Source organism: Paraburkholderia sp. A1RI_3L (assembly GCF_048957895.1).
GTDB lineage: Bacteria > Pseudomonadota > Gammaproteobacteria > Burkholderiales > Burkholderiaceae > Paraburkholderia > Paraburkholderia kururiensis.
On record NZ_JARCHA010000001.1, the window covers coordinates 169,620 to 225,404 of the forward strand.

The window sequence follows — 55,785 nt, forward strand, 5'->3', positions numbered from 1 at the left end:
TGCGAGCCTCCCTGCCTCGCGCGCCGTAGACGTCATCCTCGAAGCTGGCAGGTAGCGGTGGGACGTCGTCGTACGTTGCGACGGGCCCGTCGCTTCGCGCCCATTGCGGTAGAGGTGGCAGCGCGGCGTGTGCAGCGCCGGCTGCAAGCCACGCACAGCAGACGCCAACGGTAATGCGGTCGCGTAGCCTCATCGCGCCACCTCCTGCAATAAGAGTTCGCGCGTACCGCTGTCGCTCGCAAGCGTGAGGCCGGTGTCGCCCACGCCGACCACCTGCTCGCCGAGAAGACTTTCGCCCGCAGTCACGTCCAATGCGCCATTCGACGTTTCCACGAGTGCCAGTGCGCGCCTGCGATCACGCAGCAGCCCGGTGAGACGCACCGCGTCGTCGGCAGCATCGGAACGATCCACGGCGAACGGGTCGGCGAGATAGCGCTGGAACGTTTCGTCGGGGTCGAGCGAAAGCAGGTCGGCGGCTCGGTCGCGAGTTGCCTCGCGCATCGCCTCCGGCGCACGCAAGCCATCGTAGACACGCAGTTGTGCCTCGATATGCAGTGAGTCGGCATTGCGCTTCACCGTCAATTCGATGGGCACGACGAGGGTTGGCAAGGTCTGGAGTGCTTGCAGGAAATCCATCAGCTGCGAAAAATCCGCCTGCGCGGAGAGCTTGATGGAACGCATTGCATCCGTCGCCGATCCGCTCTCCGCCCCCGGTTCGAGACCGAAGAGCACCATGCCCGCTGCCGCCGCGAGCGCCGAGACCGTGCGCGCGTCCGCCGAAAACGACCCACGCTTGCCCCCTTCATTCAGGTCGGGCAGGCCGCGCGCGAGGCTCCGCAGTTCGGTCAGATGCGCGACACCGTCGCGGGCGTCGTCAAAGCGCGATTGCGCGTCGGCAAGCGCAGCGCGCGCCGCGTCGATGCCGGTCATGTCTTCGCTCGTCCACGCTCTCGCGCCGGCTACGAACGTCAATGCGGCAACCAGCACGGCCACGCCGAAGCGCTGCCATGCGCTCCAGGTCTCCGGCCGGGCCCACGCTCCCGTCCATGACGCATGGCCTGCGCGTGCTTCACCCAGACCGTACGGAAACTGCGTGCCGACGCCGCTCATGTCCGCCCCCGCAATGCGTTCTCGTGGGTAGCGCCTGGTCGCTGCGAACGTTGTGCCTCGCCCGGCGTGCCGGGCGCATCGTCCCATCGCACCGTGGCGGTGAACTGCACGGTCTCGCGCGGTTGCGTGCCGGCACGAGGCGTCGGCCCAGGCTCCGCGCGCTTCAACTCGCTCACCGATACCGAGCGCACGCCTTCCAGATCGCGTAGCCGCTCCAGCCATTCGGCTGATGCAGCGTGATCGCGCGCCTCACCGGTCACCACGATTTCGCCGTCGTGCTGCACGAGCCGCTGCACCGCGACTTCCGCTGAAGCTTCGCGACTCAATGCGGCAAGAAAGTCGAACAGATGCGCGAGCGATGCGCCCATTGCGACTGCGCGTTCGTCGCGTTCGCGCTGCCCGGCAATACGCCGCGCCAGACGATCGTGCTCGGCAAGCGGTCCCACCATCGCCGCAAGCGAGCGTTCTGTTTCGGCCCGTTGCGCGTCCACACGCATCCGCTCGAAGACCTGCCAGCCGCCTAGCGCGATTACCCCTGCGCCGCCCAATGCCGCCGCGCATGCCCAGCCGAGCAGACAACGCCGGCGCGCACGACGCATCTGAGCTCGCCGCCAAGGCAGCAAATTGAAGCCGCCCATCCATGCGGTCCCGCGCTCGGCGCGCAGTTGGGCGCGCGTGATTGCATTCACGTTCATGGCGTCACTCCATGACGCCGCGCAACGCGAGGCCGACTGCCACCGCGCATGCCGGCTCGTGCAGCAGTTCGGGAACGAGCGGCCGCGTGCCATCGGCCAAGGCCGAGCACTCGAACGGCAATACCGGGCAGCCCAGCACGTCGCCCACGTCGGCGAGTGAAAATCCCGCGCTCACAAGCAGGTGCAGATCGCCGGACAGCAGCGCGCATCGCACCGCCGCGCCCTTTGAAAGCTCGCGCAGAGCATCGACGAAGTCCGGGTATTCGAGCGCGGGATAGCGGATTTCGCAGGCCACGAGACCATCGACCACACGCCATCCATAGACGCCGTCGCCGCCCACCCAGAGGGCCGCGTAGGGTTCATACGGCTGCAACTCGACTTTCGCGGCGTGCCGCATGGCGCGCAATGCCGCGTGCGGTTCGCCGTCCAGCGCGTGAAGCGTGAAACCCGCCGCTGCGGCACATTCCAGGCGCGCCTCGAGATGGTGGCGCGATGCCGCGGCAAGGGTCACGTAATGCCCGCCCGGCCCGCCGTCTGCAACGTGATGCAGCGACTCGTCGACGAACCAGTCCACCGCCAGTGCGTCGCGCTCGAGGCCGGCCACGCGCTCGGCCTCGGCCAGCACGGCGGGCTCGAACGCCGTCCACGCCGGCCCCATGGGAAGAAGGCCCGCCTCCTGCTCGCCGTTTGCCGCGAGTTGCCCCATCGGCATGGACGCCGAGAACGTAGCCGAGGCCGGTATGGCCATCGCGCATCGCATGGCCTGGGCGGCGCACCAGGCCGGCATCTGGGCAAACGCCGCGCGCAACACGGTGCTCACCGCGGTGCGGTCAAGAATCTCGGCGCCCGCCACCGCGCCGGAGACCAACGGCCACGCGGCCAGCCATTCGATCCGCACCGGACCCGTGCTGCGCAGACGCCGGCTCAACACGGCGCACCTTACGCCCTGGGCATTGAGATCGATACCGGCGCCGAACCGGCGAACCGACAGTTGCCACGCATTCCTCAGCGACATTGCGCCTCCTCCTCGCCTGCACGTCGCCGCGAACCATTCGCGTGCGATCGTTGGAGGAGATTGTGCGAATCGCGAGCATGGCCCGACATTCGGCCAGATGGCCAACGCGGCGTGCAACGCCTATCCGGGCACGCACAGGGACGCTACAGTGGTGCCGTTGTCCCGCGAAGAGCCGAACGGACGTAAGCGAGCCGAAAGGCGCCCTACCCCGGCGGCTATAATCGCGGGACTGTTTTTCTGGTGTCCCCATGCAATCCCCATCCCCTACGCCCGACAACGCCGCCCCACCGCCCACACCGAAAGCCCCTAAGCGCCCTCTTTGGGCGAGGTTGCTGCTCGGCTTCGTAGGGCTCGTCGCGGCCGGCATTGTGGGCGTGGCGCTCGTGATCGGCTACGGGCTCGTCGTGGCGGCACCCAATCTGCCCTCGCTCGAAGCGCTCACAGACTACCGGCCGAAGGTGCCGCTACGCATCTACACCGCAGATCACGTGCTGATCGGCGAATTTGGTGAAGAACGGCGCGACATCGTGCGGATCCAGGACGTGCCGGACCACCTGAAGAAAGCGATTCTCGCCATCGAAGACGCGCGCTTCTACGAGCACGGCGGCGTGGACCTCACCGGCATTGCGCGGGCCGGCATCGTCGCCCTCACGAACGGTCATGCCACGCAGGGCGCGAGCACCATCACCATGCAGGTGGCGCGCAATTTCTTCCTCTCCAGCGAGAAGACCTACACGCGCAAGATCTACGAGATGATGCTTGCGTACAAGATCGAAACGAAGCTGACCAAGGACCAGATTCTGGAGGTCTACATGAACCAGATCTATCTGGGTCAGCGCGCTTACGGTTTTGCGAGTGCGGCGCACGTCTATTTCGGCAAGGACATGAAGGACCTCACGCTTGCCGAAGCGGCCATGCTGGCGGGCCTGCCGAAAGCGCCGTCCGCCTACAACCCGGTCGTGAATCCCAAGCGGGCGAAGGTGCGCCAGGAATACATCCTGCAGCGCATGCTCGAACTCAACTACATCACGCGGCAGCAGTACGACGACGCCGTGAAGCAACCGCTCGTGGTGAAGGGCGTGGCTCGCGAATTCAGCGTGCATGCCGAGTACGTCGCGGAAATGGTGCGGCAGATGATGTACGCGCAGTACCACGAAGAGGCCTATACGCGCGGCCTGAACGTCGTGACCACGATCGACTCCGCTGCACAGGACGCCGCGTATCGCGCCGTCCGTAAGGGATTGATGGACTACGAACGGCGCCACGGCTATCGCGGCCCCGAGGCGTTCGTCGATCTGCCTCAGGAGGCGAGCGAACGCGAACAGGAAATCGACGACGCGCTGCTCGAACATCCCGACAACGGCGAGATCATTGCCGCGGTGGTCACGTCGGCCAGCCCGAAGCAGGTGCAGGCAACGTTCATCGACGGCAACACGGCCACCATCGAAGGAGACGGCCTGCGCTTCGCGCAGTACGCACTCGGCCCGCGGGCACAACCCAATTCGCGCATCCGGCCGGGCGCCATCATCCGGCTCGTGCGTGACGACGGCGGCAAGTGGTCGATCACGCAGTTGCCGCAAGTGGAAGGCGCGCTCGTTTCCGTTGTGCCGCAGGACGGCGCGATTCGCGCGCTCGTGGGCGGGTTCGACTTCAACAAGAACAAGTTCAACCACGTGACGCAAGCCTGGCGCCAGCCCGGCTCCAGCTTCAAGCCGTTTATCTACTCGGCGTCGCTGGAAAAGGGATTGGGACCGGCCACCATCATCAACGACGCGCCGCTCTTCTTTCCCGCCACCACCCCGGGCGGCGAAGCGTGGGAGCCGAAGAACTACGGCGGCGGCTTCGACGGTCCCATGACGATGCGCACGGCGCTGCAGAAGTCGAAGAACCTCGTGTCCATCCGCATCCTCAACTACATCGGCACGAAGTACGCGCAGCAGTACATCACGCGCTTCGGCTTCGATGCCGAGCGCCACCCGGCGTATCTGCCGATGGCGCTGGGCGCGGGTCTCGTCACGCCGCTCCAGATGGCGAGCGGCATCTCGGTGTTCGCCAACGGCGGCTACCGCATCAATCCGTATCTGATCGCCGAGGTGACAGATCAACGCGGCGTGGTGGTCGCGCACGCACAACCGCTCATCGCCGAACAAAACGCGCCGCGCGCCATCGACGCGCGCAACGCATACGTGATGAACAGCCTCTTGCAGAGCGTGGCGCAGCACGGTACAGGCGCGCGATCGAACGTGTTGGGCCGCACGGACCTCGCCGGCAAGACAGGCACGACGAACGATTCGCGCGACGCCTGGTTCACGGGCTACCAGCACACGCTGGCGGCCGTGGCGTGGATCGGCTACGACAATCCGCGCAGCCTGGGTGACCGCGAAACGGGTGGCGGCCTCGCGCTACCGGTCTGGATCGATTACATGAGCCGCATGCTGAAGGGCGTTCCGCCCTACAAGATGCCGATGCCGGACGGCGTCGTGACGCTCGGCGACGAACTGTATTTCGACGGATTCACGCCGGGACACGGCTTCATTTCCACGGTAGGCGTGAGCCAGGAAGCGCTCGACGCGCAAGCCAGCGCGGCGGCCGGCGCCGAGCCGCAACCCGCGCCCGAACACATCGACGAGAAAGAGAAACAGGACATCATGAACCTGTTCCGGGGGCACTGAACGCACGAGGGCTCGCGCGTTCAGCGTAAAACCGCGACGTAAAACTACGGCGTAAAAGTCACCGGCTCGCCGGCCTGCTGCGTCGCGTACCCGGAGAGTGCGTCGAAAAACTCCGTGTCGTTGCGCGTGTCGCGCCACGCGTCGTCGACGTAGCGGAAATGGAAACCGCCGGCCTTTGCGGCAATCCAGATCTCTTGCATGGGCGGCTGAAGATTGACGATGATCTTCGACCGGTTAGCGAATTCGAGCGTCAAAACATTGCCGCTGCGCTCGAGTTCGATGTCGGCGTCGATGTCGTCGATCGCCCGCTCCACCGCGTCCAGCACGGCTTCGGCACGGGTCAGGTAGTCACTGTCGGTCATGCTAAACTCCGTTGATTAAATTCTCTGGGACAGTCATGCGAGTCGTTTTCAGGATGAGCGCGATTGTAGCGGCTCTGGCCATTCTCGCAGGCGGCGCGCTCGCCGGTTGCGGCCAACGCGGCGCGCTCTATCTGCCCACGGTACCGCCCCTGCCGGCGAAGCCCAACGAACGAACCGAACCGCCTGGCGAAGACGTCAAGCCGGGCGCCGAAACCGCGTCTTCGGGCGCGTCGGGGGTATCGGCAGGCGAAGTGCCGGACACCTCGGGCACCGCACTGACGCTCTCGCCGGACACCCAACTCAACACCGCACCCGCAGCGCCCTCGCGTGCCGCATCGGATGCGGCGCAAACCCAATAAGACTTCACATGGTTCAACCCGCGTTCACACGCGTCGACGGCGTGCTGCATGTCGAAGGCGTTTCCGCCGTTTCGCTGGCCGAGCAGTTCGGCACGCCGCTTTACGTCTACTCGCGCGCCGCGCTTACTGCGGCGTGGCACGCCTACGCGGACGCATGCGCGGGCCGCCGCGCGTCGATCCACTACGCCGTGAAGGCGAACAGCAACCTCGCCGTGCTCAACCTCTTTGCGCGCATGGGCGCGGGGTTCGACATCGTCTCCGGCGGTGAACTCGCGCGCGTGCTCGCTGCGGGCGGCAAGGCGGAAAACAGCGTGTTCTCGGGCGTGGGCAAGAGTGCGGCTGAAATGCGGGAAGCGCTCATGGCCGGCGTGAAATGCTTCAACGTGGAGTCGATACCGGAACTCGACCGGCTCAATGCCGTCGCCGGTGAACTCGGCAAGAAGGCGCCGGTGTCGCTGCGCGTGAATCCGGACGTCGATGCGAAGACGCACCCGTATATCTCCACGGGTCTCAAGTCGAACAAGTTCGGCGTGGCGTTCGACGACGCCCGCGCCACCTATCGCGCGGCGGCGGCGATGCCGAATCTCGTGGTCGTTGGCATCGACTGCCATATCGGGTCGCAGATCACCGAAGTCGAACCGTACCTGGATGCCGTGGACAAGCTGCTGGAACTCGTTGAGCAGATCGAAGCCGACGGCATCGCGATTCGCCACATCGACGTGGGCGGCGGCCTCGGCATCCGCTACGACGACGAAACGCCGCCCGACATCGGCGCGTTCGTGCGCATGGTGCTCGACCGCATCGAAGCGCGTGGCCACGGCCATCGCGAGGTGTACTTCGAGCCGGGCCGCTCGCTCGTGGGCAACGCGGGCGTGCTGCTCACGCGCGTCGAATTCCTGAAGCCGGGCGCCGAAAAGAATTTCGCGATCGTGGACGCAGCGATGAACGATCTGGCCCGCCCGGCGATGTACGAGGCCTTTCACGCGATCGAGCCTGTTGTCGAGCGGCAGGCGCCGACTCAGGTCTACGACGTGGTCGGCCCAGTATGCGAAAGCGGCGACTGGCTCGGCCGCGAGCGGTCGCTTGCGATCGAGCCGGGCGATCTGCTCGCCATCCGCTCGGCCGGCGCCTATGGTTTCGTGATGAGCTCGAACTACAACACGCGTGGCCGCGCCGCCGAAGTCATGGTGGACGGCGAACAAGCTCACGTCGTGCGCGAACGCGAAAGCGTGACGCAGCTGTTCGCGGGTGAAAGCGTCCTGCCGGCGTAACGCGCGGCCTGAAGCGGGCCCAGGATCAGCGCCAAACGTCAGGGCCCGACACTCGGCCCGGCTCGCGGCGGGCCGGGCTAACTCGAAAGCGGCACCCGCCGCCGACACGCCTCTCCGCCTGCTAACTCATCTCGCGCCGCCCGCCGTTCGAAAACGCTCGCGCAGCCACACGGCGAGCCGCCATCCGAGCAGCACGACCACAATCGCGCCGTAGATCTTCGGCAACACCAGGTCGTGCTTGCCCGCCTTCAACCACCAGAAGTGAAGGATGGCGAGCGCGCCGATCGCGTAGATGGCACGATGCAGCGTCTGCCAGTGGCGGCCCAGCCGCCGCACCATCGCGCGTGGCGACGTTGCCGCAAGCGGAATCAGCAGCACGAACGCCGCAAACCCCACCGTGATGAACGGCCGCTTGGCAATGTCCTTGAACATATCGGCGACGTTGAACCATTTGTCGAGCCAGATGTAGGTCGTGAAATGCAGCGTCGCGTAAAAGAACGCAAAGAGACCGAGCATGCGGCGAAAACGCACGAGTGCGTTGAGTCCCGTGAGCCGGCGCAGCGGCGTGACTGCCAGCGTGATGCACAGGAATACAAGCGTCCATAGTCCGGTGGACCACGTGATGAACTCAATCGGGTTTGCGCCCAGGCCCCCCGTGAATCCCAACAGCACGAGGCGCCCCAGCGGGTAAAGCGCCGCGAGGAACGCGGCGACCTTCGCCGGCGCAACCCAGCGCGTGCCGGCAGCAGCACGCGGCCGGGCTCGGGAAACGCTCGCGGACGCAGCAGCCGCTTGCCCCTTCCCAGCCGTGCCCATCGTTTCAGAAACGCGTTGCATTGCTTGCTCCACCGCCCCAGCCGTTCGCGCGGGCGACTCAGAAGTTCTTTTTCAGATCCATGCCCTGATACATCGACGCGACCAGATCGCCGTAGCCGTTGAACATCAGGGTCTTGCGCTTCGGCGTGAAGAAGCCGTCTTCGCCGATGCGCCGCTCCGTTGCCTGGCTCCAGCGCGGATGGTCGACGTTCGGATTCACGTTCGAGTAGAAGCCGTATTCGTTCGCGGCATACGTGTTCCAGCTCGTCTTCGGCTGCTTTTCGACGAAGCGGATCTTCACGAGCGACTTCGCGCTTTTGAACCCGTACTTCCACGGCACGATGATGCGGATCGGCGCGCCGTTCTGGTTCGGCAGCACCTGGCCATACAGCCCGACGGTGACAAGCGTGAGCGGATTCATCGCCTCGTCCATGCGCAGGCCCTCGGAATAGGGCCAGTCCAGAATCGGCTGCGCGAGGCCGGGCATCTGCGACGGGTCGGCGAGCGTAATGAACTGGACGTACTTTGCGTTCCCGGTGGGCTGAGCCCGACGAATCAACTCCGCGAGCGGAAAGCCGATCCACGGCATCACCATCGACCAGCCTTCCACGCAACGGTGCCGGTACACGCGCTCCTCGAGCGGCGCGAGCTTGAGCAACTCGTCGATGTCGTAGACCTTCGCGTTTTTCACCTCGCCCTCGACGCTCACGCGCCACGGACGCGGTCGCAACGTGCCCGCGTTGGCTGCGGGATCGCTCTTGTCGGTGCCGAATTCGTAGAAATTGTTGTACGTGGTGATGTCCTTGAAGGACGTGACCTTATCCAGGGCGACGAATTTAGGGTTCGTTTTCGCCGCCAGTTTCTGCGCTTTCGGGTCCGGCGATGCATATTCGGCCAACGCTGGCGCGCTGAGCCCGAACGGGCCCGCCAACGAGCCGATGGCCGCGGCGCCCGCCGCCTGCAGCACGCGCCGGCGGTTCCGGTACACCGATTCGGGCGTGATCTCGCTTCCCGCAATGTCGTCGCCGTTCAGCAGAATCCTGCTGGCTCGCTTGATCCACATGACTTCACTCCTCGCGGCACAGCGGGTGTATCCCGTGCGAACCGCATCCACGTTCGTCCGACCCGCCCCGCGCAGGCCACACTCTGGCAAACACGCGCCGGGCAAAAAACTTCCACTGGAAACAAAAAACCGCCGGGGAAAACCATCCGGCGGTTGTTTGTCGTTCGAGCGCGGCGGATCTTACAGCTTGCCGTAGCTATGCAGTCCCGACAGGAACATGTTGACGCCCAGGAACGCGAAGGTGGTGACGAGCAGGCCGGTCAGCGCCCACCAGGCCGCCACCGAGCCGCGCAGGCCCTTCATGAGCCGCATGTGGAGCCACGCCGCGTAATTGAGCCAGACGATCAGCGCCCAGGTTTCCTTCGGATCCCAGCTCCAGTAGCCGCCCCACGCCTCGGCGGCCCACAGCGCACCGAGAATCGTGGCGATGGTGAAGAACGCAAAACCCACGGCAATCGACTTGTACATGACGTCGTCGAGCACCTCGAGCTCCGGCAGGCGGTCCGCCAGCACGCCGCGCTCCTTCATCAGGTAGGCCACACCCACCATGGCCGACAGCGCGAAACTGCCGTAGCCGATGAAGTTCGCCGGCACGTGGATCTTCATCCACCAGCTTTGCAGCGCGGGCACGAGCGGCTGGATCTGCTGGGCGTCGCGCGCAATGGAGTACCACATCAGGAAGCCGACCGCCGCGCTGATCACGAGCAGCACGAACGCGCCCAGCGCCCGCGTGTTGTAGTGCTTCTCGTAGAAGAGGTAGAAGAGGGCCGTGATCAGGCTGAACAGCACGAACACTTCGTAGAGGTTCGAGATGGGAATATGGCCCACGTCCGCGCCGATCAGGTACGACTCGTACCAGCGCACCATCAGCCCGACGAAGCCCATCAGCACCGCTGCCCAGGTCAGCTTCGAACCGATCGCACCGCCCACGGGCGAGCGCGAGAGCGTGCCGATCCAGTAGAACAAGGTGGCAAGCACGAACAGCGCGCTCATCCAGAGGATGGCGGACTGGCTGGAGAGGAAGTACTTGAGGAAGAAGGCGGTGTCGGCCCGCGCCAGATCGCCGTGGTAGAACTGGATGCCGGCCAGCGAGAGCACCGCGATGCCCGCCATGAGCAGACGCGCCGGCTTCCATCGCCAGCCCAGCACGACGAGCGCAGGCACGGTGCAGACCAGCACGAGCTTGTCGTAGTAGTTCATGTGCGCGTGGTAACGCGAGAGCGCGAAACCCGCGCCGGCCACGAGCGCAAGCGCAAACAGCCAGTCGAAGGCGCCGAGGCGTCGCAAGAAGGAACGCTCGTCGCCAAGCGCGCTGATCTCCGAAGCGGCGGGTGGCGTGGCGGGCACGCGCGGCGCGCCGGGGCGGGATGAGGAAACCTGAGTCAAATCCATGTTCTTACCGGGTCGAATCTGCAGCGTTCTCTGACGGCACAGCAGGGGCTGTGCCAGGAGCGTCGGGAGTCAGCGGTTTGACGCCCAGCGCCTGGCCGACGGCATCGCGGGTGCGGGCAAACTCTTTTTCGAAATCGAAGGTCCTGCGCGCCGTCGACATGGCCATGACGACGTTCACGCCTGAGCCGCTATCTTTGAGCCAGAACCACAGCCGGCGTTCGCGCACGTAGAACATCGAGAAGATGCCGAGCACGAGAAGGAGGCTGCCAAGATACACGACTTTCTTGCCAGGCGCCCGCGTGAGCTGGAACACCGATGCCTGCACCTGCTTGAACGAATCGAGCTGCAGGTAAACGGGCGCTCCATACAGAAAACTGTCGGACACCGCGTTGATCGAATCTTGCACAAAGCGCGTTGTCTGGGTATCGGGCTTTACATCAGGCTCGCCGGCCTGCTCGCGGGCAAGCTGCCATAAGTCCCACGTCGAGCCTTCCAGCATGCGTAACAGGAGACCTGCGGCCTTTTCCTGCTCGCCCTTCGGCACCGACTTGTCGATGAACGCCGCAATGGCCTGGAAGCCGCCGATGGATTGCCCCGGCACCGGCTTGCCGGAGACGTCGTCGGCGCCAGCAAAGAGGGTCAGGACGCGCACCGCGCTTTCCTCGAGATGCTGCTGCAATTCGCGATTGGCTTCGGGCACGGACCGCATCGCAAACCGGTGCGCCGCCTGGACGCGCAGCGCCGGATCTTCGAAGGCGGCGCGCAGGCGCATCCATTCGTTCACGGTGCCGCCGCTGTCAGCCGGGATGCGCAGGTAGCGGAACGGATCGTCCGGGTTCGTGCGCATGCCGGCGAGGAACATCCGCGCGCCACCCACGTCGACGGGCACCATGTAGTTGTTGTACTCGCGCGCCTGGCCGTCCTTGTCGCGCACCTTGTACTGCACCGAGGGGCCGACGTTGTGCAGATCGAGCGGCTTCGACGTTTTCGCGCCCGAACCGAGCCGCTCGTCGAACACCTCCTTGAGCGAGCGATGCGCCACGCCGCGCACGTCCGTCGAGCCGCTGCCGTTCGAGATGTTCTCGACGTTGATGGCCCGGAAATCCGTGAACTCGACGGTCTGACCGTCGGCACCCGGCGTGGACGCGGGCAGCGGCGCGGAATTGCCGATCGTGCCGCCAAACGGGAAGGTCTTCGTGCCGCCGCCCGTCATTGGCCAGGCGGTCATCTGCATCTGCGAGCCGCCGTCCTGGAAGCTCGATTGATAGATCGACACGCCGTCGTATTCGAACGGCTTGTTCACCTCGACGCGCGCCGGAACGCGTTGGCCGGTTTTGTGATCGATCACGACGATGTCGCTCGCGAAGAGCTTCGGCATGCCGGTCGAGTAGTAATCGACGATGAACTTGTTGAGCTGGATCGAAAACGGCAGGTCCTGGATCAGCGAGCCGTTCGGCTGATTGAGGATCGCCGTGGAAACGAACTGGCCTTCCGGCACCCACGCATAGCCGCGGAACGTCGGATTCGAGACGGAGAGACGGTGCTCGGGTGCGATCTGGCTGATGACGGTATTACTGCGGATCGGCGTCTTGTCGAAGAGCCACATCTGCAGCTTGATGGGCAGGTTGCTGTCGAGCAGCCCGCCGATACAGATCACGACAATGGCCAGATGAGCAAAGATGTAGCCGATGCGCGTGAGCGCGCCGCGCTTGGCCGCGATGAGCGTGGCGCCGTCGCTTTCGCGCGTCACGAACTTGTAGCCGAGCCGGCCGGTAAGATTCGTGAGCACCTGGGCCGTCTGCACACGCGAGCCCTGCACCGCATACTCGCCCTTGTGGTGAAACGCGCGCAGGCTGCCTTCGCGGACTTTGTCCTTCCAGCTCTTCATGTCGGCGATCATCTTCGGCGCGTTGCGGATCACGCACAGCGAAATCGACACGACCAGAAAGCCGAGAATCAGCATGAACCACCACGCGCTGTACACGCTATAGAGGCCCAGCGAGCGAAAGATGTCGGCCCAGAACGGACCGAACTGATTGACGTAATTCGGATAAGGATCGTCCTGTGTCAGGACGGTGCCGATGATGCTCGCGATCGAAAGAACCACAAGCAGCGCGATGGCGAAACGCATCGAGCTGAGCAATTCGATCGCATTGCGCCATGCCCGCTTACGCGTATTCAACTGCAAACCCGACGTGGTGACGCTCATTCAAACTCCAACTCAACAGCAAAAAAGGGTGAAGGGCTGTCGTGCCATGACGACGCCCCCACCCTTTTCTTGTTTTCTTGCCGTCCCTGGCTGGGCCGGCTGGTTCTTACCCGACGCGAATCGCGCGGGCTGTCAATGCAGCCCGGCGATGTAATCGGCGACGGCCTTGATCTCGCTATCGGACAGTCGCTGCGACACCGCATGCATCGGTTCGTTGTTATTGCGCGTGCCCTGCTGGAAAGCGGTGAGCTGCGCAACGATGTACTCGGACCACTGACCCGAGAGCCGCGGGTACTGGGTCGGAATACCCTGCCCCGTCGGCCCGTGACAGGCCGCACACGCCGGCACGCCCCGTTCCGCGTCGCCGCCGCGATAAATCTTCTGGCCTAGCGCGACGGTGCTCGCATTATGCGCGTAGCCGGGCTTTGGCGCTTGCGCTGCGAAGTAGGCCGCCACGTTCTGCATGTCCTGATCGGACAGCGCGCCCGCGAAACCGGCCATGATCGGATTGCTGCGCGCTGCCGGCTTGCCTTCCGCCGGCTTGAAGTCGTGAAGCTGCTTGACGAGATACTCGGGATGCTGGCCGGCGAGCTTTGGATACGCGCCGCCGGCGCTGTTGCCGTCCGCTCCGTGGCAGGTGGCGCAGACCTGTGTCGCGATTGTCTGCCCCCGGTTGAGATCGGGCTTTGTCTGATCCGCTGCCACTGCTTTTTGCACCGCTACTGCCGAAAGACCTGCCGCTACCGCAAATTCAAGCACCATCAAGGACTTGCACAGTCGATTCATTCGCACACCCTGTTTCGTCTTGTGGGATTAGGCTCTGCAAAATACGACGGCGACCGATCTACCGCGAAGGCCCGCACGCTCGTCCCCAAATTGTCTCCGTATCGAGGACTTCAGTAAGGTCTTCAGTAAACCGTCGTATTGTACAATAACGCGCTATACGCAATGGCGCCAGTCGGACCTCTCCCGGTGCCATCTCCGCCGCGTGGCGCCCTCCATCCCGGTGCCCGGCATTCGCCACGGCGTCTCACATTCTGGTTTTCCCCTCATGGCCTTCCTGCTCCATCAAGCCCGCTTCTTTACGACGGTCAATCATCTGCGCGACCTGCCGGCCACGACGCAGCCCGAGATCGCGTTCGCGGGACGCTCGAATGCCGGGAAGTCGACGGCCATCAACGTGCTGTGCAACCAGAAGCGGCTCGCCTTCGCCTCGAAGACGCCAGGGCGCACGCAGCACATCAACTACTTCTCGGTGGGGCCCGCCGCGGAGCCGGTGGCGCACATCGTGGACCTGCCCGGCTATGGGTACGCCGAGGTGCCGGACGCGTCGAAGGCGCACTGGGAGGAACTGCTGTCGCGCTATCTGCAGACTCGCGCCCAGCTACGCGGCCTGATTCTCATGATGGACGCCCGCCGTCCGCTCACCGAACTCGACCGCCGGATGATCGAATGGTTCGAGCCCACCGGGAAGCCGATTCACGCTCTGCTAACGAAGTGCGACAAATTGACACGTCAAGAGAGCATCAATGCACTGCGCATGACGAAGAAGGGTTTCGACGAATACCGGGCGGCCGGCCACGCGGGTGAGCTCAGCGCGCAGCTTTTCTCTTCGCTCAAGCGCACCGGGCTGGACGAAGCGCACGAACTGATCGAAAGCTGGATTGCACCTGCGGAGCACGCCGGCGAGGCTGAGGCGGCGTCAGAATAATCGGCGGGCCAGCGTGGCATGGGAGCGGCGGCGCGTGAAGAAATCGACGCGGCGGCCAGCGTTGCCGCGGTCAATGGCGTGCGAGGCACAGAATTTTGAAGCGGCCTTCACGACCAGCACATGTGAGACATGTCGTCGCGGCGGCTGCGCAGGAAGTGCCTGCTTGTTGTGCAAAGCGAGGGGCGCTTCATCCCGGGCGCCCATAAAAAAACCCGCCGGTTCGCGGCGGGTTAACAGCCTAATCGAAAAACGACAGGCACCCGCTCAGGGAGGAGAAGCGGGGAGTCCGGCGCAGGGCGCCTCGCTCGATCGGTATGATATACCATTGGCCTGAAAAGTTTCTGCCACGCGGGAGCCGCTGCGTCCCGCCCTTCTGTCGTCCTCTCCCACGATATCCGACATGAGCTTCTATCCCCATCTCCGTGCGCGCCGTATGCGACGCGACGACTTTTCGCGCCGCCTCATGCGCGAAACCATTCTCACCACCAACGACCTGATTTACCCCGTCTTCGTCGTAGAAGGCCAAAACGTGCGGCAAGCCGTACCGTCGATGCCGGGCGTCGAACGCGTTTCCGTCGACCTGCTGATGGGCGTGGCCGAGCAATGCGTCGAGCTCGGCGTGCCGGTTATTTCGCTCTTTCCCGCCATCGAGCCGTCCATCAAGACGCCCGACGGCCGCGAAGCCGCCAATGAAGCCGGCCTGATTCCGCGCGCCGTACGCGAACTGAAAAAGCACTTCCCGGAACTGGGCGTGCTGACGGACGTGGCGCTCGATCCGTACACCAGCCACGGGCAGGACGGCGTACTGGACGAAGCCGGGTATGTCATGAACGACGAGACAGTCGAAATCCTCGTTCAGCAGGCGCAGGCGCAGGCCGAAGCGGGCGTCGATATCGTCGCGCCCTCAGACATGATGGACGGGCGCATCGGCGCGATCCGCGAGATGCTCGAGAGCGAAGGCCATATCCACACGCGCATCATGGCGTATTCGGCAAAATACGCGTCGGCGTTCTACGGCCCGTTCCGCGATGCAGTGGGTTCCGCGTCGAACCTGGGCAAGAGCAACAAGATGACCTACCAGATGGACCCGGCGAATAGCGACGAAGCGCTGCGCGAAGTGCGCCTCGACATCGAGGAAGGCGCCGACATGGTGATGGTGAAGCCGGGCATGCCGTATCTGGACATCGTGCGCCGCGTGAAGGATGAGTTCCGCTACCCGACCTACGTGTATCAAGTGAGCGGCGAATACGCGATGCTCAAGGCGGCCGCGCAGAACGGCTGGCTCGATCACGACAAGGTGATGATGGAATCGCTGCTGGCGTTCAAGCGCGCTGGCGCGGACGGCGTGCTCACCTATTTCGCGCTCGACGCGGCGAGGATCCTGCGTACCCAGCGATAACGCAGGCAGCGTAGCGGTGCGGCTGCACTACCTCAGACGCAAACGCAAAAGAGGCACATCGGTTCTTATGCGATGTGCCTCTTTTTTTGTGCTGCCCCGCGCCGGCGTTCCGTCTCGGTAACGAGCGTCGATGCAAGGGCCACGTGCGTTGCTACGACTGCGGTGGCGCCGCGTGATCCAGACTGCGCAGAAAGCGGTCCGCGGATTCGTAGCCGACTACGCGCAGGACCTCTCTGCCAGTCTGGTCGAAGAAAATGATGCCCGGTGGCCCGAACAGGTCGAAGCGCTTGAGCAGAACCTGGTCGTCGGTGTTGTTCGCAGTCACATCGGCGCGCAGGAGGTTGAGCTGTTTGAGGCGGAGCTGCACGCGCGGGTCGCTGAAGGTGAACTTCTCCATCTCCTTACAGCTGACGCACCAGTCCGCATAGAAGTCCAGCATGGCCGGCTTCAGCGCGGTCTTCACCGCATCATCGAGTTGCGTCGACGAGCGCACCGGCGCAAACGCGAGTTGGTTCGGCGACAGGCCATTGCCCGCGCCACCTTCGCTGCCCCTGGCGGCCAAAACAGCGAGCGGGCGAAGTGGGTCTGACGACCCCGCAGCCAGTCCCACAAGCAACGTCGCGCCCCAGATAGCCAGTGCTGCCCCAATACCACGGCCAAGGCGCCGCCACGGCGTCGGACCACCGGAGTTCGGCGTGAAAAGGCCAAGCGCCGCAGCGGCAATCAGCAGCCAGACGGCCGCAAGCAGCATCCTCACCCCGCCACCCAACACTGGCCAGACGATCCACAAGGCGGCTGCGAGCAGGATCACGCCGAAGAATACCTTCACGCCATCCATCCAGGCGCCCGCACGCGGCAAGAGCACGCCAGCGCCCAGACCCAGAATCAGCAACGGCACACCGAGACCCAATCCCATCGCAAACAGCGCCGCGCCGCCGAGCAAGGCGTTGCCGGTATGCGCGATAAACGCCAACACCGCAAAGAGCGGCGCCGTCATGCACGCGCCGACCACGAGCGCCGACAGCGCCCCAAGCGACGCAACGGCCGCGTACTTGCCCGTGGGACGGCCTTGCGTCGCGCGCGACACCCCGTCCTGCCAGCGACGCGGCAAGGCAATATCCATACCGCCGATTAGCGCGAATGCGAACACTGCCAACAGAACCGCGAAGGCACCCAGCACCCAAGGGTTCTGCAACCATCCGCCCAGGCTTTGCCCAACGAAACCGGCCACGATGCCGAGCACTGTATAGACCAGTGCCATGCCCAACACGTACGCAAGCGACAGCGCAAACCCACGCGCCCGCGTCACGCTGGTCCCCTCGCCGATGATGATGGCAGACAGGATGGGGAGCATCGGGTACGAGCAGGGCAGCAGGCTGAGCACGACGCCGGCGACGAAGTACAGCGCGACGATGGCGAGGAAACCGCCCTTCGTCAGCAGCTGCTGTGCATAGTCGGCGCTCGTGATGCGGTCATACCAGGGGCCGCTCGAATCGGTACCCACGGCGGCGGCAACGGCAGTATCGGGTGTGGCGCCTGCGGAGGTCGCGGCCTGCAGCGCGGCGCCGCTCACGTGATACGTCCGAACCATGGGCGGATAACAGATTCCCGCGTCCGCGCAACCCTGTGACGTGACAGCAAGGTCGAATCCCGCGGACGCCTGTTTCACCGGGACGCGGATCGTCAACTCGTTGCGGTACGTCTCCACGTTTTTCTGGAACGTCGTATCAAACTTGACGTGGCCAGGTGGCAACTGCGGATCGCCGAGCGTCGCACTGCCCTTTTGTACCGCGAACGAGAACCGCTCGCGGTACATGTAGTAGCCGTCGGCGATACGGTAGTGAACCTCGACTTCGCCCGGCTGCTCGGTGGCGCTGAAGCGGAACGCGGCATCGGGATCAAGGAAGTCGTCGCCAGCTTGCGCGAGGCCGGCCCCGAGCAGCATCGCGAAGAGACTGCAGAGCAGTAGAACAATTGCGCGCATCATGCGAGCCGCGGGCCGATGGGAACGATTAAACATGAAGCGGGCGTTGTGTTTCGGCAATGATCCATTGGCCATAGGCCTGAGTAGCGGTGGCCTGCCACGAGAGCACTTCCGGTGTTTCGTAGGGGTGATGGCTCTGAATGAACTGTTCGAGCTCCAGTGACCGGGCGACACTCGTCTTGAAGAGCAACTGGATCTCGTCGGCGGATTCGACCTTGCCCTGCCAGTGGTAGTTCGAATGCACGGCACCCAGTTGCGTCACGCAAGCGGCAAGGCGTGCATCGAGTGCGCCGGACGCGAGCTTCTGGGCAGTCTGCGCGTCGGGCACAGCGGTCAGAATCAGGGTCACGTTGACGCTCACGGCCACTCCAAAAACATCGAGAACTCGGGTGCAGCTATCGTACCACCTGACGCGCGAGCACTTCGGCGGCCGCCCGCACGGATAACCAATCGGCCAGAAATCGGCGCGCAGACGCAAAAAAGCCAGGCAGAAGCCTGGCTTTTTTATGCATCAAGAGAACGAGGAATGCTTATTCGGCTTCCTGGACCTCTTCTGCCTCCACCACTTCCGGGCGGTCGAGCAGTTCGACCAGCGCCATGGGAGCGTTATCGCCCACGCGGAAGCCGAATTTCAGGATGCGGAGGTAGCCGCCCGGACGGTTCGCGAAGCGCGGACCCAGCACATCGAACAGCTTGGTGACCGAGTCGCGGTCGCGCAGGCGGTTGAACGCGAGGCGGCGGTTCGCCAGCGACGGCTTCTTGCCGAGCGTGATGAGGGGCTCGACAACCTTGCGAAGTTCCTTCGCCTTCGGCAGCGTGGTCTTGATGACTTCGTGCTCGATCAGCGAGTTCGACATGTTACGGAGCATTGCCAGACGGTGGCTGCTCGTGCGGTTCAGTTTCCGCAGACCATGACGGTGACGCATTTCAGTTTCCTTGAATCAAAGTTTTGATCCAGCTCTTCTATCGCCCAGGACAAGCCTTAGGCACGGGCCGGTAGTGAAAAAAGCAAGACGCGGATTTTAAAGGAAAATCCGCGCCCTTACCAGCGGCGGGACGAGCCCGCCATGCTTGCGGCAATTACTTGTCGAGACCAGCCGGCGGCCAGTTTTCGAGCTTCATGCCCAAGGTGAGGCCGCGCGAGGCGAGCACTTCCTTGATTTCGTTCAGCGACTTGCGGCCCAGGTTCGGCGTCTTGAGCAACTCGTTTTCCGTGCGCTGGATCAGGTCGCCGATGTAGTAGATGTTCTCGGCCTTCAGGCAGTTCGCGGAACGAACCGTGAGTTCGAGATCGTCCACCGGACGCAGCAGGATCGGGTCGATCTGCGGAGCACGCGACGGCGCTTCGGCAGCGGCCTCGGTCCCTTCCAGTGCAGCGAACACCGACAGCTGATCGACCAGAATGCGAGCTGACTGACGGATCGCTTCTTCAGGCGAGATCACACCGTTGGTTTCGATGTTCATCACGAGCTTGTCGAGGTCGGTACGCTGTTCAACACGCGCGCTTTCCACCGAATAGCTCACACGACGCACCGGCGAGAACGACGCGTCCAGCACGATGCGGCCGATGATCTTCGCCGTTTCGTCGCCGTAGCGGCGCACGTTGCCCGGGACATAGCCGCGGCCCTTTTCGATCTTGATCTGCACGTCGAGCTTGCCGCCCTTCGAGAGGTGCGCGATCACGTGATCGGGGTTGATCACTTCGCAGTCGTGCGCGAGTTCGATATCGCCCGCCGTCACCACGCCTTCGCCTTCCTTGCGCAGGGTCACCGTCACTTCGTCACGGTTATGCAGCTTGAACACCACGCCCTTCAGGTTCAACAACAGGTTGACCACGTCCTCCTGCACACCGTCGAGCGTCGAGTATTCGTGCACGACGCCTGCGATCGTCACTTCGGTCGGCGCGTAGCCCACCATCGACGACAGCAGTACGCGCCGAAGCGCGTTGCCCAAGGTGTGGCCATAACCGCGTTCAAACGGCTCCATGACCACTTTCGCGTGGTTGTCGCCGAGCGATTCCACTGCGATGATCTTGGGTTTCAACAAACTGGTTTGCATAGGTTTTCCTTTTCAATACCCTCGGCTCGTTACACCGATAAGGCTGACCGGTAACAACCTGAAAATAAACAGCCGAGGCCACCCCTTGCGCAACGCAATACGGGTACCCCGGCCGTCAATCCGATTACCGCGAATACAATTCGACGATCAGGCTTTCGTTGATGTCGCCAGCGATATCGCTGCGCTCCGGCATGCCCTTGAAGACGCCTTCGAACTTCTTGGCGTCGACCGACACCCAGCTCGGCATCCCGCCTTGCTCGGCGAGCGACAGAGCCTCGACGATACGAGCCTGCTTCTTTGCCTGTTCACGCACTGCCACCACGTCGCCCGACTTGACCTGCAGCGACGGGATGTTGGCGACCTGACCGTTCACGAGGATCGCCTTGTGGCTCACCAGCTGACGCGCTTCGGCGCGCGTCGAGCCGAAACCCATGCGATACACGACGTTGTCGAGGCGCGACTCAAGCAGCTTGAGCAGGTTTTCGCCGGTGTTGCCCTTGCGGCGGTCAGCTTCAGCGAAGTAACGGCGGAACTGACGTTCGAGAACGCCGTAGATGCGCTTCACTTTTTGCTTTTCGCGCAACTGCGTGCCGTAGTCCGACGTACGGGCGCCGGAGGTGCGACCATGCTGACCCGGCTTGCTATCGAGCTTGCACTTGTCGGCGAGCGAGCGGCGTGCGCTCTTCAGAAACAGATCGGTGCCTTCACGGCGGGACAGCTTGGCCTTCGGGCCGATATAACGTGCCACGTTGTATTCCTTTGAGATTGATCACGCGAACGTACTGCCTTCGCGCTAGTCCGGCCCCCTTTGGGCCGAACAGTGGGCTTAGTCGATTCAATAACGCAAGCAACCCGTCGACGCACAAGGCGGCAACAGGCGCTGGCAAAAAGCGACGTCTTAGATGCGGCGGCGCTTCGGCGGACGGCAACCGTTGTGCGGCACCGGAGTCACGTCGGAGATCGCGGTGATCTTGATGCCAAGACCATGCAGCGCGCGCACCGCCGACTCACGGCCAGGGCCCGGGCCCTTGATCCGCACTTCGAGGTTCTTCACGCCGTATTCCATCGCGACACGGCCAGCCGATTCGGCTGCGACCTGAGCTGCAAACGGCGTCGACTTGCGCGAACCCTTGAAGCCCTGACCGCCCGACGTTGCCCAGGCAAGCGCGTTGCCTTGACGGTCGGTGATCGTGATGATGGTGTTGTTGAACGACGCGTGAACGTGAACCACGCCCTCGGCGACGTTCTTCTTAACCTTCTTGCGAACGCGTTGCGCCGCGGTGTTGTTCGAAGCCTTAGCCATTACGTTTCCCTGTAACTGTCAGTTCCGCTTACTTCTTCAGCGCCTGAGCTGCACGACGCGGGCCCTTGCGGGTGCGGGCGTTCGTGCGCGTGCGCTGGCCGCGCAGGGGCAGGCCCTTGCGATGGCGTACGCCGCGATAGCAGCCGAGGTCCATCAGGCGCTTGATGTTCATCGTCACTTCACGGCGAAGATCGCCTTCGACGACAAACTTGCCGACTTCCTCACGCAGCTTTTCGAGGTCTGCGTCGGTCAGATCTTTGACCTTCTTGTTGAACGGGACACCAGCTGCGGCGCAGATATTGCGCGAACGCGTGCGGCCGACGCCATAGATCGCGGTCAGACCGATTTCGGTGTGCTGGTGGTTCGGGATGTTAACCCCTGCGATACGAGCCATTGTTTTTCCTCAAACAAAAAGCGCAGGCAAAAGTGCGCCTGTCTCAATCAGCCTTGACGCTGCTTGTGGCGCGGATCCGAGCTGCAAATCACGCGCACGACGCCGTTGCGCTTGATGATCTTGCAATTGCGGCACATCCGCTTAACCGATGCCATCACTTTCATGATATTACCCTTTTTTCAAATCACTTCGCCCGGAATACGATCCGCGCACGCGATAGATCGTAAGGCGTCAGTTCAACCGTCACCTTGTCGCCAGGCAGAATACGGATGTAGTGCATCCGCATCTTTCCGGAAATATGTCCCAGCACGACATGGCCGTTTTCCAGCTTCACCCGGAAGGTCGCGTTCGGGAGGTTTTCGATGACCTCACCTTGCATCTGGATTACATCGTCTTTGGCCATAGTCCTTTCAACGCATCGGGACGCCGCCGCCCTTGAAGTTGGCCTTCTTGAGCAGCGATTCATATTGTTGCGACATCACGTACGACTGCACTTGCGCCATGAAGTCCATCGTGACGACGACGATGATCAGCAGCGACGTTCCGCCAAAATAAAACGGCACGTTCCAGCGCAGCACCAGAAACTCCGGCAGCAGGCACACGAACACGATATAGATCGCACCAGCCAGCGTCAGACGCGTCAGGATACGGTCGATATAGCGTGCCGTCTGATCGCCCGGGCGGATGCCCGGTACGAATGCGCCGCTCTTCTTCAGGTTGTCCGCGGTTTCCCTGCTGTTGAACACCAACGCGGTGTAGAAGAAGCAGAAAAACACGATTGCCAACGCGTACAACAGCACATAGACGGGTTGGCCCGGCTTCAGTGCTTCGGCAACGTTGTGCAGCGTGTCGGCAAACCAACTGTTGCGCGACCCGGAGCTGAACCAGTTCAGGATCGTTGCCGGGAACAGGATGATCGACGACGCGAAGATCGGCGGAATCACGCCCGACATATTCAGCTTCAGCGGCAGATGCGACGACTGGCCACCGTAAATCTTGTTGCCCACCTGGCGCTTCGCATAATTCACGAGAATCTTGCGCTGGCCGCGTTCGATGAACACCACCAGATACGTCACAGCGGCAATAAGCGCCACGATGAAGATCGCCGACACCGGCCCCATCGAACCCGTTTGCACGAGCGACACGAGACCGCCGATCGCGTTCGGGAAGCCCGCTGCGATTCCGCCGAAGATGATGATCGAAATGCCGTTGCCGAGGCCGCGTTCCGTGATCTGCTCACCCAGCCACATCAGGAACATCGTACCGGTCACGAGCGTAACGACCGTCGTCAGGCGAAACACCATACCCGGATCGATCACGAGGCCCGGCTGGTTTTCCAGTGCTACCGCAATACCGAACGCCTGGAAGGTCGCCAAAACTACAGTGAAGATTCGCGTGTACTGCGTGATCTTGCGTTGACCGGCCTGCCCTTCCTTCTTCAACGCCTCGAGCTGCGGCGAAACAATCGCGAGCAGCTGCATGATGATCGACGAGGAGATGTACGGCATGATCCCCAAGGCGAAAATCGTGAAGCGCGACAGCGCGCCACCCGAGAACATGTTGAACATGCCAAGGATGCCGCCAGACTGGCTCTGGAACAGCTTCGCCAGCTGATCCGGGTCGATGCCCGGCACCGGAATGTGCGCACCGATCCGATAGACGACCAGCGCCAGCAGCAGGAAGACTGCTCGCCGACGCAGATCGCCAAACTTCGGCGCGCTCCGACCGGTTTTTGCGAAACTCGGGCTGTTAGCCAAGTAGCTTCTCCGATGCAAATGCTAGTGACGGCAGGCGAACCTGCACGTTACTCGGCAAAAGAACCGCCAGCCGCTTCGATTGCGGCGCGCGCATTCTTCGTCGCACCCAGACCCTTCACAACGACCTTGCGCTTCAGCTCGCCCGTCGCGATGATCTTCACGCTCTTCGTCAGCTCGCCAACGAGGCCAGCCTGCTTGAGCGCCAACAAATCGATTTCGTCGACCGGCAGCTTTTCGAGATCAGCCAGGCGCACTTCACCGACGAATTCCTTCGTCAGCGAGGTAAAACCGCGCTTCGGCAGACGACGTTGCAGCGGCATCTGACCGCCTTCGAAGCCCACCTTGTGGAAGCCGCCCGAACGCGACTTCTGACCCTTGTGACCACGACCAGCGGTCTTGCCGAGACCGGAGCCGATACCGCGGCCCACGCGACGCTTGGCGTGCTTCGAGCCCGCTGCCGGCTTCAGGTTATTCAATTCCATAATCAACTCCTTGAGTCCCTGGTCAGCCACTTAGCCGATGACCTTAACGAGGTACGAGACCTTGTTGATCATGCCACGCACAGCCGGCGTGTCCTGCAGCTCGGAAACCGAGTTGAGGCGGCGCAGGCCGAGGCCGCGCACGGTGGCGCGGTGCGATTCGCGGGTACCGATCAGGCTCTTGACGAGCTGGACCTTGACAGTTTTTTCAGACATGGTGCCTACCTTAGCCCAGAATTTCTTCGACGGACTTACCACGCTTGGCCGCGATGTCAGCCGGCGTGGACTGCTTGCGCAGGCCGTCGAGCGTCGCGCGAACGAGGTTGTACGGGTTCGTCGAACCGTGGCTCTTCGCCACGACGTTCTGCACGCCCATCACGTCGAACACGGCGCGCATCGGGCCGCCCGCGATCACACCCGTACCGTCCTTCGCCGGAGCGAGGAGAACCGTCGACGCGCCGTGCTTACCGTGCACTTCGTGCTGCAACGTGCCGTTCTTCAGCGGCACCTTGAACATGTTGCGACGAGCCTGCTCCATTGCCTTCTGGACAGCGACCGGCACTTCCTTCGCCTTGCCCTTGCCCATACCGACGCGGCCGTCACCGTCGCCAACCACGGTCAGTGCGGCGAAGCCGAGAATACGGCCACCCTTCACGACCTTGGTCACGCGGTTGACCGAAATCATCTTTTCACGAAGGCCGTCGTCGCGCTCGTCAGCCTGAACTTTCGCTTGCATCTTTGCCATGACGAATTCCTTCCTTAGAACTTGAGCCCGGCTTCGCGCGCAGCATCAGCCAGCGCCTTCACGCGGCCGTGGTAGCGGAAACCCGAGCGGTCGAAGGCGACGGATTCGATGCCGGCAGCCTTGGCCTTTTCTGCAATACGCTTGCCGATCAGGGTCGCGGCAGCGACGTTGCCGCCCTTGCCCGACTGGTCGGCGAGTTGCGCACGCACTTCGGCTTCGAGCGTCGACGCACTGGCGAGCACCTTGGTGCCGCAGGGCGAAAACACTTGCGCATAGATGTGCATGTTCGTGCGATGCACGGCCAGACGCGCGACCTGCAGCTCAGCGATCTTGATACGCGTCTGACGAGCGCGGCGCAGGCGAGATTGAGTCTTATCCATGATTGCGCACCCTTACTTCTTCTTCGTTTCTTTGAGGATCACAACCTCGTCGGCGTAGCGCACACCCTTGCCCTTGTAGGGCTCAGGCGGGCGGTAACCGCGGACTTCCGCAGCCACCTGGCCGACTTTCTGCTTGTCGATCCCCTTGATCACGATTTCCGTTTGCGACGGGGTCTCAGCCTTGACGCCTTCCGGCATCTGGTGCACCACGGGGTGCGAGAAACCCAGCGACAGGTTCAGCTTGTCGCCTTGCGCCTGAGCACGATAACCGACGCCAACCAGCGTCAGCTTGCGCTCGAAACCCTTCGTCACGCCTTGCACCATGTTCGCAATCAGCGCGCGCATCGTGCCCGACATCGCATTTGCTTCGCGGCTTTCGTCCGCCGGCTCCAGCTTCAGCGTGCCGTTGTCGTTCACCACCTTCACCAAGCTGTTCGCAGCTTGCGAGATCGTGCCCAACGGACCCTTGACGATAATGCGGTCGTCGCTGATCGTCGCCTCTGCGCCTTGCAGCGTGATCGGGCTCTTACCTACTCGAGACATGTTTCCTCTCCTTCGGCGTTAAGCGACGTAGCAGATGACTTCGCCGCCCACGCCAGTGGCGCGCGCTTTGCGATCGGTCATCACACCCTTGGGCGTCGAAACGATCGCCACGCCGAGGCCGTTCATGACCTGGGGGATATCGTTACGACCACGGTACACGCGCAGACCGGGCTTCGAAACGCGCTCGAGGCGCTCGATGACCGGACGGCCAGCGTAGTACTTCAACGCGATATTCAGCTCCGACTTCGCACCTTCGGTCTTCACCGCGAAATCTTCGATATAGCCTTCGTCCTTCAGGACCTGCGCAATCGCAACCTTGACTTTCGACGAGGGCATCGTCACCGAAACCTTCTCGACCATCTGCGCATTGCGGATGCGAGTCAGCATATCGGCGATAGGATCACTCATGCTCATTTATGTTTCTCCTATTACCAGCTCGCCTTGGTCAGGCCAGGGATCTCGCCACGGAATGCGATTTCGCGAATCTTGTTACGTGCGAGCCCGAACTTGCGGAACGTGCCACGCGGACGACCGGTGATCGCACAGCGGTTACGCTTGCGAGTCGGGTTCGAGTTGCGGGGCAGTTGTTGCAGTTCGAGACGGGCTGCGTAGCGCTCTTCTTCCGACTTCGTTTGGTCGTCGATGATCGCCTTCAGCGCTGCGCGCTTCGGTGCGTACTTGGCCGCAAGGCGGGCGCGCTTCTTTTCACGTTCGATCAGTGCCAGTTTAGCCACAGTAACCTCAGTTTCTGAACGGGAACTTGAAGCTGGCGAGCAGTGCCTTTGCTTCGTCGTCGGTCTTCGCGGTCGTCGTGATGCTGATGTTCAGCCCACGCAGCGCGTCGATCTTGTCGTAGTCGATTTCGGGGAAAATGATCTGCTCTTTCACACCGATGTTGTAGTTGCCGCGACCGTCGAATGCACGGCCGGACACGCCACGGAAGTCACGCACACGCGGCAGCGCCACGGTCACGAAACGGTCGAGAAATTCGTACATCGCCTGGCCACGCAGCGTGACCATCGCGCCGATCGGATAACCCTGGCGAATCTTGAAGCCGGCGATTGCCTTACGGGCCTTCGTCACGACAGGCTTCTGACCAGCGATCTTCGTCAGGTCGCCCACGGCGTTCTCGATCACTTTCTTGTCAGCAACCGCTTCGCCAAGACCCATATTCAGGGTGATCTTGGTGATGCGCGGCACTTCCATGATCGACTTGTAACCGAACTTCTCGATCAGGCCGGGAACAACCTTCTCTTTATAGAATTCTTGCAAACGTGCCATTTTTTACTCCGCAGCGTCAGGCGCTCAGGACAGCACCGGTCGTCTTCAGGAAACGAACCTTCTTGTCCCCTTCGACCTTGATGCCGACACGCGACGGCTTGCCATTGGCATCCACCAGCGCGACGTTCGAAATATGCAGCGGCATCGCCTTCGCTTCCACGCCACCGGTCGTACCCTTCATGGGGTTCGGCTTCACATGCTTCTTCGCGATGTTGATGCCCTCGACGGTGACGCGATCTTCGCCAATAGCCAGCACGACGCCGCGCTTGCCCTTGTCCTTGCCGGTAATGACGACGACTTCGTCACCCTTGCGAATCTTGTTCATCGCGACTCCTTACAGCACTTCCGGCGCCAGCGAAACGATCTTCATGAACCGTTCGCTACGCAGCTCACGCGTCACCGGCCCGAAGATGCGGGTGCCGATAGGCTCAAGCTTGTTATTCAAAAGCACGGCGGCGTTGCCATCGAACTTGATCAGCGAGCCGTCCTGACGGCGCACGCCCTTGGCGGTGCGAACCACCACGGCGTTGTAGATTTCGCCTTTCTTCACGCGCCCACGCGGCGTTGCCTCTTTGACGCTCACCTTGATGATGTCGCCGATGCTGGCATAACGACGCTTCGAGCCGCCGAGCACCTTGATGCACATGACTTCACGCGCACCCGTGTTGTCGGCCACTTCAAGCCGAGATTCGGTCTGGATCATGGTTTATCTTTCCCAACTTAATCCGACTGCACCACCATGGCGCACCCGGTCAGTCTTGGTCCCGTCAGCCGTACTGCATTGCTCAGCTGCTTGGGGTAGAACAGCAGCGACGGCATAACGAAACCCGCCATCGCATTCCGGTGAAACCTGACAGCCACGGACTGACGCCGAGCCGCCTCCCTCCACCAATTTCGCCCGCGACGGGCTCCCATAAAGAGGGAAGACCGAGATTATAACAAACAATCTCGGCCTTGCAAGCGAAATCTACTGCGATTTCAAGTACTTCTACTGCTTAGTCCGGCTCGTGCTTAGATGACGCGGGCCGCTTCGACAAGGCGCGACACGGTCCAGGCCTTCGTCTTCGACACCGGACGGGTTTCCTGGATTTCTACGAGGTCGCCCTCGTTGTACGTGTTCGCTTCGTCGTGCGCGTGGTACTTCTTCGAGCGCACAACGTACTTGCCGTAGATCGGGTGCTTCACACGATGCTCGACGAGCACTGTGACGGTCTTGTCCATCTTGTTGCTGACGACCTTGCCGACCAGCGTCCGCTTGAGCGAGGTTTTTACGCTATCGTTCATTTCTGGTTCGCCTTCTGGGTCAGAACGGTCCGCACGCGCGCGATGTCGCGACGAACCTTCTTCAGCTGGCTCGTGTTCGTGAGCTGCTGGGTCGCGAGCTGCATGCGCAGACCGAATTGCGCCTTCAACAGGTCCGACAGCTCCTTGTTGAGCGCGGCCTGGTCTTTTTCCCGGAGTTCGGAAGCTTTCATCTTTTGCTCCTTAGGCGCCGAGCTGACGCACGGTGAAGGTCGTCTTCAGCGGCAGCTTCGCTGCAGCCAGACGGAACGCTTCGCGTGCCAGTTCTTCGGTTACGCCGTCCATTTCATAGAGCATCTTGCCCGGCTGGATCTCGGCGACGTAGTACTCCGGGTTACCCTTACCGTTACCCATACGTACTTCGGCCGGCTTTTGCGAGATCGGCTTGTCCGGGAAAATGCGAATCCAGATGCGGCCACCGCGCTTGATGTGACGCGTCATGGCACGACGCGCCGCCTCAATCTGACGCGCGGTCAGACGGCCGCGACCGACAGCCTTCAGGCCAAACTCACCGAACGAAACGGCGTTGCCGCGCGTCGCGATACCGGTGTTACGGCCCTTCTGCTCTTTGCGATACTTCCTGCGTTTCGGTTGCAGCATCGTTATTCTCCAGTCTTGCCGTCGCCTTCAGGCTTGCCGGCACCACGGCGAGGCCCGCCACGGCGTGCACCCGGGGCACCTTCGCCATCACGGCGGCCACGGCGGTCGCCCGGACGTGCGTTGCGGCGCGGACGCTTCTCTTCGGCAACTTCCTCCACGACCGGCGCGTCGTTGCGGCCGAGCGTGTCGCCCTTGTAGACCCACACCTTGACGCCGATCACGCCGTACGTCGTCTTCGCTTCCGAAGTCGCGTAGTCGATGTCCGCACGCAGCGTGTGCAGAGGCACGCGGCCTTCGCGATACCACTCGGTACGGGCGATTTCGATACCGTTCAGACGGCCCGCGCTCATGATCTTGATGCCTTGGGCACCCAGACGCATGGCGTTTTGCATCGCACGCTTCATCGCGCGGCGGAACATGATCCGGCGCTCGAGCTGTTGCGTGATCGAGTCGGCGATCAGTTGCGCATCGGTTTCCGGCTTGCGGATTTCCTCGATGTTGACGTGCACGGGCACGCCCATACGCTTCTGCAGCTCCGACTTGAGCAGTTCGATGTCTTCGCCCTTCTTGCCGATGACGACGCCAGGACGCGAGCTGTAAATCGTGATGCGCGCGTTCTTCGCCGGACGCTCGATGACCACGCGGCCCACCGAAGCGTTCTTCAGCTTCTTCTTCAGGTATTCACGAACACCGATGTCTTCCTTCAACATCGCCGCGAAATTGTTGTTGTTCGCGTACCAGCGCGAAGCCCAATTGCGGCTGACGGCCAAACGGAAGCCAGTCGGATGAATTTTCTGTCCCATCGTGTGACCCCTTAATTCCCGACCGTCACAGTGATGTGACAGGATTGCTTCTCAATGCGGTTGCCGCGGCCCTTTGCGCGCGCGGTGAACCGCTTGAGCGACGCTGCCTTGTCGACGTAGATGCTCTTGATCTTGAGCTCGTCGATATCGGCGCCCTCGTTGTGCTCCGCATTCGCGATCGCCGACAGCACGACTTTCTTCACGATGCCTGCCGCCTTCTTCGGCGAGAACGTCAGAACGTTCAGCGCCTTGTCGACCGGCAAACCGCGGATCTGGTCAGCCACAAGGCGCGTTTTCTGCGCCGAGATGCGGGCACCGCGATGAATTGCTTTCACTTCCATCTTGATTGCCCCTTATTTCTTGGCCTTCTTGTCGGCCGCGTGACCCTTGAACGTCCGGGTCAGTGCGAACTCGCCAAGCTTGTGGCCGACCATGTTTTCCGAGATGTACACCGGAACGTGTTGACGGCCGTTGTGCACGGCGATCGTCAGGCCGATGAAGTCCGGCAGGATCGTCGAACGACGCGACCAGGTCTTGATCGGTTTCTTGTCACGCGAAGCTGCAGCCGCCTCAACCTTCTTCAGCAAATGGGCGTCGCAGAACGGACCTTTTTTAACAGAACGTGCCATTGCTGCTCCTTAACGCTTGTGACGGCGCTGGACGATCATCGTCGTCGTGCGCTTGTTGCTGCGGGTGCGGTAACCCTTCGTCGGCGTGCCCCACGGGCTTACCGGGTCGCGGCCTGCAGCCGTCTTGCCCTCACCACCACCGTGCGGGTGATCGACCGGGTTCATTGCAACGCCACGCACCGTCGGGCGGATACCGCGCCAGCGGTTTGCGCCGGCCTTACCGATCTGGCGCAGGCTGTGCTCTTCGTTGCCCACTTCACCGATCGTCGCGCGGCACTCCACGTGCACGCGGCGGATTTCACCCGAGCGCAGACGAACCTGCGCGTAGATGCCTTCGCGAGCCAGCAACATGGCCGATGCGCCAGCCGAACGCGCCATTTGCGCGCCCTTGCCGGGGAACATCTCGATGCAGTGAATCGTCGTACCGACCGGGATGTTGCGGATCGGCAGTGCGTTACCCGCGCGGATCGGCGCTTCCGAACCCGACATGATCTGCTGGCCGACCGTCACACCCTTCGGCGCGATGATGTAGCGACGCTCGCCGTCTGCGTACAGAACCAGCGCGATGTTCGCGCTACGGTTCGGGTCGTACTCGAGACGTTCGACCTTCGCCGGAATGCCATCCTTCGTACGACGGAAGTCGATCACACGATAGTGCTGCTTGTGACCACCACCCTTGTGGCGCGTCGTGATGTGGCCGTTGTTATTACGGCCGGCGGTCGAGCTCTGCTTCGAGACGAGCGGTGCGAACGGCTTGCCCTTGTGCAGTTCCTTGTTGACCACCTTGACCATCGCGCGGCGGCCCGGCGAGGTCGGCTTAACTTTAACGAGTGCCATGATTACTTGGCCTCCGCTTCAAAGTTGATTTCCTGGCCGGGCTTCAGGCAGACGTAGGCCTTCTTCACGTCCTTGCGGCGACCCACGAAACGGCCAAAGCGCTTGCTCTTGCCCTTCGTGACCAGCACGTTGACGGATTTGACTTCCACCTTGAACAGCAGCTCGACAGCAGCCTTGATTTCCTGCTTGTTCGCGTCCGGCGCAACTTCGAACACAACCTGTTCGTTCTTGTCGGCAACCAGCGTCGCCTTTTCGGAGATCACCGGCGCGAGCAGAACCTGCATCAAACGATGATCGTTCTTGCGAATCTCGCTCATGACAGCAACTCCTCGATCTGGGCGACCGCAGCCTTCGTGATCAGCACTTTCTTGAAGTAGATCAGCGACAGCGGGTCGGCGTAACGCGGCTCGACAACCGCCACGTGGGCGAGGTTGCGCGACGCGAGGTACAGGTTTTCGTCGACCGTGTCAGTAATGACGAGCACGGACTCGAGACCCATAGCCTTGAACTTTTCGGCCAGCAGCTTCGTCTTCGGCGCTTCGAGCGTGAGGTCCTCGACCACCGAGATGCGGCCTTCGCGGGCCAGCTGCGAGAAGATGGAGCACAGACCTGCGCGGTGCATCTTCTTGTTGACCTTGTGCGAGAAGTTTTCTTCCGGCGAGTTCGGGAAGATGCGACCACCGCCGCGCCACAGCGGGCTCGACGACATACCGGCACGAGCGCGGCCCGTACCCTTCTGACGCCACGGCTTCTTGGTGGTGTGCTTGACGTCCGTGCGATCCTTCTGGGCGCGGTTACCGCTGCGCGCGTTCGCCTGGTACGCAATGACGATCTGGTGGATCAGGGCTTCGTTGTAGTCACGACCGAACACGACGTCCGACGCGTTGACCGCGGCGCCTTCCTGACCATTGGCATTCAGGAGCTTAAGTTCCATTATTTCGCTCCTTTCTCGGCACGCGCTTTCACGGCCGGCGTCACGAAAACCTTGCCGCCCTTCGCACCCGGAACGGCACCCTTCACGAGCAGCAGCTTGCGGTCTGCGTCGATGCGAGCGATCTCGAGGTTCTGGACCGTTACGGTCTCGTCACCCATGTGACCAGTCATGCGCTTGCCCGGGAACACGCGACCCGGATCCTGCGCCATACCGATCGAGCCCGGCACGTTGTGCGAGCGCGAGTTACCGTGCGATGCACGGCCCGAACTGAAGTTGTAACGCTTGATGGTACCGGCGTAGCCCTTACCGATCGACACGCCCTGCACGTCGACCTTCTGGCCCACTTCGAACAGATCGGTGCCAACCACAGCGCCGGCGGACAGCTCGGCAGCCTTGGTGGCATCAATGCGGAATTCCTTGAGGATTTCACCGGCCTGAACACCGGCTTTGGCGAGATGACCTGCGAGCGGCTTCGTCACGCGCGATGCACGGCGCGTACCGAACGCAACCTGAACAGCCGTGTAGCCGTCGGTTTCAACAGTCTTGATCTGCGTCACGCGGTTGTCGGACACGTCCAGCACGGTGACGGGAATCGAATCCCCTTCAGCCGTGAAGATACGGGTCATGCCAACCTTGCGACCTACGAGTCCAAGGCTCATCGTTTTCTCCATTCCCGACTGCGATTGGTCGGGGCTAATTTACAAAGTGCCAGCTGATTACCGGGACTTGACGGACGCTTTCAGCGCCTTCAGGCCCACAGCAAAACACTGGCTTTTTGCGCAAATGCGCGAAAAGCCTAGCATTATAGCGAGGCCTTTCGTTTTTCGCAAGCAATCAATGACTTAGCGCCGCCCGTGTGAGCGGCAGCGCCTGAAACCCTTACTGCAGCTTGATTTCGACGTCCACGCCTGCCGGCAGATCGAGCTTCATCAGCGCGTCGACAGTCTTGTCCGTCGGGTCGACGATGTCCATCAGACGCAGGTGAGTACGGATCTCGAGCTGGTCGCGCGACGTCTTGTTGACGTGCGGCGAACGCAGGATGTCGAAACGCTGGATACGCGTCGGCAGCGGCACCGGGCCGCGGACGATTGCACCAGTCCGCTTGGCCGTGTCGACAATCTCGGCGGCCGACTGGTCGATCAGGCGGTAGTCGAAAGCCTTCAGGCGGATGCGGATTTTCTGGTTTTGCATGACGATTCCTTGAAAAAGAGCGAGGCGATATTGCACCGCCGGATTAAGAAAGAACGTAGGACCGGACGCCTGCCGGGGAGGCAGGTGCCCGGCCCCGGGCACTTACTGCTGTTACTGCAAACCAGCGATTTTACTCGATGATCTTGGCGACGACACCGGCGCCGACGGTACGGCCACCTTCACGGATGGCGAAGCGCAGGCCTTCTTCCATCGCGATCGGCGCAATCAGCTTCACCGTGATCGACACGTTGTCGCCCGGCATCACCATTTCCTTGTCCTTCGGCAGCTCGATCGAGCCCGTCACGTCCGTCGTACGGAAGTAGAACTGCGGACGGTAGTTGTTGAAGAACGGCGTGTGACGGCCGCCTTCGTCCTTGCTCAGCACGTACACCTCAGCCGTGAAGTGCGTGTGCGGCGTGATCGAACCCGGCTTGGCCAGCACCTGGCCACGCTCCACTTCCTCACGCTTCGTGCCGCGCAGCAGGATACCGACGTTGTCGCCCGCCTGGCCCTGGTCCAGCAGCTTGCGGAACATTTCCACGCCCGTGCAGGTCGTCTTCACCGTCGGCTTGATACCGACAATCTCGATTTCCTCGCCAACCTTGACCACGCCACGCTCGACGCGACCCGTCACCACCGTACCGCGGCCCGAGATCGAGAACACGTCTTCCACCGGCATCAGGAACGCACCATCCACTGCGCGCTCCGGCGTCGGGATGTACGTGTCCAGCGCGTCGGCCAGGTTCATGATCGCCACTTCACCCAGCTCGCCCTTGTCGCCTTCCAGCGCCAGCTTGGCCGAACCCTTGATGATCGGCGTGTCGTCGCCCGGGAAGTCGTACTTCGACAGCAGCTCGCGCACTTCCATTTCCACCAGCTCGAGCAGCTCGGCGTCGTCCACCATGTCGCACTTGTTCAGGAACACGATGATGTACGGCACGCCCACCTGGCGCGCCAGCAGGATGTGCTCGCGCGTCTGCGGCATCGGACCGTCCGCGGCCGAGCACACCAGGATCGCGCCGTCCATCTGCGCTGCACCCGTGATCATGTTCTTCACGTAGTCCGCGTGACCCGGGCAGTCAACGTGTGCGTAGTGGCGGTTGGCCGTTTCGTACTCGATGTGCGCCGTGTTGATCGTGATGCCGCGGGCCTTTTCTTCCGGCGCCGCGTCGATCTCGTCGTACTTCTTCGCCTCACCGCCGAACTTCGCCGACAGAACCGTCGCAATCGCCGCCGTCAGCGTGGTCTTGCCGTGGTCAACGTGACCGATCGTGCCCACGTTCACGTGCGGCTTGGTCCGCTCAAATTTACCTTTAGCCATGTTTCTCTTCTTTCAAAAAAAGTGAATCGGTGACAGGACGCCGACGATTACTTCGCCTTCGCGTTGATGATCGCGTCGGCCACGTTACGCGGGGCTTCTGCGTAGTGCTTGAATTCCATCGTGTACGTTGCGCGACCTTGCGTGAGCGAACGCAGCGACGTGGAGTAGCCGAACATTTCCGACAGCGGAACTTCGGCGCGCACGATCTTGCCGCCGCCCACCATGTCTTCCATGCCCTGCACGATGCCGCGGCGGCCCGACAGGTCGCCCATCACGTTGCCCATGTAGTCTTCCGGCGTCTCGACTTCGACAGCCATCATCGGCTCGAGCAGCACCGGCGTTGCGCGGCGCATCGCTTCCTTGAACGCCATGGAGCCAGCCATGCGGAACGCGTTTTCGTTCGAGTCCACGTCGTGGTACGAACCGAACGTCAGGTGAACCTTCACGTCCACGACCGGGAAGCCAGCCAGCACGCCGTTCTTCAGCGTTTCGACGATACCCTTGTCGACAGCAGGAATGAATTCACGCGGAATCACGCCACCCTTGATCTCGTCGAGGAACTCGTAGCCCTTGCCCTGCTCGTTCGGCTCCAGCGTGATGACGGCGTGACCGTACTGGCCGCGACCGCCCGACTGCTTGACGAACTTGCCTTCCACGTCCTTCGCCGTGCTACGGATCGTTTCGCGGTACGCCACCTGCGGCTTGCCGACAGTCGCTTCCACGCCGAATTCGCGCTTCATGCGGTCGACGAGAATTTCGAGGTGCAGCTCGCCCATGCCCGAGATGATCGTCTGGCCCGATTCCTCGTCCGTTTGCACGCGGAACGAAGGATCTTCCTGCGCGAGACGGTTCAGCGCGAGACCCATCTTTTCCTGGTCGGCCTTCGTCTTCGGCTCGACGGCCTGCGAGATCACCGGCTCCGGGAACACCATGCGCTCGAGCACGATCGGGTGGGCGGGATCGCACAGCGTGTCGCCAGTGGTCGCTTCCTTCAGGCCCACAGCCGCGGCGATGTCGCCCGCGCGCACTTCCTTGATTTCTTCGCGCTGGTTGGCGTGCATCTGCAGAATACGGCCAAGGCGTTCCTTCTTGTCCTTGGTCGAGTTCAGCACCGTGTCGCCCGAATTCACCACACCCGAGTAGACGCGGAAGAAGATCAGCTGGCCGACGAACGGATCCGTCATGATCTTGAACGCGAGCGCCGAGAACTTCTCGTCGTCCGACGCCTTGCGCTCCGCCGTTTCGCCGCTTTCGAGTTCGCCCTTCACCGGCGGAATGTCGACCGGCGACGGCAGGAAGTCGATCACAGCGTCGAGCATGCGCTGCACGCCCTTGTTCTTGAACGCGGTGCCGCACAGCATCGGCTGGATTTCACAGGCGATCGTGCGATCACGCAGCGCCTTGACGATTTCCGCTTCGCTCAGCTCTTCGCCGCCGAGGTACTTTTCCATCAGCTCTTCGCTGGCTTCGGCGGCGGATTCGATCATCTTCTCGCGCCACTCGTTGCACGTATCGACGAGTTCAGCCGGGACGTCGACGTAATCGAACTTCGTGCCTTGCGACGCTTCGTCCCAAATGATCGCCTTCATCTTCAGGAGGTCGACGACGCCCTTGAAGTTTTCTTCCGAGCCGATCGGCACCACGACGGGAACCGGGTTCGCCTTCAGGCGGGTCTTCAGCTGGTCGTAGACCTTGAAGAAGTTCGCGCCGGTACGGTCCATCTTGTTGACGAACGCGAGACGGGGCACCTTGTACTTGTTCGCCTGGCGCCACACCGTTTCCGACTGCGGCTGCACGCCGCCCACGGCACAGTAAACCATGCACGCGCCGTCGAGCACGCGCATCGAACGCTCCACTTCGATCGTGAAGTCGACGTGGCCCGGGGTGTCGATGATGTTGATCCGGTGTTCCGGATAGTTGTTGCCCATGCCCTTCCAGAAGGCAGTCGTAGCAGCGGACGTAATCGTGATGCCCCGCTCCTGTTCCTGCTCCATCCAGTCCATGGTTGCAGCGCCGTCGTGCACTTCACCGATCTTGTGGTTCACGCCGGTGTAAAACAGGATGCGCTCGGTCGTCGTCGTTTTGCCGGCGTCGATGTGAGCGCTAATACCGATATTGCGGTAGCGCTCGATGGGAGTCTTGCGAGCCACTTTGTTCCTCTATGGGGTTGGCAAACCGGGAATCCATCTGCGGATATATAGGCCCGATGCGCCTTAACACAAACGGGCGAGGCGCTTTTCAAGCGCACCCGCCCGGAATTTCTTTCCGTTAGACCCGAAGTCGGGACGCTTAGAAACGGAAATGCGAGAACGCCTTGTTGGCTTCCGCCATCCGGTGAACTTCGTCGCGCTTCTTCATTGCGCCACCACGCCCTTCGGACGCTTCCAGCAGTTCACCAGCAAGACGCAGTGCCATCGACTTCTCGCTGCGCTTCTTCGCGGCCTCGCGCAACCAACGCATCGCCAATGCCATACGACGCGACGGACGCACTTCGACCGGAACCTGATAGTTCGCACCACCCACGCGGCGGCTCTTCACTTCCACCACCGGCTTCACGTTGTTGAGTGCGACAGTGAACACTTCCAGCGGGTCCTTGCCACCCTTGGTCTGGATCTGCTCGAAAGCGCCGTACACGATACGCTCGGCAACCGACTTCTTGCCCGAGAGCATCAGCACGTTCATGAACTTTGCTACTTCAACGTTACCGAACTTCGGATCCGGCAACACTTCCCGCTTGGGGACTTCGCGACGACGCGGCATGTTTCTTCCTTTACTTTTTCAGTTGGAGCGGCGATTTGCGCCTGCCCCGCGGCCACCAACTAACCCGATTCATCCATGACGACTTACCAGCCTGGTCGGGTGACCACTTACTCGACAGCACCGGCGAATCCGGCACCACCGCCTTCTATCGCCCGTGAAGGCGACATCCCGACTGCTTACTTCGCAGCCTTGGCGCGCTTCGCGCCGTACTTCGAACGAGCCTGCTTACGATCCTTGACGCCCTGGGTATCCAGCGAGCCGCGAACCATGTGGTAACGCACACCCGGCAAGTCCTTGACACGGCCACCGCGGATCAGCACAACCGAGTGTTCCTGCAGGTTGTGGCCTTCACCACCGATGTACGAGATCACTTCGAAACCGTTCGTGAGGCGAACCTTGGCGACCTTACGGAGTGCCGAGTTCGGCTTCTTCGGCGTCGTGGTGTACACACGGGTGCACACGCCGCGACGCTGCGGGCAGTCCTGCAAGGCCGGGCTCTTGCTCTTCGCGACTTCCGAAGTGCGGCCTTTGCGAACCAGTTGATTGATGGTTGGCATTGTTTATTCCTGAAATTGAACAAAATCGACGCATCCATTTCCGGGCAAAGCGAAAATCGATACGTTTCGAATCTCCGAACGGGAAAACCACCGGCAGCGTGACCAATAGGAACGAACGCACGCCGACATCCCAAGAACCGGAACCCGGCATCATATTCGGGAAATGCCAAGCGCGTCAATAGCTTGCAGCATTTCTGATGTTGTGACGGACGGCCTCCGGCGTCGCCGCAATTAGTCCGCGCTCACGACCTCGAGAAGTTCGTCACCGAACCGTTCCAGCTTACGGGCCCCAATGCCAGGAATATGGCGCAGGTCGTTAATGGTGTCGGGATGCACGCGGGCGATTTCCGCCAGGGTTGCGTCGTGAAATATGACGTAGGCCGGTACGCCCTCGCTCTTCGCCGTAGCGGTTCGCCATGCACGCAGCCTGTCCCAGCGCGCACGCTCGTGTGCGCTCATGCCGAGCGTCGGGTCGGCGCGCTCGCTGGTGCGGCCGGACGCTTGCCGTGCGCGGGCCGGCTTGACGTAGCGCCGCATCGTCACGGTCTCCTCGCCCTTGAGCACCCGCTTGCTCCCCTCCGTGAGCACGAGCGAGCCAAAGCCGTCATGGTCGACCGCCAGGTAGCCAAAGGCGACGAGTTGCCGGAAGATGGCGCGCCATTCCGCTTCGGAAAGCGCTGCACCGATGCCGAAGGTACTGAGCTGCTCGTGCCCGCGCTGAAGAATCTTTTCGTTGCGGTTGCCGCGCAGAATGTCGATGAGATGCCCGGCGCCGAAGTGGAAGCCGCTCGCACGCTGCGCGCGGAAGACGCATGAGAGCGCCATTTGCGACTCGCGCGTCGCGTCCCATGTGGCCGGAGGTTCGAGGCAGGTGTCGCAGTTGCCGCACGGCCCCGACTCTTCGCCGAAGTAGGCGAGCAGCCGCACGCGCCGGCACGCAGCGGTTTCGCACAGGCCGAGCAGCGCGTCGAGCTTGCTTGTCTGCACGCGCTTGTGCGCGTCGTCGGCGTCGGACTCATCGATCATCTTGCGCTGCTGCACGACGTCGCCCAGCCCATAGGCCATCCATGCGTTTGCAGGCAGACCGTCGCGACCTGCGCGTCCGGTTTCCTGGTAGTAGCCCTCCACGCTCTTTGGCAAATCCAGGTGCGCAACGAAGCGAACGTCGGGCTTGTCGATGCCCATGCCAAAGGCGATCGTCGCGCACATCACGATGCCCTCTTCGCGCTGGAATATCTCCTGGTGTTCCTGCCGCACGGCGAATTCCATGCCGGCGTGGTACGGCAGCGCGCGGATGCCTTGCCCTTTCAGCCACTCCGCCGTTTCTTCGACCTTGCGGCGGGACAGGCAATACACGACGCCGGCGTCGGTGGTGCCGTCCGCACGCGTGTGTTCGGCCCGAATGAAGTCGAGCAACTGGGCGCGCGCATTGTCCTTTTCGACAATGCGGTAGCGGATGTTGGGCCGGTCGAAACTCGAGACGAAAATGCGCGCTTCGTCGAGCGCGAGACGATGCACGATTTCGTCGCGCGTGATGGCGTCCGCAGTAGCCGTTAGCGCGATGCGCGGCACCGCCGGAAAGCGTTCGTGCAGCACAGATAGCTGGATGTATTCGGGCCGGAAGTCGTGCCCCCACTGCGACACGCAATGCGCTTCGTCGATGGCAAAGAGGCCGATGCGCGCGCGCTCGAGCAGTTCGAGAAAGCGCGGCGTCATCAAGCGTTCCGGCGCGACATAGAGAAGGTCGATGTCGCCCTCTCGCAGCGCACGCTCCGTGGCAGCGGCCTCCGCGCCCGACAGCGTCGAGTTCAGGTAAGCGGCACGCACACCCACCTCGGTGAGCGCCGCGACCTGGTCTTGCATGAGCGCAATGAGCGGGGAGACCACGATGCCCGCGCCCTGCCCCGCCTCCCGCCGCACGAGCGACGGAATCTGATAGCAAAGCGATTTGCCGCCGCCCGTGGGCATCAGCACGAGGGCGTCGCCGCCGCTCGCCACATGTTCGACGATTTCGCCCTGTTGCCCCCGGAACGCGGGATAACCAAAAACTTCGTTGAGAATTTCGAGCGAACGGGACATGTAGGCGGAAGAGAACGGGCAATGCGGATTAGCCGGAATTCTACCAACGCGAGGCGCCGGTCATGCAGGCCATCGGACTGCGTTGGCCATGCGGACGATGCCATGCGTCGGCAAAGACAAGCCGGCGTCGCATGCGAGACACCAGCGAGCGAATGCGAGGCAAGAAATAAAAAAGCCGCCCAGTCGAAACTGGACGGCTTGTGCGAAGCGGTCATCCGAAGCGGCTCGCGCCGCTTGCGGATTACTCGCCCGTGTGAGGCTGCTGCTCGGCGGCCGGGGCTTCCGGCGTACCGAAGTCGAACGCCTCTTCGGCTGCGATCTGGTCGAAGCGCTCGCGATCGGCCATCTCCTTGCTCTTGCGTGCCTTGTGGAACGCAAGGCCCGTACCGGCCGGAATCAGGCGACCGACGATCACGTTTTCCTTCAGGCCACGCAGATCGTCGCGCTTGCCCATGATTGCCGCCTCGGTCAGCACGCGGGTCGTTTCCTGGAACGACGCCGCGGAGATGAACGAGTCGGTGGACAGCGACGCCTTCGTGATACCCAGCAGCACGTTCTCGTACGTGGCCGGACGCTTGTCGTCCGCGATCATCCGGTCGTTCTCGTCGAGCATGTCGGAACGCTCGACCTGTTCGCCCGGAATGAAGCGCGTATCGCCGTTGTCGACGATCTGCACGCGGCGCAGCATCTGACGCACGATCACTTCGATGTGCTTGTCGTTGATCTTCACGCCCTGCAGACGGTACACGTCCTGCACTTCGTCCACGATGTAGCGCGACAGCGCCTCGACGCCCTGCAGACGCAGGATGTCGTGCGGATCCGCCGGTCCGTCCACGATCATTTCGCCCTTGTTGACGACCTGACCATCGTGCACCAGAACCTGCTTTTCCTTCGCAATCAAGAACTCGTGCTGGTTGCCCTCGAGGTCCGTGATAACGAGACGCTGCTTGCCCTTCGTGTCCTTACCGAACGACACCGTACCGGTGACTTCCGCCAGGATACCCGCGTCCTTCGGCGAACGGGCTTCGAAGAGTTCGGCCACACGCGGCAGACCGCCGGTAATGTCACGCGTCTTCTGCGATTCCGTCGGAATACGCGCGAGCACTTCACCGACCTGCACCTGCTGGCCGTCCTTCACCGTGATCAGTGCGCCGACCTGGAAGCCGATCTGCACCGAGTGCTCGGTACCCGGAATCTTCACTTCTTCGCCGCTGGCGTCGAGCAGTTTCACCTGCGGACGCACACTCTTCGAGGCCTGCGAACCGCGGCGCTTCACGTCGATCACGACGAGCGTCGAAAGCCCCGTCACGTCGTCGATCTGCTTGGCCACCGTCACGCCTTCCTCGACGTTCTCGAACTTCACCGTACCGCTGTACTCGGTGATGATCGGGCGCGTCATCGGGTCCCACGTGGCGAGCTGCGTGCCGGCCTTGATCTGCGCACCGTCGAGCTGGAGCAGCGTGGCGCCGTAAGGCACCTTGTGACGCTCGCGCTCGCGGCCGTGATCGTCGGCGATGATCGCTTCGCCCGAACGCGAGATGACGATCTGCTCGCCCTTCGCGTTGGTGACGTAGCGCATCGAGGCAGTGAAACGCACCGTACCGTTGCTCTTCGCTTCGACCGACGAGGCGACTGCCGCACGCGAAGCCGCGCCACCGATGTGGAACGTACGCATCGTGAGCTGCGTGCCCGGCTCGCCGATCGACTGCGCCGCAATCACGCCAACCGCTTCGCCGACGTTCACGAGCGAGCCGCGGCCGAGGTCGCGGCCGTAGCAGGCCGCGCACAGGCCGTAACGCGTTTCGCAGGTGAGCGGCGTACGCACGCGCACTTCGTCGATGCCGAGGCGTTCGATTTCCTCGACCGCAACTTCGTCGAGCAGCGTGCCCGATTCGTACAGCGTTTCCTGCGATTCGGGATTGACGACGTCCGCCACCGCCACGCGGCCGAGAATCCGGTCACGCAGCGCTTCGACCACTTCACCGCCTTCCACCAGCGCCTTCATCGCCACGCCGTTCGAGGTGCCGCAATCGTCCTCGACCACCACGAGATCCTGCGTCACGTCGACGAGACGACGCGTCAGGTAACCCGAGTTCGCGGTCTTCAGTGCCGTATCAGCCAGACCCTTACGTGCACCGTGGGTCGAGATGAAGTACTGCAACACGTTCAGACCTTCGCGGAAGTTCGCGGTAATCGGCGTCTCGATAATCGAGCCGTCCGGCTTCGCCATCAGGCCGCGCATACCGGCCAGCTGACGGATCTGCACCGCCGAACCCCGGGCGCCCGAGTCGGCCATCATGTAGATCGAGTTGAACGACTCCTGGCGCGTCTCGTTGCCGTCGCGGTCCGTTACCGGCTCCGTCGACAGCTGCTCCATCATCGCCTTGCCGACCGCTTCCGACGTCGCCGACCAGATGTCGACCACGTTGTTGTAGCGTTCCTGCGCAGTGACGAGACCCGACATGTACTGACGGTCGTACTCCTTCACCTTCTTCGCGGCGTCGCCGACGATGGTTTCCTTCTGCGGCGGCACGAGCATGTCGTCCACGCAGATCGAAATACCGGCACGCGTCGCGAGACGGAAACCCGACTGCATCAGCTGGTCGGCGAACACCACCGTCGCGCGCAGACCGCACTTGCGGAACGCCGTGTTGATGAGGCGCGAGATTTCCTTCTTCTTGAGCGGCTTGTTCAGCACCGAGAACGGCAGGCCGTGCGGCAGGATTTCCGAGAGGATCGCGCGGCCGACGGTCGTCGCATACAGCGAGATCTTCGGCACGAACTGCGGCGCACCTTCCGACGTGTCTTCGTTGCGGACCATTTCGGTAATCCGCACGTTGACGCGCGATGCGAGCTCGACTTCCTTGTTCTCGTACGCGCGCAGCGCTTCCGACACGCCCGTGAACGTCATGCCTTCGCCCTTCGCGTTGATCGCCTCGCGCGTCGCGTAGTACAGACCCAGCACGATATCCTGCGACGGCACGATCGACGGGTCGCCGTTGGCCGGGAACAGCACGTTGTTCGACGCGAGCATCAGCGTGCGCGCTTCCATCTGCGCTTCGAGCGACAGCGGCACGTGAACGGCCATCTGGTCACCGTCGAAGTCGGCGTTGAACGCCGCGCAGACGAGCGGGTGCAGCTGAATGGCCTTACCTTCGATCAGCACCGGCTCGAAAGCCTGAATGCCGAGACGGTGCAGCGTCGGCGCACGGTTGAGCATCACCGGGTGCTCGCGGATCACCTCTTCGAGGATGTCCCACACCACCGCCGTCTGGTTTTCGACTTCCTTCTTCGCCGCCTTGATGGTCGTTGCCACGCCCATCACTTCGAGCTTGTTGAAGATGAACGGCTTGAAGAGTTCGAGCGCCATCAGCTTCGGCAGACCGCACTGGTGCAGCTTCAGCGTCGGGCCCACCACGATGACCGAACGGCCCGAGTAGTCCACGCGCTTGCCCAGCAGGTTCTGACGGAAGCGACCGCCCTTACCCTTGATCATGTCGGCGAGCGACTTCAGCGGACGCTTGTTCGCACCCGTCATCGCCTTGCCGCGACGACCGTTGTCGAGCAGCGAGTCGACGGCTTCCTGCAGCATGCGCTTTTCGTTGCGCACGATGATTTCCGGTGCCTTCAGCTCGAGCAGACGCTTCAACCGGTTGTTACGGTTGATCACGCGGCGATACAGGTCGTTCAGGTCCGACGTAGCGAAACGGCCGCCGTCGAGCGGCACGAGCGGACGCAGTTCCGGCGGCAGCACCGGCAGCACTTCGAGAATCATCCACTCGGGCTTGATGCCCGAACGCTGGAAGGCCTCGAGCACCTTGAGGCGCTTCGCGTACTTCTTGATCTTCGCTTCGGAACCCGTGTTCTTGAGTTCCGTGCGCAGCGTCTCGACCTGCTCGTCGATGTTGATCGAACGCAGCAGTTCGCGCACGCCTTCCGCGCCCATTTCGGCACGGAATTCGTCGCCGTATTCCTCGACCTTGTTGTAGTAATCCTCTTCCGTCATGATCTGCCGCGCCTTCAGCGGCGTCATGCCCGGATCGATCACCACGTACGCTTCGAAGTACAGCACGCGCTCGATGTCGCGCAGCGTCATGTCGAGCACCATGCCCAGACGCGATGGCAGCGACTTCAGGAACCAGATGTGCGCAACGGGCGAGGCCAGTTCGATGTGGCCCATGCGTTCGCGACGCACCTTGGCGAGCGTCACTTCGACGCCGCACTTCTCGCAGATCACGCCGCGGTGCTTGAGGCGCTTGTACTTGCCGCACAGGCACTCGTAGTCCTTGATCGGGCCAAAGATCTTGGCGCAGAACAGGCCATCGCGTTCCGGCTTGAACGTGCGGTAGTTGATAGTCTCCGGCTTCTTGACTTCACCGAACGACCACGACCGGATCTTGTCGGGCGAGGCCAGACCGATCTTGATCGCATCAAAAACTTCTTCTTGTTGGACTTGCTTGAATAGATCGAGCAAAGCTTTCATCGCTTCTCTCCAGTAGTCCGATTAGTTCCGGTCCAGGTCGATGTCGATACCCAGCGACCGGATTTCCTTCACCAGCACGTTGAACGACTCAGGCATACCGGCGTCGATCACGTGGTCGCCCTTCACCAGGTTTTCATAGACCTTGGTACGGCCGGTCACGTCGTCCGACTTCACCGTCAGCATTTCCTGCAGCACGTACGATGCGCCATACGCTTCGAGCGCCCACACTTCCATTTCACCGAAGCGCTGACCACCGAACTGCGCCTTACCGCCCAGCGGCTGCTGCGTCACGAGCGAGTACGGACCCGTGGAGCGCGCGTGCATCTTGTCGTCGACCAGGTGGTGCAGCTTCAGGTAGTGCATGTAGCCGACCGTCACCGTACGCTCGAATGCTTCGCCCGTGCGGCCGTCGTAGAGGCGGACCTGGTTCTTCGACTTCGTCATGCCCAGCTGCCCGGCGATCTCGTCCGGGAACGCCAGATCCAGCATCTTCGACATTTCCTCTTCGGTCGCACCGTCGAACACCGGCGTCGCGAACGGCACGCCTTCGCGCAGGTTCTTCGCGAGTTCGATGATCTCGTCGTCCGAGAAGCTGTCCAGCTCTTCCGCACGGCCCGACTCGTTGTAGATCTTCGTCAGGAACACACGCAGTTCTTCGACCTTCGTCTGACGCTGCAGCATTTCGCCGATACGCCAGCCCAGACCCTTCGCCGCCCAGCCCAGGTGCACTTCCAGCACCTGACCCACGTTCATCCGCGACGGCACGCCGAGCGGGTTCAGCACGACGTCGGCCGGACGGCCGTCGGCCATGTACGGCATGTCTTCGACCGGAACGATCTTCGACACCACGCCCTTGTTACCGTGACGGCCGGCCATCTTGTCGCCAGGCTGCAGACGGCGCTTCACCGCGAGGTACACCTTGACCATCTTCAGCACGCCCGGCGGCAGTTCGTCGCCTTGCGTGAGCTTCTTGCGCTTCTCTTCGAACGCGAGGTCGAACTGGTGACGCTTCTGTTCGATCGAGTCCTTGATGGCTTCGAGCTGCGCCGCTGCGTCTTCGTCCGCGAGGCGGATGTCGAACCAGTGGTAGTGGTCGAGGTCTTCCAGGTACGCCTGGTCGATCTTCGTGCCCTTCGCGAGCTTCTTCGGACCACCGTTCGCAACCTTGCCCACGAGCATGCGTGCGAGACGCTGGAACGCGTCGCCTTCCACGATACGCAGCTGGTCGTTCAGGTCGAGGCGATAGCGCTTCAGCTCGTCGTCGATAATCTGCTGGGCGCGCTTGTCGCGCTGGATGCCTTCACGCGTGAACACCTGCACGTCGATCACCGTGCCGCTCATGCCCGACGGCACGCGCAGCGAGGTGTCCTTCACGTCCGATGCCTTCTCGCCGAAGATCGCGCGCAGCAGCTTTTCTTCCGGCGTGAGCTGCGTTTCGCCCTTCGGCGTCACCTTGCCCACCAGCACGTCGCCCGCTTCGACTTCCGCGCCGATGTACACGATGCCCGACTCGTCGAGACGGCTCAGCTGCACTTCCGCGAGATTCGAAATGTCGCGCGTGATTTCTTCCGGTCCGAGCTTCGTGTCGCGAGCAACAACGTTCAACTCTTCGATGTGGATCGACGTGTAACGGTCGTCGGCCACCACCTTTTCGGAGATCAGGATCGAGTCTTCGAAGTTGTAGCCGTTCCACGGCATGAACGCGACCAGCATGTTCTGGCCGAGCGCGAGCTCGCCCAGGTCCGTGGAGGCGCCGTCGGCCAGCACGTCGCCGCGCGAGACGATGTCGCCCACCTTCACGATGGGACGCTGGTTGATGTTCGTGTTCTGGTTCGAACGCGTGTACTTGATGAGGTTGTAGATGTCGACACCCACCTCACCGGCCACGGCTTCGTCGTCGTTCACGCGAATCACGATACGGCCCGCGTCGACGTAATCGACCACGCCACCGCGGAACGCCTGAACCGTCGTGCCCGAGTCGACCGCCACCGTGCGCTCGATGCCCGTACCCACCACGGCCTTCTCAGGACGCAGACACGGCACAGCCTGACGCTGCATGTTCGAACCCATCAACGCGCGGTTCGCGTCGTCGTGCTCGAGGAACGGAATCAGCGAAGCCGCCACCGACACGATCTGCGACGGCGCCACGTCCATGTACTGGATGCGATCCGGCGTGACCATCAGCGTTTCGCCGGCTTCACGCGACGACACCAGTTCGTCGGTGAGCGTGCCGTCGTCGGCCACTGCCGCGTTCGCCTGCGCGATCACGTAACGGCCTTCTTCGATCGCCGACAGGTAATCGATCTGGTCCGTGACCTTACCGTCTTCGACCTTGCGGTACGGCGTTTCGAGGAAGCCGTACTCGTTCAGGTGCGCGTACAGCGCGAGCGAGTTGATCAGGCCGATGTTCGGACCTTCCGGCGTTTCGATCGGGCACACGCGGCCATAGTGGGTCGGGTGCACGTCACGCACTTCGAAGCCTGCGCGCTCACGCGTCAGACCGCCCGGGCCCAGTGCGGAAACACGACGCTTGTGCGTGATTTCCGACAGCGGGTTGGTCTGGTCCATGAACTGCGACAGCTGCGACGAACCGAAGAACTCGCGAATGGCCGACGAAATCGGCTTCGAGTTGATCAGGTCGTGCGGCATCAGGTTTTCGCTTTCGGCCTGACCCAGGCGTTCCTTCACCGCGCGCTCGACGCGCACGAGACCGGCACGGAACTGGTTCTCCGCCAGTTCGCCAACGCAACGCACGCGACGATTGCCGAGGTGGTCGATATCGTCCACTTCGCCCTTGCCGTTACGCAGCTCGACGAGGATCTTGATGGTCGCGAGGATGTCGTCGTCCTGCAGCGTCATCGGGCCCGTGATTTCATCGCGGCCCACGCGGCGGTTGAACTTCATACGGCCGACCTTCGAGAGGTCGTACGCGTCTTCGCTGTAGAAGAGACGGTTGAACAGTGCCTCGACCGCTTCTTCGGTGGGCGGCTCGCCCGGACGCATCATGCGGTAGATCGCGATGCGTGCGGCCATGCGGTCGGCGGTTTCGTCGACACGCAGCGTCGACGAGATGTACGGGCCCTGGTCCAGATCGTTCGTATAGAGCGTCTGGAAGTCCTTGATGCCCGCTTCGCGCAGCTTCTCGAGCACGCTTTCCGTGACTTCGTCGTTCGCGTTGGCGATCACTTCGCCCGTTTCGCTGTCGACGATGTTCTTGGCCAGCACGCGGCCGAGCAGATAGTCCTCGGGCACCGAGATGAACTTCGTCTTGGCGTTGTCGAGGTCGCGAATGTGCTTCGCGTTGATGCGCTTGTCCTTCTGGACGATCACATTGCCATCACGGTCCGTGATGTCGAAACGCGCGACTTCACCCCGCAGACGCTCGGGCACGAACTCCATCTGCGCGCCTTCCGGCATCAGCGTGAAGTTGTCGAACACGAAGAAGTTCGCGAGGATCTGTTCCGGCGTGAGGCCAATGGCCTTCAGCAGGATCGTGACCGGCATCTTGCGGCGACGGTCCACGCGGAAGTACAGCACGTCCTTCGGATCGAATTCGAAGTCGAGCCACGAGCCGCGGTAAGGAATGATGCGCGCGGAGAACAGCAGCTTGCCGGAGCTGTGCGTCTTGCCCTTGTCGTGTTCGAAGAACACACCAGGCGAGCGGTGCAGCTGCGACACGATCACACGTTCCGTGCCGTTGATCACGAACGAGCCGGTCGGCGTCATGAGCGGAATTTCGCCCATGTACACTTCCTGCTCCTTCACTTCCTTGACGACCGGCTTGCTCGGAGACTCCTTGTCGAGCAATACCAGACGCACCTTCGCGCGCAGCGCGGAGCAATACGTCAGGCCGCGCTGCTGGCATTCCTTGATGTTGAATGCGGGTGGCGAAAGCGCGTAGCTGACGAACTCGAGGCGAGCAAACCCGTTGTGCGAAACAATGGGGAACACGGACGAGAACGCCGCTTGCAGGCCTTCAGGCTTGCGCTGCGGCGTGGGCACATCTGCTTGCAGAAATGTGCTGAATGATTCAAGCTGGGTGGCCAGCAGGAAAGGAACCTGGTGAACGATGGGGCGCTTCGCGAAACTCTTGCGAATACGCTTCTTCTCGGTGAAGGAATATTGCATACGATCTCCGAATCACGGCGGGGTTGCCGGGGGCAGGATTGCCCGACAGGTACGACCCGAGTGTTCACCGACTGAGACCCGATGGCCGTCCGATGGCTTGAACGAGCCTTAGAAGCTTGGTGGTTGGCCGCTACCAACCGCTGGCTGACGGCAGCGGATGCCAGTGTTGCCCGCTGCCCGACCAAACTTGCCTTCTGCAGTCGCTTCAGAAGACAAAGAGAAGCGCCGTTCAATCGTGACCCGAAGGTCTGGAAAGGCGATTTTCTTTGGCTTCTGGGGCCCGAAGGTCCGCACCCGGCAGGTGCAAAAACACGGTCCCCACAAAGCACAAAAAGGCCGGCGGTGTGAAAACCGCCAGCCTTCGCACAGCGCGCCGGAACTTACTTGATTTCAGCCTTCGCGCCTGCGTCTTCCAGCTTCTTCTTCGCTTCGTCAGCAGCAGCCTTGGGCACCGCTTCCTTAACGGGCTTCGGTGCACCGTCGACTAGGTCCTTCGCTTCCTTCAGGCCCAGGCCCGTCAGTTCGCGAACAGCCTTAATCACGGCAACCTTGTTGCCGCCGGTTTCGGTCAGCACGACCGTGAATTCGGTCTGCTCTTCAGCGGCTGCAGCTGCACCGCCGCCACCGGCCGGGCCTGCCACTGCCACTGCAGCAGCCGACACGCCAAACTTCTCTTCGAACGCCTTGACCAGCTCGTTCAGTTCCAGAACCGACATCGCGCCAACGGCTTCGAGGATGTCTTCTTTTGCGATTGCCATTTGAAATACTCCTAGATTGAATTCGGATACAGCCAGCGATCCTGTCCGCAGATCTCGCCAGACTGAAGTTCGTTACGCAGCTTCGCCCTGCTTCTTCTCCGCCAGCGCAGCCAATGCGCGCGCGAAGCCAGAAACCGGAGCCTGCATGACAAACAACAGCTTCGAGAGCAGTTCCTCGCGACTCGGGATGTTGGCAAGCGCTTGCACGCCAGCCTTGTCCATCACCTTGCCTTCATAGGCACCGGCCTTGATGATCAGCTTGTCATTGCCCTTGCTGAAGTCGTTGACGACCTTCGCAGCGGCAATGGCATCTTCCGAGATGCCGTAGATCAGGGGGCCAGTCATCTGCTCTGCCAGCGGAGCAAACGGGGTACCTTCAACTGCACGACGTGCCAACGTATTCTTCAGCACGCGCAGGTACACCTGCTGCTCGCGCGCTTTCGCGCGCAGCTTGGTCAGATCGCCAACCGCAATCCCACGATACTCAGCAAGAACCATCGTCTGGGCTTTCGCAACTTGCGCGGAAACCTCAGCTACGACGGCTTGCTTGTCTTCCTTGTTGAGTGGCACGGTTAGCCTCCAGATTCGATACACGCGGCACGAGCCTTGTGCATCGGGTTCAACAACGGCGTCCGACCAGTCCGGAGTATTTCAGCCGGTTCCCGCCCGCATTGCTGCGCACGACAACCTGCTTCAGCACTTCAAAACCTTTTCGGGTTCGCCATCTGCGTTGGTTTGCATTAAGGAGACGTCCAACTACTACGCTCCACCAACGGTCTTTGACAACCGGCCGCGTGATGCACCCTGCCATCCCGCGACCGCCCAAAGCCCTTAAACGCTCCGCCCTGTCCGGCAGCGAAGCGACAAAACGATTACTGCGCGGCGAGCGTTGCCTGATCGACGTGCACGCCCACACCCATCGTGCTCGACACGGCGATCTTGCGCAGGTACACGCCCTTGCTCGTTGCCGGCTTTGCCTTGTTCAGCGCGTCGACGAGTGCATCGAGGTTGCTGCGCAGCGCTGCGGGTTCGAACGAGGCACGACCGATGGTCGCGTGGATGATGCCGGCCTTGTCGACACGGAATTGCACCTGACCGGCCTTCGCGTTCTTGACTGCGGTAGCCACGTCCGGCGTCACGGTGCCAACCTTGGGGTTCGGCATCAGGCCGCGCGGGCCGAGAATCTGGCCCAGCGTACCGACCACACGCATCGTGTCCGGCGAGGCGATCACGACGTCGAAGTTCAGATTGCCAGCCTTGATCTGCTCGGCGAGATCTTCCATCCCGACGATTTCCGCACCTGCGGCGCGAGCCTGCTCGGCCTTGTCGCCTTGCGCGAACACGGCCACGCGAACCGACTTGCCGGTACCAGCGGGCAGCACGACGGAGCCACGAACGACCTGGTCCGACTTCTTCGCATCGATGCCGAGTTGCACGGCCACGTCGATCGATTCGTCGAACTTCGCCGTTGCGCATTCCTTCACGAGCGCGAGCGCGTCGTTGATCGGATACAGCTTCTGACGGTCGACCTTGTTCGCGTATGCCTGCAGACGCTTAGAAAGCTTGGCCATTTACACGCCCTCCACGGTGATGCCCATCGAGCGGGCGCTGCCAGCGATCGTGCGAACCGCTGCGTCCATATCAGCTGCCGTAAGATCCGGCATCTTCGTCTTGGCGATCTCTTCGGCCTGAGCGCGCGTGATCGAGCCGACCTTGTCGGTGTGCGGCTTGCTCGAACCCTTGTCGATCTTCGCGGCCTTCTTGATCAGAACCGTTGCCGGCGGCGTCTTCAGAACAAACGTGAAGCTCTTGTCGGCGAAAGCGGTGATGACCACCGGAACGGGCAGGCCCGGTTCCATGGCTTGAGTCTGCGCGTTGAACGCCTTGCAGAACTCCATGATGTTCAGACCGCGCTGACCCAGCGCCGGACCGACGGGGGGCGACGGATTGGCTTTACCCGCAGGAATCTGCAGCTTGATAAAGCCGATAATTTTCTTTGCCATTTGAAAACCTCAGTGGAACGCGTGAGCGTTCGGTGAGTAGTAACGCGCGTTCGCCGATGAACTGACTACTGACGCTCCTCAACGGCCATTACGCGGACCGTAAGCGCGAAAGGCGGATCGCGCCTTACCGGCGCGATCCGCGAAATCTGGATCAAAGCTTCTCGACCTGGCCGAACTCGAGTTCAACCGGCGTTGCGCGACCAAAAATAGTGACAGAAACGCGGACGCGCGACTTTTCGTAATTGACTTCTTCGACGCTACCGTTGAAGTCCGTAAACGGACCATCCTTCACCCGGACCATCTCGCCAACTTCGAACAGGGTCTTCGGACGCGGCTTCTCCACGCCTTCCTGCATCTGCGACATGATCTTTTCGACTTCGCGCGGCGAGATCGGACTGGGTCGGTTACGCGCACCGCCCACAAATCCCGTCACCTTGGCGGTGTTCTTCACGAGATGCCACGTCTCGTCGGTCATTTCCATCTCGACGAGCACGTAGCCCGGGAAGAAACGGCGCTCGGTCACAGACTTGTGACCGCCCTTCACTTCAACCACTTCTTCGGTCGGAACGAGAATCTGACCGAACTTGTCTTGCATGCCGGCGCGCTCAATGCGCTCCTGAAGCGCACGTTGCACGCTCTTCTCCATGCCGGAGTAGGCGTGCACGACGTACCAACGTTTTCCGCTCGGGGATGCCGGAGTATCGCTCATATCATTTCCAACCCAGAATCACCGAGAAAATCACCCATTCGATGGACTTATCGCTGATCCAGAGGAGCACGGCCATGACCAGCACGAAGCCGAAAACCACCAAGGTGGTCTGCGTGGCTTCCTTGCGGGTAGGCCAGACAACCTTGCGAACTTCCCGGTACGAGTCCTTGGCGAACGCGATAAAGCCTTTACCGGGCGCCGAGAGCAAACCGACCAGCACACCCGCGACCACGCCAACGGCCAGCGCGGCACCGCGGACGTACCATTCCTGGCTACCGAGCCAGAAAAAGCCTACGAACCCGGCCACCACCAACAATACGCCCGCGACGAGCAGAAGCTTGTCACCGGAAGTATTTACAGTTTCGACGGAGGAAGGATTCGCCATAACACCTTAACGAACATCGCGACGAGCGCGAGAATTTGGCAGGGGCAGAGGGAATCGAACCCCCAACCTTCGGTTTTGGAGACCGACGCTCTGCCAGTTGAGCTATACCCCTAAACCATTTGGGGTTGACGATGTCGCCAACCCCGAAACAACCGATCAACGAGAACTAGCTGGCTTACTCGATGATCTTGGCGACGACACCGGCGCCGACGGTACGGCCACCTTCACGGATGGCGAAGCGCAGGCCTTCTTCCATCGCGATCGGTGCAATCAGCTTCACCGTGATCGACACGTTGTCGCCCGGCATCACCATTTCCTTGTCCTTCGGCAGCTCGATCGAGCCCGTCACGTCCGTCGTACGGAAGTAGAACTGTGGACGGTAGTTGTTGAAGAACGGCGTGTGACGGCCGCCTTCGTCCTTGCTCAGCACGTACACCTCAGCCGTGAAGTGCGTGTGCGGCGTGATCGAACCCGGCTTGGCCAGCACCTGGCCACGCTCCACTTCCTCACGCTTCGTGCCGCGCAGCAGGATACCGACGTTGTCGCCCGCCTGGCCCTGGTCCAGCAGCTTGCGGAACATTTCCACGCCCGTGCAGGTCGTCTTCACCGTCGGCTTGATACCGACAATCTCGATTTCCTCGCCAACCTTGACCACGCCACGCTCGACGCGACCCGTCACCACCGTACCGCGGCCCGAGATCGAGAACACGTCTTCCACCGGCATCAGGAACGCGCCATCCACCGCGCGCTCCGGCGTCGGGATGTACGTGTCCAGCGCGTCGGCCAGGTTCATGATCGCCACTTCACCCAGCTCGCCCTTGTCGCCTTCCAGCGCCAGCTTGGCCGAACCCTTGATGATCGGCGTGTCGTCGCCCGGGAAGTCGTACTTCGACAGCAGCTCGCGCACTTCCATTTCCACCAGCTCGAGCAGCTCGGCGTCGTCCACCATGTCGCACTTGTTCAGGAACACGATGATGTACGGCACGCCCACCTGGCGCGCCAGCAGGATGTGCTCGCGCGTCTGCGGCATCGGACCGTCCGCGGCCGAGCACACCAGGATCGCGCCGTCCATCTGCGCTGCACCCGTGATCATGTTCTTCACGTAGTCCGCGTGACCCGGGCAGTCAACGTGTGCGTAGTGGCGGTTGGCCGTTTCGTACTCGATGTGCGCCGTGTTGATCGTGATGCCGCGGGCCTTTTCTTCCGGCGCCGCGTCGATCTCGTCGTACTTCTTCGCCTCACCGCCGAACTTCGCCGACAGAACCGTCGCAATCGCCGCCGTCAGCGTGGTCTTGCCGTGGTCAACGTGACCGATCGTGCCCACGTTCACGTGCGGCTTGGTCCGCTCAAATTTACCCTTAGCCATTTTCGACTCCTAAGAGGATTTTTCCGTACGTTGCGCTGGGCGCAAACTATCACTGACACTCGCTGGTGCCCATGGGCAGGATCGAACTGCCGACCTCTCCCTTACCAAGGGAGTGCTCTACCACTGAGCCACATGGGCGATACTTTTTGTGCGCTGGAGCGGGTGAAGGGAATCGAACCCTCGTCGTAAGCTTGGAAGGCTTCTGCTCTACCATTGAGCTACACCCGCAAGGGCCTTCGATTTCCTGCCGCGACCTCAGCTTAGCAATTCTGGTGGAGGAGGTTGGATTCGAACCAACGTAGGCGTAAGCCAACAGATTTACAGTCTGCCCCCTTTAGCCACTCGGGCACCCCTCCGCAGAGAACGGATGATTATGGGGGAGTAACCGATTGATGTCAAGCATCAACTACGGGAATCCCCCCCAAGGCGTTCTCACTTATAAGCACGCGCCCAAAGCAGAAGACCCCGCCATATGGGTGGCGGGGTCTTTGCGGGGTAAGGAGCCTGACGATTACCTACTTTCACACGGGCAATCCGCACTATCATCGGCGTGGAGTCGTTTCACGGTCCTGTTCGGGATGGGAAGGGGTGGGACCGACTCGCTATGGTCATCAGGCATGACGGGTTGCTGCGTCGCGTGGGCGGGGCCGGTATGAGGCCCGGCTGCGGCGCAGCCAATCGGGAAGCAGCGTATGTAACTGTGGGGTTGTGACTGGGCACAACGCGCAACTGTAGCGGTGTGCTGAAACACACCGGTTATAGGATCAAGCCTTACGGGCAATTAGTACCGGTTAGCTTAACGCATTACTGCGCTTCCACACCCGGCCTATCAACGTCCTGGTCTTGAACGACCCTTCAAGGGGCTCGAAGCCCCGGGGAAGTCTCATCTTGAGGCGAGTTTCCCGCTTAGATGCTTTCAGCGGTTATCTCTTCCGAACATAGCTACCCGGCGATGCCACTGGCGTGACAACCGGTACACCAGAGGTTCGTCCACTCCGGTCCTCTCGTACTAGGAGCAGGCCCCCTCAAACTTCCAGCGCCCACGGCAGATAGGGACCAAACTGTCTCACGACGTTTTAAACCCAGCTCACGTACCTCTTTAAATGGCGAACAGCCATACCCTTGGGACCGGCTACAGCCCCAGGATGAGATGAGCCGACATCGAGGTGCCAAACACCGCCGTCGATATGAACTCTTGGGCGGTATCAGCCTGTTATCCCCAGAGTACCTTTTATCCGTTGAGCGATGGCCCTTCCATACAGAACCACCGGATCACTATGACCTGCTTTCGCACCTGCTCGACTTGTCGGTCTCGCAGTCAAGCACGCTTATGCCATTGCACTATCAGCACGATTTCCGACCGTACCTAGCGTACCTTCGTACTCCTCCGTTACGCTTTGGGAGGAGACCGCCCCAGTCAAACTGCCTGCCATGCACTGTCCCCGATCCGGATTCACGGACCTGGGTTAGAACCTCAAACAAGCCAGGGTGGTATTTCAAGGTTGGCTCCACGCAGACTGGCGTCCACGCTTCACAGCCTCCCACCTATCCTACACAGACCGGTTCAAAGTCCAATGCAAAGCTGCAGTAAAGGTTCATGGGGTCTTTCCGTCTAGCCGCGGGTAGATTGCATCATCACAAACACTTCAACTTCGCTGAGTCTCGGGAGGAGACAGTGTGGCCATCGTTACGCCATTCGTGCAGGTCGGAACTTACCCGACAAGGAATTTCGCTACCTTAGGACCGTTATAGTTACGGCCGCCGTTTACCGGGACTTCAATCAAGAGCTTGCACCCCATCATTTAATCTTCCGGCACCGGGCAGGCGTCACACCCTATACGTCCACTTTCGTGTTTGCAGAGTGCTGTGTTTTTATTAAACAGTCGCAGCCACCAGTTTATTGCAACCCCTTCACCCTTCCGGCGCAGGCCGGTCAAGCTAC

60 protein-coding genes, 4 tRNA genes and 2 rRNA genes (2 of these 66 running past the window's edge) are annotated in these 55,785 nt (G+C 62.0%); 5 read left to right on the forward strand and 61 right to left on the reverse strand.

Annotated features, from left to right (window positions below):
- The 4 genes in view from PXJ20_RS00805 to pilM are tightly spaced (at most 4 nt apart) and all read right to left on the reverse strand, a layout consistent with a single transcriptional unit that may run on beyond the window.
- Positions 1–193: the beginning of a type IV pilus secretin PilQ gene (locus PXJ20_RS00805; RefSeq protein ID WP_421029961.1), read on the reverse strand. 1,523 nt of this gene lie to the left of the window's left edge; only the first 193 of its 1,716 coding nucleotides appear in the window; it begins with the start codon at positions 191–193; the stop codon falls past the left edge of the window.
- Positions 190–1,110 (reverse strand): hypothetical protein, encoded by a 921-nt coding sequence (locus PXJ20_RS00810; RefSeq protein WP_421029962.1) that lies wholly within the window; start codon positions 1,108–1,110, stop codon positions 190–192. The genes PXJ20_RS00805 and PXJ20_RS00810 overlap by 4 nt, the downstream gene beginning before the upstream one ends.
- Positions 1,107–1,805, reverse strand: coding sequence for a PilN domain-containing protein (locus PXJ20_RS00815; RefSeq protein ID WP_421029963.1), 699 nt, complete (start codon positions 1,803–1,805; stop codon positions 1,107–1,109). The genes PXJ20_RS00810 and PXJ20_RS00815 overlap by 4 nt, the downstream gene beginning before the upstream one ends.
- Positions 1,806–1,809: 4 nt before the next feature.
- Positions 1,810–2,820 carry a type IV pilus biogenesis protein PilM gene (gene pilM, locus PXJ20_RS00820; protein WP_421029964.1) on the reverse strand — a complete coding sequence of 337 codons (1,011 nt, stop codon included), beginning with the start codon at positions 2,818–2,820 and terminating at the stop codon, positions 1,810–1,812.
- 248 nt (positions 2,821–3,068) lie between these two features.
- Between pilM and PXJ20_RS00825 the strand changes: the two genes are divergently transcribed.
- Complete coding sequence (locus PXJ20_RS00825; protein WP_026121924.1) at positions 3,069–5,492, forward strand: penicillin-binding protein 1A; 2,424 nt, start codon at positions 3,069–3,071, stop codon at positions 5,490–5,492.
- Positions 5,493–5,536: 44 nt separating this feature from the next.
- Here the strand turns inward: PXJ20_RS00825 and cyaY are convergent, their stop codons facing one another.
- On the reverse strand, positions 5,537–5,854 hold the full coding sequence (gene cyaY, locus PXJ20_RS00830; protein ID WP_017777188.1) for an iron donor protein CyaY: 318 nt from the start codon (positions 5,852–5,854) through the stop codon (positions 5,537–5,539).
- Positions 5,855–5,889: 35 nt separating this feature from the next.
- On the opposite strand from cyaY, the gene lptM reads away from it, so the two are divergent.
- The gene (lptM, locus tag PXJ20_RS00835) at positions 5,890–6,213 is read left to right on the forward strand and encodes an LPS translocon maturation chaperone LptM (RefSeq protein ID WP_126879331.1); all 324 of its coding nucleotides are present in this window, start codon (positions 5,890–5,892) and stop codon (positions 6,211–6,213) included.
- A gap of 8 nt (positions 6,214–6,221) precedes the next feature.
- The gene (gene lysA, locus PXJ20_RS00840; RefSeq protein WP_413212640.1) at positions 6,222–7,484 is read left to right on the forward strand and encodes a diaminopimelate decarboxylase; all 1,263 of its coding nucleotides are present in this window, start codon (positions 6,222–6,224) and stop codon (positions 7,482–7,484) included.
- Positions 7,485–7,610: 126 nt separating this feature from the next.
- Here lysA and msrQ read toward each other — a convergent pair whose 3' ends face one another.
- The 5 genes from msrQ to PXJ20_RS00865 form a co-directional block, all read right to left on the reverse strand.
- Positions 7,611–8,321, reverse strand: coding sequence for a protein-methionine-sulfoxide reductase heme-binding subunit MsrQ (gene msrQ / locus PXJ20_RS00845; protein ID WP_421029965.1), 711 nt, complete (start codon positions 8,319–8,321; stop codon positions 7,611–7,613).
- A gap of 37 nt (positions 8,322–8,358) precedes the next feature.
- On the reverse strand, positions 8,359–9,363 hold the full coding sequence (gene msrP / locus PXJ20_RS00850; RefSeq protein WP_017777184.1) for a protein-methionine-sulfoxide reductase catalytic subunit MsrP: 1,005 nt from the start codon (positions 9,361–9,363) through the stop codon (positions 8,359–8,361).
- Positions 9,364–9,543: 180 nt separating this feature from the next.
- The gene (gene ccsB, locus PXJ20_RS00855) at positions 9,544–10,755 is read right to left on the reverse strand and encodes a c-type cytochrome biogenesis protein CcsB (protein ID WP_026121922.1); all 1,212 of its coding nucleotides are present in this window, start codon (positions 10,753–10,755) and stop codon (positions 9,544–9,546) included.
- Positions 10,756–10,759: 4 nt separating this feature from the next.
- The gene (locus PXJ20_RS00860) at positions 10,760–12,964 is read right to left on the reverse strand and encodes a cytochrome c biogenesis protein ResB (RefSeq protein ID WP_421029966.1); all 2,205 of its coding nucleotides are present in this window, start codon (positions 12,962–12,964) and stop codon (positions 10,760–10,762) included.
- Between the two features lie 132 nt (positions 12,965–13,096).
- Positions 13,097–13,750, reverse strand: coding sequence for a c-type cytochrome (locus tag PXJ20_RS00865; RefSeq protein ID WP_421029967.1), 654 nt, complete (start codon positions 13,748–13,750; stop codon positions 13,097–13,099).
- A gap of 265 nt (positions 13,751–14,015) precedes the next feature.
- Here PXJ20_RS00865 and yihA point away from each other — a divergent pair, with 265 nt between their 5' ends.
- Both yihA and hemB read left to right on the forward strand, forming a co-directional pair.
- Positions 14,016–14,675, forward strand: a complete 660-nt coding sequence (gene yihA / locus PXJ20_RS00870) for a ribosome biogenesis GTP-binding protein YihA/YsxC (RefSeq protein ID WP_413212643.1) — start codon at positions 14,016–14,018, stop codon at positions 14,673–14,675.
- Positions 14,676–15,075: 400 nt separating this feature from the next.
- Complete coding sequence (hemB, locus tag PXJ20_RS00875) at positions 15,076–16,074, forward strand: porphobilinogen synthase (protein ID WP_042302592.1); 999 nt, start codon at positions 15,076–15,078, stop codon at positions 16,072–16,074.
- A gap of 151 nt (positions 16,075–16,225) precedes the next feature.
- On the opposite strand, the gene dsbD is transcribed toward hemB, so the two are convergent.
- From dsbD to PXJ20_RS01130, 51 genes are all read right to left on the reverse strand, one after another.
- On the reverse strand, positions 16,226–18,094 hold the full coding sequence (dsbD, locus tag PXJ20_RS00880) for a protein-disulfide reductase DsbD (RefSeq protein WP_421030953.1): 1,869 nt from the start codon (positions 18,092–18,094) through the stop codon (positions 16,226–16,228).
- Entirely contained in the window at positions 18,087–18,419 is a 333-nt protein-coding gene (cutA, locus tag PXJ20_RS00885; protein WP_026121919.1) for a divalent-cation tolerance protein CutA, read from the reverse strand. Before cutA ends, dsbD begins: the two co-directional genes overlap by 8 nt.
- A gap of 169 nt (positions 18,420–18,588) precedes the next feature.
- Positions 18,589–18,984: a 50S ribosomal protein L17 gene (gene rplQ / locus PXJ20_RS00890; protein ID WP_017777176.1), complete on the reverse strand. Its 396-nt coding sequence runs from the start codon at positions 18,982–18,984 to the stop codon at positions 18,589–18,591.
- A gap of 154 nt (positions 18,985–19,138) precedes the next feature.
- On the reverse strand, positions 19,139–20,116 hold the full coding sequence (locus PXJ20_RS00895) for a DNA-directed RNA polymerase subunit alpha (RefSeq protein WP_017777175.1): 978 nt from the start codon (positions 20,114–20,116) through the stop codon (positions 19,139–19,141).
- A 124-nt stretch (positions 20,117–20,240) separates the two neighbouring features.
- Entirely contained in the window at positions 20,241–20,864 is a 624-nt protein-coding gene (gene rpsD, locus PXJ20_RS00900; protein ID WP_017777174.1) for a 30S ribosomal protein S4, read from the reverse strand.
- Between the two features lie 150 nt (positions 20,865–21,014).
- Positions 21,015–21,419, reverse strand: coding sequence for a 30S ribosomal protein S11 (rpsK, locus tag PXJ20_RS00905; RefSeq protein WP_017777173.1), 405 nt, complete (start codon positions 21,417–21,419; stop codon positions 21,015–21,017).
- Positions 21,420–21,447: 28 nt separating this feature from the next.
- Entirely contained in the window at positions 21,448–21,813 is a 366-nt protein-coding gene (rpsM, locus tag PXJ20_RS00910; RefSeq protein ID WP_017777172.1) for a 30S ribosomal protein S13, read from the reverse strand.
- Between the two features lie 47 nt (positions 21,814–21,860).
- A complete protein-coding gene (rpmJ, locus tag PXJ20_RS00915; protein WP_026121918.1) occupies positions 21,861–21,977 on the reverse strand; it encodes a 50S ribosomal protein L36 in 117 nt (38 codons plus the stop codon).
- Positions 21,978–21,997: 20 nt separating this feature from the next.
- Positions 21,998–22,216, reverse strand: coding sequence for a translation initiation factor IF-1 (infA, locus tag PXJ20_RS00920; RefSeq protein ID WP_004521905.1), 219 nt, complete (start codon positions 22,214–22,216; stop codon positions 21,998–22,000).
- Between the two features lie 7 nt (positions 22,217–22,223).
- Complete coding sequence (gene secY / locus PXJ20_RS00925; protein WP_017777170.1) at positions 22,224–23,570, reverse strand: preprotein translocase subunit SecY; 1,347 nt, start codon at positions 23,568–23,570, stop codon at positions 22,224–22,226.
- A gap of 47 nt (positions 23,571–23,617) precedes the next feature.
- Positions 23,618–24,052, reverse strand: coding sequence for a 50S ribosomal protein L15 (gene rplO / locus PXJ20_RS00930; protein WP_017777169.1), 435 nt, complete (start codon positions 24,050–24,052; stop codon positions 23,618–23,620).
- Between the two features lie 30 nt (positions 24,053–24,082).
- A complete protein-coding gene (gene rpmD, locus PXJ20_RS00935) occupies positions 24,083–24,265 on the reverse strand; it encodes a 50S ribosomal protein L30 (protein WP_004202755.1) in 183 nt (60 codons plus the stop codon).
- Positions 24,266–24,275: 10 nt separating this feature from the next.
- Positions 24,276–24,794 carry a 30S ribosomal protein S5 gene (rpsE, locus tag PXJ20_RS00940; protein ID WP_004197945.1) on the reverse strand — a complete coding sequence of 173 codons (519 nt, stop codon included), beginning with the start codon at positions 24,792–24,794 and terminating at the stop codon, positions 24,276–24,278.
- A gap of 14 nt (positions 24,795–24,808) precedes the next feature.
- The gene (gene rplR, locus PXJ20_RS00945) at positions 24,809–25,174 is read right to left on the reverse strand and encodes a 50S ribosomal protein L18 (RefSeq protein ID WP_017777168.1); all 366 of its coding nucleotides are present in this window, start codon (positions 25,172–25,174) and stop codon (positions 24,809–24,811) included.
- 12 nt (positions 25,175–25,186) lie between these two features.
- Positions 25,187–25,717: a 50S ribosomal protein L6 gene (gene rplF, locus PXJ20_RS00950; RefSeq protein ID WP_017777167.1), complete on the reverse strand. Its 531-nt coding sequence runs from the start codon at positions 25,715–25,717 to the stop codon at positions 25,187–25,189.
- Positions 25,718–25,735: 18 nt separating this feature from the next.
- On the reverse strand, positions 25,736–26,131 hold the full coding sequence (gene rpsH / locus PXJ20_RS00955) for a 30S ribosomal protein S8 (RefSeq protein ID WP_017777166.1): 396 nt from the start codon (positions 26,129–26,131) through the stop codon (positions 25,736–25,738).
- Between the two features lie 14 nt (positions 26,132–26,145).
- Positions 26,146–26,451: a 30S ribosomal protein S14 gene (gene rpsN / locus PXJ20_RS00960; protein WP_017777165.1), complete on the reverse strand. Its 306-nt coding sequence runs from the start codon at positions 26,449–26,451 to the stop codon at positions 26,146–26,148.
- 7 nt (positions 26,452–26,458) lie between these two features.
- Positions 26,459–26,998: a 50S ribosomal protein L5 gene (rplE, locus tag PXJ20_RS00965; RefSeq protein WP_017777164.1), complete on the reverse strand. Its 540-nt coding sequence runs from the start codon at positions 26,996–26,998 to the stop codon at positions 26,459–26,461.
- A gap of 16 nt (positions 26,999–27,014) precedes the next feature.
- Positions 27,015–27,323, reverse strand: a complete 309-nt coding sequence (rplX, locus tag PXJ20_RS00970; protein ID WP_017777163.1) for a 50S ribosomal protein L24 — start codon at positions 27,321–27,323, stop codon at positions 27,015–27,017.
- 9 nt (positions 27,324–27,332) lie between these two features.
- Entirely contained in the window at positions 27,333–27,701 is a 369-nt protein-coding gene (gene rplN / locus PXJ20_RS00975; RefSeq protein WP_004197951.1) for a 50S ribosomal protein L14, read from the reverse strand.
- 308 nt (positions 27,702–28,009) lie between these two features.
- Positions 28,010–28,282 carry a 30S ribosomal protein S17 gene (rpsQ, locus tag PXJ20_RS00980; protein ID WP_009888377.1) on the reverse strand — a complete coding sequence of 91 codons (273 nt, stop codon included), beginning with the start codon at positions 28,280–28,282 and terminating at the stop codon, positions 28,010–28,012.
- A complete protein-coding gene (gene rpmC, locus PXJ20_RS00985; RefSeq protein WP_017777161.1) occupies positions 28,279–28,473 on the reverse strand; it encodes a 50S ribosomal protein L29 in 195 nt (64 codons plus the stop codon). The genes rpsQ and rpmC overlap by 4 nt, the downstream gene beginning before the upstream one ends.
- Before the next feature lie 10 nt (positions 28,474–28,483).
- Positions 28,484–28,900, reverse strand: coding sequence for a 50S ribosomal protein L16 (gene rplP / locus PXJ20_RS00990; RefSeq protein WP_017777160.1), 417 nt, complete (start codon positions 28,898–28,900; stop codon positions 28,484–28,486).
- A 2-nt stretch (positions 28,901–28,902) separates the two neighbouring features.
- Positions 28,903–29,703 carry a 30S ribosomal protein S3 gene (gene rpsC / locus PXJ20_RS00995; protein WP_421029968.1) on the reverse strand — a complete coding sequence of 267 codons (801 nt, stop codon included), beginning with the start codon at positions 29,701–29,703 and terminating at the stop codon, positions 28,903–28,905.
- An 11-nt stretch (positions 29,704–29,714) separates the two neighbouring features.
- On the reverse strand, positions 29,715–30,044 hold the full coding sequence (gene rplV, locus PXJ20_RS01000; protein WP_004199272.1) for a 50S ribosomal protein L22: 330 nt from the start codon (positions 30,042–30,044) through the stop codon (positions 29,715–29,717).
- Between the two features lie 12 nt (positions 30,045–30,056).
- On the reverse strand, positions 30,057–30,332 hold the full coding sequence (rpsS, locus tag PXJ20_RS01005) for a 30S ribosomal protein S19 (RefSeq protein WP_004199273.1): 276 nt from the start codon (positions 30,330–30,332) through the stop codon (positions 30,057–30,059).
- Positions 30,333–30,341: 9 nt separating this feature from the next.
- On the reverse strand, positions 30,342–31,169 hold the full coding sequence (rplB, locus tag PXJ20_RS01010) for a 50S ribosomal protein L2 (protein ID WP_017777158.1): 828 nt from the start codon (positions 31,167–31,169) through the stop codon (positions 30,342–30,344).
- A gap of 2 nt (positions 31,170–31,171) precedes the next feature.
- The gene (gene rplW, locus PXJ20_RS01015) at positions 31,172–31,486 is read right to left on the reverse strand and encodes a 50S ribosomal protein L23 (RefSeq protein WP_017777157.1); all 315 of its coding nucleotides are present in this window, start codon (positions 31,484–31,486) and stop codon (positions 31,172–31,174) included.
- The gene (gene rplD / locus PXJ20_RS01020) at positions 31,483–32,103 is read right to left on the reverse strand and encodes a 50S ribosomal protein L4 (protein ID WP_017777156.1); all 621 of its coding nucleotides are present in this window, start codon (positions 32,101–32,103) and stop codon (positions 31,483–31,485) included. The genes rplW and rplD overlap by 4 nt, the downstream gene beginning before the upstream one ends.
- Positions 32,103–32,762, reverse strand: coding sequence for a 50S ribosomal protein L3 (gene rplC / locus PXJ20_RS01025; protein WP_026121917.1), 660 nt, complete (start codon positions 32,760–32,762; stop codon positions 32,103–32,105). Before rplC ends, rplD begins: the two co-directional genes overlap by 1 nt.
- Before the next feature lie 220 nt (positions 32,763–32,982).
- Positions 32,983–33,294: a 30S ribosomal protein S10 gene (gene rpsJ, locus PXJ20_RS01030; RefSeq protein WP_017777154.1), complete on the reverse strand. Its 312-nt coding sequence runs from the start codon at positions 33,292–33,294 to the stop codon at positions 32,983–32,985.
- Between the two features lie 130 nt (positions 33,295–33,424).
- Entirely contained in the window at positions 33,425–34,615 is a 1,191-nt protein-coding gene (gene tuf / locus PXJ20_RS01035; RefSeq protein ID WP_017777140.1) for an elongation factor Tu, read from the reverse strand.
- Between the two features lie 47 nt (positions 34,616–34,662).
- Entirely contained in the window at positions 34,663–36,765 is a 2,103-nt protein-coding gene (gene fusA, locus PXJ20_RS01040; protein WP_017777152.1) for an elongation factor G, read from the reverse strand.
- A 139-nt stretch (positions 36,766–36,904) separates the two neighbouring features.
- On the reverse strand, positions 36,905–37,375 hold the full coding sequence (gene rpsG, locus PXJ20_RS01045) for a 30S ribosomal protein S7 (protein WP_017777151.1): 471 nt from the start codon (positions 37,373–37,375) through the stop codon (positions 36,905–36,907).
- Positions 37,376–37,551: 176 nt separating this feature from the next.
- Positions 37,552–37,932 carry a 30S ribosomal protein S12 gene (gene rpsL / locus PXJ20_RS01050; RefSeq protein ID WP_017777150.1) on the reverse strand — a complete coding sequence of 127 codons (381 nt, stop codon included), beginning with the start codon at positions 37,930–37,932 and terminating at the stop codon, positions 37,552–37,554.
- Positions 37,933–38,163: 231 nt separating this feature from the next.
- Complete coding sequence (recQ, locus tag PXJ20_RS01055; protein ID WP_421029969.1) at positions 38,164–40,011, reverse strand: DNA helicase RecQ; 1,848 nt, start codon at positions 40,009–40,011, stop codon at positions 38,164–38,166.
- A 241-nt stretch (positions 40,012–40,252) separates the two neighbouring features.
- Positions 40,253–44,494, reverse strand: coding sequence for a DNA-directed RNA polymerase subunit beta' (gene rpoC / locus PXJ20_RS01060; protein ID WP_277596961.1), 4,242 nt, complete (start codon positions 44,492–44,494; stop codon positions 40,253–40,255).
- Between the two features lie 21 nt (positions 44,495–44,515).
- Positions 44,516–48,622, reverse strand: a complete 4,107-nt coding sequence (rpoB, locus tag PXJ20_RS01065) for a DNA-directed RNA polymerase subunit beta (RefSeq protein WP_421029970.1) — start codon at positions 48,620–48,622, stop codon at positions 44,516–44,518.
- 380 nt (positions 48,623–49,002) lie between these two features.
- On the reverse strand, positions 49,003–49,380 hold the full coding sequence (gene rplL / locus PXJ20_RS01070; protein ID WP_017777146.1) for a 50S ribosomal protein L7/L12: 378 nt from the start codon (positions 49,378–49,380) through the stop codon (positions 49,003–49,005).
- 72 nt (positions 49,381–49,452) lie between these two features.
- Entirely contained in the window at positions 49,453–49,950 is a 498-nt protein-coding gene (gene rplJ, locus PXJ20_RS01075) for a 50S ribosomal protein L10 (RefSeq protein ID WP_114815399.1), read from the reverse strand.
- A 302-nt stretch (positions 49,951–50,252) separates the two neighbouring features.
- On the reverse strand, positions 50,253–50,951 hold the full coding sequence (gene rplA / locus PXJ20_RS01080; RefSeq protein ID WP_421029971.1) for a 50S ribosomal protein L1: 699 nt from the start codon (positions 50,949–50,951) through the stop codon (positions 50,253–50,255).
- Positions 50,952–51,383, reverse strand: a complete 432-nt coding sequence (gene rplK / locus PXJ20_RS01085; protein ID WP_017777143.1) for a 50S ribosomal protein L11 — start codon at positions 51,381–51,383, stop codon at positions 50,952–50,954.
- 151 nt (positions 51,384–51,534) lie between these two features.
- Entirely contained in the window at positions 51,535–52,092 is a 558-nt protein-coding gene (gene nusG / locus PXJ20_RS01090) for a transcription termination/antitermination protein NusG (protein WP_026121916.1), read from the reverse strand.
- Position 52,093: 1 nt separating this feature from the next.
- Positions 52,094–52,477 carry a preprotein translocase subunit SecE gene (secE, locus tag PXJ20_RS01095; protein ID WP_421029972.1) on the reverse strand — a complete coding sequence of 128 codons (384 nt, stop codon included), beginning with the start codon at positions 52,475–52,477 and terminating at the stop codon, positions 52,094–52,096.
- Between the two features lie 36 nt (positions 52,478–52,513).
- A tRNA-Trp gene (locus PXJ20_RS01100) sits at positions 52,514–52,589 on the reverse strand.
- Between the two features lie 63 nt (positions 52,590–52,652).
- On the reverse strand, positions 52,653–53,843 hold the full coding sequence (tuf, locus tag PXJ20_RS01105; protein ID WP_017777140.1) for an elongation factor Tu: 1,191 nt from the start codon (positions 53,841–53,843) through the stop codon (positions 52,653–52,655).
- A 63-nt stretch (positions 53,844–53,906) separates the two neighbouring features.
- Positions 53,907–53,981, reverse strand: a tRNA-Thr gene (locus PXJ20_RS01110).
- Between the two features lie 16 nt (positions 53,982–53,997).
- Positions 53,998–54,071: transfer RNA gene (locus PXJ20_RS01115), tRNA-Gly, on the reverse strand.
- A 42-nt stretch (positions 54,072–54,113) separates the two neighbouring features.
- Positions 54,114–54,199: transfer RNA gene (locus PXJ20_RS01120), tRNA-Tyr, on the reverse strand.
- 146 nt (positions 54,200–54,345) lie between these two features.
- Positions 54,346–54,459, reverse strand: a 5S ribosomal RNA gene (gene rrf / locus PXJ20_RS01125).
- 144 nt (positions 54,460–54,603) lie between these two features.
- Positions 54,604–55,785 (reverse strand): 23S ribosomal RNA (locus PXJ20_RS01130) (it continues 1,699 nt past the right edge of the window).

Bases quoted from the DNA above. Each gene is read 5' to 3' on its own strand.
- PXJ20_RS00810 (WP_421029962.1), bottom strand. From the start codon at position 1,110: ATGAGCGGCGTCGGCACGCAGTTTCCGTACGGTCTGGGTGAAGCACGC.
- PXJ20_RS00815 (WP_421029963.1), bottom strand. From the start codon at position 1,805: ATGAACGTGAATGCAATCACGCGCGCCCAACTGCGCGCCGAGCGCGGG.
- pilM (WP_421029964.1), bottom strand. From the start codon at position 2,820: ATGTCGCTGAGGAATGCGTGGCAACTGTCGGTTCGCCGGTTCGGCGCC.
- PXJ20_RS00825 (WP_026121924.1), top strand. From the start codon at position 3,069: ATGCAATCCCCATCCCCTACGCCCGACAACGCCGCCCCACCGCCCACA.
- cyaY (WP_017777188.1), bottom strand. From the start codon at position 5,854: ATGACCGACAGTGACTACCTGACCCGTGCCGAAGCCGTGCTGGACGCG.
- lptM (WP_126879331.1), top strand. From the start codon at position 5,890: ATGCGAGTCGTTTTCAGGATGAGCGCGATTGTAGCGGCTCTGGCCATT.
- lysA (WP_413212640.1), top strand. From the start codon at position 6,222: ATGGTTCAACCCGCGTTCACACGCGTCGACGGCGTGCTGCATGTCGAA.
- msrQ (WP_421029965.1), bottom strand. From the start codon at position 8,321: ATGCAACGCGTTTCTGAAACGATGGGCACGGCTGGGAAGGGGCAAGCG.
- msrP (WP_017777184.1), bottom strand. From the start codon at position 9,363: ATGTGGATCAAGCGAGCCAGCAGGATTCTGCTGAACGGCGACGACATT.
- ccsB (WP_026121922.1), bottom strand. From the start codon at position 10,755: ATGGATTTGACTCAGGTTTCCTCATCCCGCCCCGGCGCGCCGCGCGTG.
- PXJ20_RS00860 (WP_421029966.1), bottom strand. From the start codon at position 12,964: ATGAGCGTCACCACGTCGGGTTTGCAGTTGAATACGCGTAAGCGGGCA.
- PXJ20_RS00865 (WP_421029967.1), bottom strand. From the start codon at position 13,750: ATGAATCGACTGTGCAAGTCCTTGATGGTGCTTGAATTTGCGGTAGCG.
- yihA (WP_413212643.1), top strand. From the start codon at position 14,016: ATGGCCTTCCTGCTCCATCAAGCCCGCTTCTTTACGACGGTCAATCAT.
- hemB (WP_042302592.1), top strand. From the start codon at position 15,076: ATGAGCTTCTATCCCCATCTCCGTGCGCGCCGTATGCGACGCGACGAC.
- dsbD (WP_421030953.1), bottom strand. From the start codon at position 18,094: ATGTTTAATCGTTCCCATCGGCCCGCGGCTCGCATGATGCGCGCAATT.
- rplQ (WP_017777176.1), bottom strand. From the start codon at position 18,984: ATGCGTCACCGTCATGGTCTGCGGAAACTGAACCGCACGAGCAGCCAC.
- PXJ20_RS00895 (WP_017777175.1), bottom strand. From the start codon at position 20,116: ATGCAAACCAGTTTGTTGAAACCCAAGATCATCGCAGTGGAATCGCTC.
- rpsK (WP_017777173.1), bottom strand. From the start codon at position 21,419: ATGGCTAAGGCTTCGAACAACACCGCGGCGCAACGCGTTCGCAAGAAG.
- rpsM (WP_017777172.1), bottom strand. From the start codon at position 21,813: ATGGCTCGTATCGCAGGGGTTAACATCCCGAACCACCAGCACACCGAA.
- rpmJ (WP_026121918.1), bottom strand. From the start codon at position 21,977: ATGAAAGTGATGGCATCGGTTAAGCGGATGTGCCGCAATTGCAAGATC.
- infA (WP_004521905.1), bottom strand. From the start codon at position 22,216: ATGGCCAAAGACGATGTAATCCAGATGCAAGGTGAGGTCATCGAAAAC.
- rplO (WP_017777169.1), bottom strand. From the start codon at position 24,052: ATGGAATTGAATAACCTGAAGCCGGCAGCGGGCTCGAAGCACGCCAAG.
- rpmD (WP_004202755.1), bottom strand. From the start codon at position 24,265: ATGTCTGAAAAAACTGTCAAGGTCCAGCTCGTCAAGAGCCTGATCGGT.
- rpsE (WP_004197945.1), bottom strand. From the start codon at position 24,794: ATGGCAAAGATGCAAGCGAAAGTTCAGGCTGACGAGCGCGACGACGGC.
- rplR (WP_017777168.1), bottom strand. From the start codon at position 25,174: ATGGATAAGACTCAATCTCGCCTGCGCCGCGCTCGTCAGACGCGTATC.
- rplF (WP_017777167.1), bottom strand. From the start codon at position 25,717: ATGTCTCGAGTAGGTAAGAGCCCGATCACGCTGCAAGGCGCAGAGGCG.
- rpsH (WP_017777166.1), bottom strand. From the start codon at position 26,131: ATGAGCATGAGTGATCCTATCGCCGATATGCTGACTCGCATCCGCAAT.
- rplE (WP_017777164.1), bottom strand. From the start codon at position 26,998: ATGGCACGTTTGCAAGAATTCTATAAAGAGAAGGTTGTTCCCGGCCTG.
- rplX (WP_017777163.1), bottom strand. From the start codon at position 27,323: ATGAACAAGATTCGCAAGGGTGACGAAGTCGTCGTCATTACCGGCAAG.
- rplN (WP_004197951.1), bottom strand. From the start codon at position 27,701: ATGATCCAGACCGAATCTCGGCTTGAAGTGGCCGACAACACGGGTGCG.
- rpsQ (WP_009888377.1), bottom strand. From the start codon at position 28,282: ATGAACGATAGCGTAAAAACCTCGCTCAAGCGGACGCTGGTCGGCAAG.
- rpmC (WP_017777161.1), bottom strand. From the start codon at position 28,473: ATGAAAGCTTCCGAACTCCGGGAAAAAGACCAGGCCGCGCTCAACAAG.
- rplP (WP_017777160.1), bottom strand. From the start codon at position 28,900: ATGCTGCAACCGAAACGCAGGAAGTATCGCAAAGAGCAGAAGGGCCGT.
- rpsC (WP_421029968.1), bottom strand. From the start codon at position 29,703: ATGGGACAGAAAATTCATCCGACTGGCTTCCGTTTGGCCGTCAGCCGC.
- rplV (WP_004199272.1), bottom strand. From the start codon at position 30,044: ATGGAAGTGAAAGCAATTCATCGCGGTGCCCGCATCTCGGCGCAGAAA.
- rpsS (WP_004199273.1), bottom strand. From the start codon at position 30,332: ATGGCACGTTCTGTTAAAAAAGGTCCGTTCTGCGACGCCCATTTGCTG.
- rplB (WP_017777158.1), bottom strand. From the start codon at position 31,169: ATGGCACTCGTTAAAGTTAAGCCGACCTCGCCGGGCCGCCGCGCGATG.
- rplW (WP_017777157.1), bottom strand. From the start codon at position 31,486: ATGAGCGAGATTCGCAAGAACGATCATCGTTTGATGCAGGTTCTGCTC.
- rplD (WP_017777156.1), bottom strand. From the start codon at position 32,103: ATGGAACTTAAGCTCCTGAATGCCAATGGTCAGGAAGGCGCCGCGGTC.
- rplC (WP_026121917.1), bottom strand. From the start codon at position 32,762: ATGAGCCTTGGACTCGTAGGTCGCAAGGTTGGCATGACCCGTATCTTC.
- rpsJ (WP_017777154.1), bottom strand. From the start codon at position 33,294: ATGCAAAACCAGAAAATCCGCATCCGCCTGAAGGCTTTCGACTACCGC.
- tuf (WP_017777140.1), bottom strand. From the start codon at position 34,615: ATGGCTAAAGGTAAATTTGAGCGGACCAAGCCGCACGTGAACGTGGGC.
- rpsG (WP_017777151.1), bottom strand. From the start codon at position 37,375: ATGCCGCGTCGTCGCGAAGTCCCCAAGCGGGAAGTGTTGCCGGATCCG.
- rpsL (WP_017777150.1), bottom strand. From the start codon at position 37,932: ATGCCAACCATCAATCAACTGGTTCGCAAAGGCCGCACTTCGGAAGTC.
- recQ (WP_421029969.1), bottom strand. From the start codon at position 40,011: ATGTCCCGTTCGCTCGAAATTCTCAACGAAGTTTTTGGTTATCCCGCG.
- rpoC (WP_277596961.1), bottom strand. From the start codon at position 44,494: ATGAAAGCTTTGCTCGATCTATTCAAGCAAGTCCAACAAGAAGAAGTT.
- rpoB (WP_421029970.1), bottom strand. From the start codon at position 48,622: ATGCAATATTCCTTCACCGAGAAGAAGCGTATTCGCAAGAGTTTCGCG.
- rplL (WP_017777146.1), bottom strand. From the start codon at position 49,380: ATGGCAATCGCAAAAGAAGACATCCTCGAAGCCGTTGGCGCGATGTCG.
- rplA (WP_421029971.1), bottom strand. From the start codon at position 50,951: ATGGCCAAGCTTTCTAAGCGTCTGCAGGCATACGCGAACAAGGTCGAC.
- rplK (WP_017777143.1), bottom strand. From the start codon at position 51,383: ATGGCAAAGAAAATTATCGGCTTTATCAAGCTGCAGATTCCTGCGGGT.
- nusG (WP_026121916.1), bottom strand. From the start codon at position 52,092: ATGAGCGATACTCCGGCATCCCCGAGCGGAAAACGTTGGTACGTCGTG.
- secE (WP_421029972.1), bottom strand. From the start codon at position 52,477: ATGGCGAATCCTTCCTCCGTCGAAACTGTAAATACTTCCGGTGACAAG.
- tuf (WP_017777140.1), bottom strand. From the start codon at position 53,843: ATGGCTAAGGGTAAATTTGAGCGGACCAAGCCGCACGTGAACGTGGGC.